Origin of the sequence: Nocardioides candidus (assembly GCF_041321175.1) — a bacterium.
GTDB lineage: Bacteria > Actinomycetota > Actinomycetes > Propionibacteriales > Nocardioidaceae > Nocardioides.
Window position 1 is genome coordinate 56,094 of sequence record NZ_JBGGWC010000005.1, and the last position, 56,172, is coordinate 112,265.

57 protein-coding genes (2 of these 57 running past the window's edge) are annotated in these 56,172 nt (G+C 72.6%); 16 read left to right on the forward strand and 41 right to left on the reverse strand.

Going from position 1 to position 56,172, the window contains the following annotated elements; translation table 11 throughout:
- From ACAX67_RS19655 to ybaK, 4 genes are all read left to right on the forward strand, one after another.
- Positions 1-726, forward strand: partial view of an MFS transporter gene (locus tag ACAX67_RS19655; protein WP_370705590.1) — the 3' portion only. It extends 696 nt beyond the left edge of the window; the window shows 726 of its 1,422 coding nt (coding positions 697-1,422); its start codon lies beyond the left edge, outside the window; its stop codon occupies positions 724-726.
- A gap of 132 nt (positions 727-858) precedes the next feature.
- A complete protein-coding gene (locus tag ACAX67_RS19660) occupies positions 859-984 on the forward strand; it encodes a hypothetical protein (protein WP_370705591.1) in 126 nt (41 codons plus the stop codon).
- A gap of 158 nt (positions 985-1,142) precedes the next feature.
- Positions 1,143-1,808 (forward strand): LON peptidase substrate-binding domain-containing protein, encoded by a 666-nt coding sequence (locus ACAX67_RS19665; protein WP_370705592.1) that lies wholly within the window; start codon positions 1,143-1,145, stop codon positions 1,806-1,808.
- 7 nt (positions 1,809-1,815) lie between these two features.
- Positions 1,816-2,304 carry a Cys-tRNA(Pro) deacylase gene (gene ybaK / locus ACAX67_RS19670; protein WP_370705593.1) on the forward strand — a complete coding sequence of 163 codons (489 nt, stop codon included), beginning with the start codon at positions 1,816-1,818 and terminating at the stop codon, positions 2,302-2,304.
- 84 nt (positions 2,305-2,388) lie between these two features.
- Here the strand turns inward: ybaK and ACAX67_RS19675 are convergent, their stop codons facing one another.
- The 25 genes from ACAX67_RS19675 to mraZ form a co-directional block, all read right to left on the reverse strand.
- Positions 2,389-3,024 (reverse strand): hypothetical protein, encoded by a 636-nt coding sequence (locus ACAX67_RS19675; protein WP_370705594.1) that lies wholly within the window; start codon positions 3,022-3,024, stop codon positions 2,389-2,391.
- A 26-nt stretch (positions 3,025-3,050) separates the two neighbouring features.
- A complete protein-coding gene (dnaE, locus tag ACAX67_RS19680; protein ID WP_370705595.1) occupies positions 3,051-6,617 on the reverse strand; it encodes a DNA polymerase III subunit alpha in 3,567 nt (1,188 codons plus the stop codon).
- A gap of 81 nt (positions 6,618-6,698) precedes the next feature.
- Positions 6,699-7,169: a GNAT family N-acetyltransferase gene (locus tag ACAX67_RS19685; protein ID WP_370705596.1), complete on the reverse strand. Its 471-nt coding sequence runs from the start codon at positions 7,167-7,169 to the stop codon at positions 6,699-6,701.
- A gap of 1 nt (position 7,170) precedes the next feature.
- Complete coding sequence (locus ACAX67_RS19690; RefSeq protein ID WP_370705597.1) at positions 7,171-8,106, reverse strand: RluA family pseudouridine synthase; 936 nt, start codon at positions 8,104-8,106, stop codon at positions 7,171-7,173.
- Positions 8,103-8,705: a signal peptidase II gene (lspA, locus tag ACAX67_RS19695; protein ID WP_370705598.1), complete on the reverse strand. Its 603-nt coding sequence runs from the start codon at positions 8,703-8,705 to the stop codon at positions 8,103-8,105. Before lspA ends, ACAX67_RS19690 begins: the two co-directional genes overlap by 4 nt.
- Entirely contained in the window at positions 8,678-9,625 is a 948-nt protein-coding gene (locus ACAX67_RS19700; protein WP_370705599.1) for a TraR/DksA family transcriptional regulator, read from the reverse strand. Before ACAX67_RS19700 ends, lspA begins: the two co-directional genes overlap by 28 nt.
- A gap of 188 nt (positions 9,626-9,813) precedes the next feature.
- On the reverse strand, positions 9,814-10,596 hold the full coding sequence (locus tag ACAX67_RS19705; protein ID WP_370705600.1) for a DivIVA domain-containing protein: 783 nt from the start codon (positions 10,594-10,596) through the stop codon (positions 9,814-9,816).
- Positions 10,597-10,688: 92 nt separating this feature from the next.
- The gene (locus ACAX67_RS19710) at positions 10,689-10,982 is read right to left on the reverse strand and encodes a YggT family protein (protein WP_370705601.1); all 294 of its coding nucleotides are present in this window, start codon (positions 10,980-10,982) and stop codon (positions 10,689-10,691) included.
- A gap of 53 nt (positions 10,983-11,035) precedes the next feature.
- Positions 11,036-11,539, reverse strand: a complete 504-nt coding sequence (locus ACAX67_RS19715; RefSeq protein ID WP_370705602.1) for a cell division protein SepF — start codon at positions 11,537-11,539, stop codon at positions 11,036-11,038.
- Positions 11,540-11,590: 51 nt separating this feature from the next.
- On the reverse strand, positions 11,591-12,292 hold the full coding sequence (locus tag ACAX67_RS19720; protein ID WP_370705603.1) for a YggS family pyridoxal phosphate-dependent enzyme: 702 nt from the start codon (positions 12,290-12,292) through the stop codon (positions 11,591-11,593).
- Positions 12,289-13,020 (reverse strand): peptidoglycan editing factor PgeF, encoded by a 732-nt coding sequence (gene pgeF, locus ACAX67_RS19725; RefSeq protein ID WP_370705604.1) that lies wholly within the window; start codon positions 13,018-13,020, stop codon positions 12,289-12,291. Before pgeF ends, ACAX67_RS19720 begins: the two co-directional genes overlap by 4 nt.
- A gap of 18 nt (positions 13,021-13,038) precedes the next feature.
- Positions 13,039-14,214 carry a cell division protein FtsZ gene (gene ftsZ, locus ACAX67_RS19730; RefSeq protein ID WP_370705605.1) on the reverse strand — a complete coding sequence of 392 codons (1,176 nt, stop codon included), beginning with the start codon at positions 14,212-14,214 and terminating at the stop codon, positions 13,039-13,041.
- A 183-nt stretch (positions 14,215-14,397) separates the two neighbouring features.
- Positions 14,398-15,141 carry a cell division protein FtsQ/DivIB gene (locus ACAX67_RS19735; RefSeq protein ID WP_370705606.1) on the reverse strand — a complete coding sequence of 248 codons (744 nt, stop codon included), beginning with the start codon at positions 15,139-15,141 and terminating at the stop codon, positions 14,398-14,400.
- Complete coding sequence (gene murC / locus ACAX67_RS19740; protein WP_370705607.1) at positions 15,134-16,504, reverse strand: UDP-N-acetylmuramate--L-alanine ligase; 1,371 nt, start codon at positions 16,502-16,504, stop codon at positions 15,134-15,136. The genes ACAX67_RS19735 and murC overlap by 8 nt, the downstream gene beginning before the upstream one ends.
- Complete coding sequence (gene murG / locus ACAX67_RS19745) at positions 16,501-17,610, reverse strand: undecaprenyldiphospho-muramoylpentapeptide beta-N-acetylglucosaminyltransferase (RefSeq protein WP_370705608.1); 1,110 nt, start codon at positions 17,608-17,610, stop codon at positions 16,501-16,503. The genes murC and murG overlap by 4 nt, the downstream gene beginning before the upstream one ends.
- 10 nt (positions 17,611-17,620) lie before the next feature.
- Positions 17,621-18,877, reverse strand: a complete 1,257-nt coding sequence (gene ftsW / locus ACAX67_RS19750) for a putative lipid II flippase FtsW (protein ID WP_370705609.1) — start codon at positions 18,875-18,877, stop codon at positions 17,621-17,623.
- A gap of 24 nt (positions 18,878-18,901) precedes the next feature.
- The gene (gene murD / locus ACAX67_RS19755; protein ID WP_370705610.1) at positions 18,902-20,365 is read right to left on the reverse strand and encodes a UDP-N-acetylmuramoyl-L-alanine--D-glutamate ligase; all 1,464 of its coding nucleotides are present in this window, start codon (positions 20,363-20,365) and stop codon (positions 18,902-18,904) included.
- A gap of 8 nt (positions 20,366-20,373) precedes the next feature.
- Entirely contained in the window at positions 20,374-21,459 is a 1,086-nt protein-coding gene (mraY, locus tag ACAX67_RS19760) for a phospho-N-acetylmuramoyl-pentapeptide-transferase (RefSeq protein ID WP_370705611.1), read from the reverse strand.
- 37 nt (positions 21,460-21,496) lie between these two features.
- Complete coding sequence (locus ACAX67_RS19765) at positions 21,497-22,855, reverse strand: UDP-N-acetylmuramoyl-tripeptide--D-alanyl-D-alanine ligase (RefSeq protein ID WP_370705612.1); 1,359 nt, start codon at positions 22,853-22,855, stop codon at positions 21,497-21,499.
- On the reverse strand, positions 22,852-24,384 hold the full coding sequence (locus ACAX67_RS19770) for a UDP-N-acetylmuramoyl-L-alanyl-D-glutamate--2,6-diaminopimelate ligase (protein ID WP_370705613.1): 1,533 nt from the start codon (positions 24,382-24,384) through the stop codon (positions 22,852-22,854). The genes ACAX67_RS19765 and ACAX67_RS19770 overlap by 4 nt, the downstream gene beginning before the upstream one ends.
- A 23-nt stretch (positions 24,385-24,407) precedes the next feature.
- Complete coding sequence (locus tag ACAX67_RS19775) at positions 24,408-26,189, reverse strand: peptidoglycan D,D-transpeptidase FtsI family protein (RefSeq protein WP_370705614.1); 1,782 nt, start codon at positions 26,187-26,189, stop codon at positions 24,408-24,410.
- 17 nt (positions 26,190-26,206) lie between these two features.
- Positions 26,207-26,797 (reverse strand): cell division protein FtsL, encoded by a 591-nt coding sequence (gene ftsL / locus ACAX67_RS19780; RefSeq protein ID WP_370705615.1) that lies wholly within the window; start codon positions 26,795-26,797, stop codon positions 26,207-26,209.
- 3 nt (positions 26,798-26,800) lie between these two features.
- Positions 26,801-27,763: a 16S rRNA (cytosine(1402)-N(4))-methyltransferase RsmH gene (gene rsmH, locus ACAX67_RS19785; RefSeq protein WP_370705616.1), complete on the reverse strand. Its 963-nt coding sequence runs from the start codon at positions 27,761-27,763 to the stop codon at positions 26,801-26,803.
- Positions 27,764-27,776: 13 nt separating this feature from the next.
- Positions 27,777-27,938: a hypothetical protein gene (locus tag ACAX67_RS19790; protein ID WP_370705617.1), complete on the reverse strand. Its 162-nt coding sequence runs from the start codon at positions 27,936-27,938 to the stop codon at positions 27,777-27,779.
- Positions 27,939-28,159: 221 nt separating this feature from the next.
- A complete protein-coding gene (gene mraZ / locus ACAX67_RS19795; protein ID WP_370705618.1) occupies positions 28,160-28,582 on the reverse strand; it encodes a division/cell wall cluster transcriptional repressor MraZ in 423 nt (140 codons plus the stop codon).
- A 356-nt stretch (positions 28,583-28,938) separates the two neighbouring features.
- Here mraZ and ACAX67_RS19800 point away from each other — a divergent pair, with 356 nt between their 5' ends.
- From ACAX67_RS19800 to ACAX67_RS19810, 3 genes are read left to right on the forward strand one after another with little or no spacing between them, the layout of a single operon-like run.
- Positions 28,939-29,883, forward strand: coding sequence for an ATP-binding protein (locus ACAX67_RS19800; protein WP_527891047.1), 945 nt, complete (start codon positions 28,939-28,941; stop codon positions 29,881-29,883).
- 24 nt (positions 29,884-29,907) lie between these two features.
- Entirely contained in the window at positions 29,908-31,158 is a 1,251-nt protein-coding gene (locus ACAX67_RS19805; RefSeq protein ID WP_370705620.1) for a DUF58 domain-containing protein, read from the forward strand.
- Positions 31,155-33,548 (forward strand): transglutaminase TgpA family protein, encoded by a 2,394-nt coding sequence (locus tag ACAX67_RS19810; protein WP_370705621.1) that lies wholly within the window; start codon positions 31,155-31,157, stop codon positions 33,546-33,548. Before ACAX67_RS19805 ends, ACAX67_RS19810 begins: the two co-directional genes overlap by 4 nt.
- 11 nt (positions 33,549-33,559) lie before the next feature.
- On the opposite strand, the gene ACAX67_RS19815 is transcribed toward ACAX67_RS19810, so the two are convergent.
- From ACAX67_RS19815 to ACAX67_RS19835, 5 genes are all read right to left on the reverse strand, one after another.
- Positions 33,560-34,003: an SCO2097 family morphological protein gene (locus ACAX67_RS19815; protein WP_370705622.1), complete on the reverse strand. Its 444-nt coding sequence runs from the start codon at positions 34,001-34,003 to the stop codon at positions 33,560-33,562.
- Between the two features lie 103 nt (positions 34,004-34,106).
- A complete protein-coding gene (gene dinB / locus ACAX67_RS19820) occupies positions 34,107-35,318 on the reverse strand; it encodes a DNA polymerase IV (protein ID WP_370705623.1) in 1,212 nt (403 codons plus the stop codon).
- A gap of 15 nt (positions 35,319-35,333) precedes the next feature.
- Positions 35,334-36,068, reverse strand: coding sequence for a methyltransferase domain-containing protein (locus tag ACAX67_RS19825; protein WP_370705624.1), 735 nt, complete (start codon positions 36,066-36,068; stop codon positions 35,334-35,336).
- 33 nt (positions 36,069-36,101) lie between these two features.
- Positions 36,102-36,524, reverse strand: coding sequence for an SAV_6107 family HEPN domain-containing protein (locus ACAX67_RS19830; RefSeq protein ID WP_370705625.1), 423 nt, complete (start codon positions 36,522-36,524; stop codon positions 36,102-36,104).
- A gap of 154 nt (positions 36,525-36,678) precedes the next feature.
- Positions 36,679-37,113 carry a hypothetical protein gene (locus ACAX67_RS19835; protein WP_370705626.1) on the reverse strand — a complete coding sequence of 145 codons (435 nt, stop codon included), beginning with the start codon at positions 37,111-37,113 and terminating at the stop codon, positions 36,679-36,681.
- A gap of 34 nt (positions 37,114-37,147) precedes the next feature.
- Between ACAX67_RS19835 and ACAX67_RS19840 the strand changes: the two genes are divergently transcribed.
- Entirely contained in the window at positions 37,148-37,621 is a 474-nt protein-coding gene (locus tag ACAX67_RS19840; RefSeq protein ID WP_370705627.1) for a YbaK/EbsC family protein, read from the forward strand.
- Between the two features lie 13 nt (positions 37,622-37,634).
- Positions 37,635-38,939, forward strand: coding sequence for a phytoene desaturase family protein (locus ACAX67_RS19845; RefSeq protein ID WP_370705628.1), 1,305 nt, complete (start codon positions 37,635-37,637; stop codon positions 38,937-38,939).
- A 13-nt stretch (positions 38,940-38,952) separates the two neighbouring features.
- Here the strand turns inward: ACAX67_RS19845 and metF are convergent, their stop codons facing one another.
- The gene (gene metF, locus ACAX67_RS19850) at positions 38,953-39,843 is read right to left on the reverse strand and encodes a methylenetetrahydrofolate reductase [NAD(P)H] (protein ID WP_370705629.1); all 891 of its coding nucleotides are present in this window, start codon (positions 39,841-39,843) and stop codon (positions 38,953-38,955) included.
- Positions 39,844-39,918: 75 nt separating this feature from the next.
- Between metF and ACAX67_RS19855 the strand changes: the two genes are divergently transcribed.
- Complete coding sequence (locus ACAX67_RS19855) at positions 39,919-41,010, forward strand: polyprenyl synthetase family protein (protein ID WP_370705630.1); 1,092 nt, start codon at positions 39,919-39,921, stop codon at positions 41,008-41,010.
- A 28-nt stretch (positions 41,011-41,038) separates the two neighbouring features.
- Here ACAX67_RS19855 and ACAX67_RS19860 read toward each other — a convergent pair whose 3' ends face one another.
- From ACAX67_RS19860 to ACAX67_RS19870, 3 genes are read right to left on the reverse strand one after another with little or no spacing between them, the layout of a single operon-like run.
- Entirely contained in the window at positions 41,039-41,452 is a 414-nt protein-coding gene (locus tag ACAX67_RS19860; protein ID WP_370705631.1) for a barstar family protein, read from the reverse strand.
- A gap of 4 nt (positions 41,453-41,456) precedes the next feature.
- Positions 41,457-41,969, reverse strand: a complete 513-nt coding sequence (locus tag ACAX67_RS19865; RefSeq protein WP_370705632.1) for a guanyl-specific ribonuclease — start codon at positions 41,967-41,969, stop codon at positions 41,457-41,459.
- A 6-nt stretch (positions 41,970-41,975) separates the two neighbouring features.
- Positions 41,976-42,356, reverse strand: a complete 381-nt coding sequence (locus ACAX67_RS19870) for an Rv2175c family DNA-binding protein (protein WP_370705633.1) — start codon at positions 42,354-42,356, stop codon at positions 41,976-41,978.
- A gap of 113 nt (positions 42,357-42,469) precedes the next feature.
- Between ACAX67_RS19870 and pknB the strand changes: the two genes are divergently transcribed.
- The 5 genes from pknB to ACAX67_RS19895 all read left to right on the forward strand — a co-directional run bounded on the left by pknB (position 42,470) and on the right by ACAX67_RS19895 (position 48,795).
- On the forward strand, positions 42,470-44,518 hold the full coding sequence (gene pknB / locus ACAX67_RS19875; protein ID WP_370705634.1) for a Stk1 family PASTA domain-containing Ser/Thr kinase: 2,049 nt from the start codon (positions 42,470-42,472) through the stop codon (positions 44,516-44,518).
- Positions 44,515-45,420, forward strand: coding sequence for a DMT family transporter (locus ACAX67_RS19880; RefSeq protein WP_370705635.1), 906 nt, complete (start codon positions 44,515-44,517; stop codon positions 45,418-45,420). Before pknB ends, ACAX67_RS19880 begins: the two co-directional genes overlap by 4 nt.
- 83 nt (positions 45,421-45,503) lie before the next feature.
- The gene (gene aroF, locus ACAX67_RS19885) at positions 45,504-46,559 is read left to right on the forward strand and encodes a 3-deoxy-7-phosphoheptulonate synthase (protein WP_370705636.1); all 1,056 of its coding nucleotides are present in this window, start codon (positions 45,504-45,506) and stop codon (positions 46,557-46,559) included.
- Between the two features lie 100 nt (positions 46,560-46,659).
- Positions 46,660-47,574 carry an NADase-type glycan-binding domain-containing protein gene (locus tag ACAX67_RS19890; protein WP_370705637.1) on the forward strand — a complete coding sequence of 305 codons (915 nt, stop codon included), beginning with the start codon at positions 46,660-46,662 and terminating at the stop codon, positions 47,572-47,574.
- Between the two features lie 63 nt (positions 47,575-47,637).
- On the forward strand, positions 47,638-48,795 hold the full coding sequence (locus ACAX67_RS19895; protein WP_370705638.1) for a T6SS phospholipase effector Tle1-like catalytic domain-containing protein: 1,158 nt from the start codon (positions 47,638-47,640) through the stop codon (positions 48,793-48,795).
- A gap of 9 nt (positions 48,796-48,804) precedes the next feature.
- On the opposite strand, the gene ACAX67_RS19900 is transcribed toward ACAX67_RS19895, so the two are convergent.
- On the reverse strand, positions 48,805-49,563 hold the full coding sequence (locus tag ACAX67_RS19900; RefSeq protein WP_370705639.1) for a dienelactone hydrolase family protein: 759 nt from the start codon (positions 49,561-49,563) through the stop codon (positions 48,805-48,807).
- Positions 49,564-49,721: 158 nt separating this feature from the next.
- Between ACAX67_RS19900 and ACAX67_RS19905 the strand changes: the two genes are divergently transcribed.
- Positions 49,722-50,039, forward strand: a complete 318-nt coding sequence (locus tag ACAX67_RS19905; RefSeq protein ID WP_370705640.1) for a hypothetical protein — start codon at positions 49,722-49,724, stop codon at positions 50,037-50,039.
- Between the two features lie 25 nt (positions 50,040-50,064).
- On the opposite strand, the gene ACAX67_RS19910 is transcribed toward ACAX67_RS19905, so the two are convergent.
- The 6 genes from ACAX67_RS19910 to ACAX67_RS19935 form a co-directional block, all read right to left on the reverse strand.
- The gene (locus tag ACAX67_RS19910; protein WP_370705641.1) at positions 50,065-51,066 is read right to left on the reverse strand and encodes a threonine aldolase family protein; all 1,002 of its coding nucleotides are present in this window, start codon (positions 51,064-51,066) and stop codon (positions 50,065-50,067) included.
- Positions 51,063-51,662, reverse strand: a complete 600-nt coding sequence (locus ACAX67_RS19915; protein ID WP_370705642.1) for a cupredoxin domain-containing protein — start codon at positions 51,660-51,662, stop codon at positions 51,063-51,065. Before ACAX67_RS19915 ends, ACAX67_RS19910 begins: the two co-directional genes overlap by 4 nt.
- A gap of 21 nt (positions 51,663-51,683) precedes the next feature.
- Positions 51,684-53,033, reverse strand: a complete 1,350-nt coding sequence (locus ACAX67_RS19920; protein ID WP_370705643.1) for a class II 3-deoxy-7-phosphoheptulonate synthase — start codon at positions 53,031-53,033, stop codon at positions 51,684-51,686.
- 34 nt (positions 53,034-53,067) lie between these two features.
- Complete coding sequence (locus ACAX67_RS19925) at positions 53,068-54,573, reverse strand: APC family permease (RefSeq protein WP_370705644.1); 1,506 nt, start codon at positions 54,571-54,573, stop codon at positions 53,068-53,070.
- Positions 54,574-54,637: 64 nt separating this feature from the next.
- Complete coding sequence (locus ACAX67_RS19930; protein WP_370705645.1) at positions 54,638-55,837, reverse strand: amidohydrolase family protein; 1,200 nt, start codon at positions 55,835-55,837, stop codon at positions 54,638-54,640.
- Between the two features lie 60 nt (positions 55,838-55,897).
- A protein-coding gene (locus tag ACAX67_RS19935; protein WP_370705646.1) for a 6-phosphofructokinase crosses the window boundary here: on the reverse strand, positions 55,898-56,172 show its 3' end. 754 nt of this gene lie beyond the right edge of the window; the window shows 275 of its 1,029 coding nt (coding positions 755-1,029); the start codon falls outside the window, past its right edge; it ends in the stop codon at positions 55,898-55,900.

Below are 56,172 nucleotides of genomic sequence, written 5' to 3' on the forward strand. Positions count from 1 at the left end.
CTCGCAGCGGGTGAGGGTCACCCGACCTCGACGACCGTCCTGGTCGGCCTCGGCCTTTCCGCGACCCTGCTCGCGCTCTTCGTGGCCGCCGAGCGAGGCGCGGCCGACCCACTCGTGCCGCTGGCGCTGTTCCGTTCCCGGGCACTGAGCACCGGCGTCGGACTGGCCGTCCTCGGCGGGGCCACTCGCGCGTCGTCGTTCGTCCTGGTCGCTCTGTACCTGCAGCAGGGCCTCGCGATGGAGCCGCAGCAGGCAGGCCTGGCGATGGTCCCGACCTCGCTGACCGGCTTCGCGTTCTCATTGGCGCTGCTGCCGCGGATGCTGCGCAAGCTCGGTCCCGAGCGGAGCCTGGTCGCAGGCCTCGTCATCCTCGCTGGTGGACAGCTGTGGCTGGCCCACGTGCCGGGCGACGGGTACGCCGCCGGGGTGCTGCCCGCTCTCTTCCTCATCGCCGTCGGCGTTGCTCTCAGCTTCACCCCCACCACCATGGTCATCGCCTCGGCAGCGCCGGCCGCTCACACCGGCCTCGCCTCCGGCTTGGCCGGCTCCGCCACCCAGGTCGGCTCAGCGCTCGGCACCGCTACCTTCACCGCCATCGGCGTTGCCGTCGCAGGCGCAGGAGCCGACGCCCTCGACACGTCCGGCTTCTCGGCCGCCTTCACCGCCGCAGCCGTCGTCGCCCTCGCCACTGCCACCCTCGGTTCGACCCTCGTCCGCCGACGCTGACAGCGCCTGGGCGAGGCAGCACGCCGGCATGGCGATGCGGCCGGGCGAACCCGGCGATTTCGCCGGCGCAACCCGATGCCTCCCGGCGAGAGCCTGGGAGCACCACAAGACACCGCGAGAAGGAGAGCTCCGATGGACTACATCACCTACACGATCGCACGCCACCGTCAGGACGAGCTGCGGGAAGCAGCAGCCCGTCGCGGCCGCCGCACCCGGCCGTCCGCGCGCAGGCCTGGCCGGCCGCGCTGGATCCGGTGACACGCCCGACCCAGCCGAGACAGAGGACGCATGTACGACCACTGCGCCCTCTCCCACAGGCTCCCGACGGCCGGCGCCCCGCTGCCTCCGGGCAGCGGGGCGCTGCTCGTCACGGCTCGTCGCCGTCGCGGCGTCACCTCGACGGCTAGGTTGGCGGTGTGAGCGACCGGCTGCCGATGTTCCCGCTGAACAGCGTGATGTTCCCGGGCGTGACCGTGCCGCTGCACGTCTTCGAGGACCGCTACCGAGCGCTCATGCACCACCTGATGCGCATCGAGGACCCCGCCGACCGGGTCTTCGGGTCCGTCGCGATCCGCGAGGGCTACGAGGTCGGCGACCACGGCGCGCAGTCGCTCTTCCGCGTCGGGGTGCGGCTCCAGCTGAGCGAGGTGGAGGCCAACCCCGACGGCACGTTCGACATCGTGGCCGTGGGCCGTGACCGCATCCGGCTCGAGCGCCTCGAGCGGGGCGACCTCTTCCCCTACGGCGAGGTCGAGACCCTTCCCGAGCCGGCGGTCGAGGTCGTCGACGACCTGGTCGTCCACGCGAAGGCCACCTTCACCGCCTACCGACTGGCGCTCAGCGAGATCTCCGCCGATCCCTACCGCGGCACCCTGCCCACGGACCCGACGTACCTCTCCTGGGTCCTGGCCGCCTGCGCTCCCCTGCCCATGGCGGAGCGCCAGCAGCTCCTCGAGGCCTCCGACGCCGAGGAGCGTCTGGTGCTCGTGACCGAGCTGCTCCGCTCCGAGCTGCGCGCGATGAACGTGATCACCTCCCTGCCGGCCACCGAGGTGGCCCGCACCCGCTGGTCGCCCAACTGAGCCCCGGATGGCGAGGAAGAAGCCGTCCGGCGGCACGCCGGCCACCACTGCGCTGACCGCGGCGGGCGTGACCTTCACGATCCACGAGTACGACCACGACCCCCGCTCGGAGTCGTACGGCGGCGAGGCCGCCGCGGCGATGGGCATCTCCCCTGCGCAGGTCTTCAAGACCCTGCTCGCCGACGTCGACGGCGCCCTCACCGTCGCCGTGGTGCCGGTGTCCGGTCAGCTCGACCTCAAGGCGCTCGCACGCGCCGTCGGCGGTCGGAGGGCCGCGATGGCCGACCCCCGGGCCGCCGAGCGGGCGACCGGCTACGTCCTCGGCGGGATCTCCCCGCTCGGCCAGAAGCGCGCCCACCCCACCGTCGTCGACGAGACCGCGCTCGACCACGCCACCGTCTTCGTCTCGGCCGGCCGCCGCGGGATGGAGGTCGAGCTCGCCCCCGCCGACCTCGTCCGCCTCACCGCCGCGACGACCGCACCCGTCGGTCGTTGAGACCGACCCCATCGCGGCTCCGTCGTCGGCGCGATCGCCGGCTACCCCTGCGGCCGCGCGGCCGCGCGGCTGCTCTCCGGTGAGCTAGTCCCCGGCGGAGCGATCGAGCCAGTTGCCGGAGTCACGCTGGCCGGCCTGGGCGCGACGGAAGTCGCCGACCCAGGAGCCGACGACGATCGTCAGCGAGAAGCCACCGAGCGCCCCGAGCGGCCAGCACAGCAGCGGCGTGATGCCGCTGACCTCGATGGCGTCGTCGTACTTCTTGCACGGCTGCTCCGTGCAGACGTTGGCCTTCGTCTCGTAGGTCGAGGTGTCCGGCGGGCTCAGCGTGGTGCCGATCCACCAGGACACCGCGGCCGCGAGCGCACTGCCCACGACCAGCGCGGCACAGGCGGCGAGCGCCTGGCGACGGCCCACGACGGCTCCGCCGATGCCGAGGAGCAGGCCGAAGCCGAGCGCGATCACGGCGTACTCCCCCGGACCGTCGAACTGGTGGGCCGACGCGTGGTCGGTCAGCGGGAACCAGGTCGGGCCGTGGGTGGTGTCGAAGACGGCTCCGTCCTGGGGCGGACCCCACCACCGGTACCAGAGCCAGCCGCCGAGCGCGCCGAGCGCCAGGCAGGCACCGAGCACCACCCCGGCGACGATCCCGACGGGCCGCCACTGGACGCGACGCTCGGCAGTCGGAGCGGGCGGGGCCACGGCCTCGGAGTCGGTCACCACTCCCTCATCCTGCCAGGCTGCACTCACCCCGCGAGGCACTGGGGACCGAGCAGCTGCTTGAGGTCCGCGAAGAGCGCAGGGCTCGGTGAGACGCGCAGGTTGTCGTCGAGCCGCATCACCCGGGTCGCGTCACGCATGAGCAGGCGCAGCCGCACCTCGGTGAGGCCGGGGTGGGTGGCCAGCACCTCGCGCAGGCCGGCGATGACAGGCGCGGTGCACCGGGTCGAGGGCAGGCTGATCACCACCGGACCGTCGGCGTTGGTGTCGAGGTCGGGGACGGTGACCTCCATGGCGTGCAGCTCGGGCTGCTCCTTGCTGCGCGAGAGGCGACCCTTCACGGTGATGATCGCGTCGGGCACGAGGTAGGGGCTCGCCAGCTGGTAGGCGCTGGGGAAGAGGAGCACGTCGATCGCTCCCTCGAGGTCCTCCAGCGAGATCATCGCCCACGGATCACCCTTCTTGGTGATCTTGCGCTGCACCGAGGTCACCAGGCCGCTCACCGTCACCGTCGACTGGTCCGGACGCACCGAGCCGTCGGTGTCGGTCAGGAGCGAGCCGATGGTGCAGTCGGCGGTGCCGGCCAGCACGTGCTCGAGCCCGAGCAACGGGTGGTCGGAGACGTAGAGGCCGAGCATGTCGCGCTCGTGGCCCAGCAGGGTGGTCTTGTCCCACTCGTCGAGGTCGGGCACGGTCACGCTGACGCCGAACCCGCCGAAGTCGCCGTCGTCGTCCATGCCGGCGAAGAGCGAGTCCTGGCCGATCGCCTCGTTGCGCTTGATGTCGACGTACTGGTCCACAGCGGTCTCGTGGATCGCCACGAGCGCACGCCGCTTGTGCTTGAGGTCGTCGAACGCACCGGCCTTGATCAGCGACTCGATGACCCGCTTGTTGCAGACCAGCGCGGGCACCTTGTCGAGGAAGTCGTTGAAGGACTCGTAGCGGCCCTTGCTCTCGCGGGCCGCCACGACCTGCTCGACGACGTTGGCCCCGACGTTGCGGATCGCGGTCATGCCGAAGCGGATGTCGGTGCCGACGGCCGTGAAGTCGTGGGAGGACTCGTTGACGTCGGGCGGCAGGACCTGGATCTTCATCCGGCGACACTCGTTGAGGTAGATCGCCATCTTGTCCTTGTCGTTCTTCACCGAGGTGAGGAGCGCGGCCATGTATTCGGTCGGGTAGTTGGCCTTGAGGTAGGCGGTCCAGTAGGTGATGACGCCGTAGGCGGCCGAGTGCGACTTGTTGAACGCGTAGTCGGCGAAGGGGACGAGGATCTCCCAGAGCGTCTTGACCGCGTCGGCCGGGTAGCCCCGTTCGAGCATGCCGGCCTCGAAGCCGGCGTACTGCTTGTCGAGCTCCTCCTTCTTCTTCTTGCCCATCGCGCGGCGCATGTTGTCGGCGGCGCCCAGCGAGAAGCCGGCGAGCACCTGCGCGATCGCCATGACCTGCTCCTGGTAGACGATCAGGCCGTAGGTCTCCCCCAGCACCGGCTCGAGGGCGTCGGCCAGGGCCGGGTGGATCGGCGTGATCGGCTCGCGGCCGTTCTTGCGGTGCGCGTACTTGTTGTGCGAGTCGGCACCCATCGGGCCCGGCCGGTAGAGCGCCGAGACGGCGGTGATGTCGGCGAACTGGTCGGGCAGCATCGACCGCAGCAGCGCGCGCATGCCGCCACCGTCGAGCTGGAACACCCCGAGCGTGTCGCCGCGCCCCATCAGCTCGTAGGTCGCCCGGTCGTCGAACGGCAGCTCCTCCAGGACCACCGTCTCGCCCCGGTTGGCGGCGATGTTGACCAGCGCGTCCTCGAGCGTGTGCAGGTTGGAGAGCCCGAGGAAGTCCATCTTGACCAGCCCGAGCGCCTCGCACATCGGGTAGTCGAACTGCGTGATGACGGCGCCGTCCTGCGGCCGCGCCATGATGGGTACGACGTCGATGATCGGCTCGCTGGACATGATCACGCCCGCGGCGTGCACGCCCCAGTTGCGGATCTGGCCCTCGAGGCCGAGCGCGGTCTCGTAGATCCGGCGCACGTCGGTGTCCTGCTCGTGCAGGGCCCGGAACTCGCCGCCGTCGCCGTAGCGCTTGTGCTCGGGGTTGAAGACCTCCTTCAGCGGGACGCCCTTGCCCATGACGTCGGGCGGCAGCGCCTTGGTGATCCGGTCGCTGACGGCGAAGCCGTAGTCGAGCACCCGCGCCGCGTCCTTGATGGCGGCCTTGGACTTCAGCCGGCCGAACGTGGCGATCTGGGCGACCCGGTCGGCGCCGTACTTCTCGGTGACGTACTGGATGACCTCGCCGCGGCGGTGGTCGTCGAAGTCGATGTCGAAGTCGGGCATCGAGGGTCGCTCGGGGTTGAGGAACCGCTCGAAGAACAGGCCGTGCTCCAGCGGGCACAGGTCGGTGATCCGCAGGGCGTAGGCGGCGATCGAGCCCGCGCCGGAGCCACGGCCCGGGCCCACCCGGATGCCGTTGTCCTTGGCCCAGTTGATGAAGTCCGCGACCACGAGGTAGTAGCCGCAGTAGCCCTTCTGGGAGATGATCGCCAGCTCCATGTCGACCCGGTCGCGGACCTCCTGGGTCAGCCGCTCCCCGGGGTAGCGCGACTCGATCCCGCGCCACACCTCCTGGGAGAACCACGACTCCTCGGTCTCCCCCGCGGGCACGTCGGCGCGCGCCATGTAGCCGCCGGTCGACTCGGTGAACTCCACCTCGCACCGCTCGGCGATGAGCAGCGTGTTGTCGCAGGCCTCCGGCATGCCGAACCGGTCGGCCCACAGCTCGCGCATCTCGGCCGCGGACTTGATGTAGTAGCCACCGCCGTCGAACTTGAGGCGGTTGGTGTCGGAGAGCCGCTTGCCCGAGGCGACGCAGATGAGCGCGTCGTGCGCCGCCGCGTCCTCGGGGTTGTTGTAGTGGGAGTCGTTGGTGGCGACGGGCGGGATGCCGAGCTCCTTGCCCAGCCGCAACAGGTCCTCGCGGACCCGCTTCTCGATGTCGATGCCGTGGTCCATCAGCTCCAGGAAGAAGCTGTCCTTGCCGAAGATGTCCTGGAACTCCGCGGCCGAGCGCCGGGCCTCGTCGTACTGCCCCAGGCGCAGCCGGGTCTGGATCTCCCCCGACGGGCAGCCCGTGGTCGCGATCAGTCCCTTGCTGTAGGTGTTGAGCAGCTCCCGGTCGGCGCGCGGCTTGTAGAAGAAGCCCTCGAGGCTCGACCGGGACGAGAGGCGGAAGAGGTTGTGCATGCCCTCCGTGGTCGAGGACCACATCGTCATGTGGGTGTAGGCCCCGCCGCCGGCGACGTCGTCGCCGCCCTCCTCGGCCAGGTCGCCCTTGCCCCAGCGGACCCGCCGTCGCTCGGACCGCTCGGTCTGCGGCGTGAGGTAGGCCTCGATGCCGATGATCGGCTTGACGCCGTGCTTCTTGGCCTTGGAGTAGAAGTCGTAGGCGCCGTGCAGGTTGCCGTGGTCGGTCATCGCGATCGACGACATGCCGAGGTCCGACACCCGGGTGAAGAGCCCGTCGAGCAGCGAGGCGCCGTCCAACATGGAGTACTCGGTGTGGACGTGCAGGTGGACGAAGTCCCCGGCGGATGCCATCGGCGCTGGATGCTCCTCGAGAGAGTTGGACGACAAGCGGGCGGGGAAGAGGAACAGCCTAACCCGCCCGACGGGCCCAGGTTAGGAGGACCCTCCGACACTTCGACCGGGCCACTCCATGCGGACGTCCGGGGCCCGTTCCTCGTTGCCGCTCCCGTCGGTGCGCTCGCGCTCGACGAGCCCGCGCCGGGCGTAGAAGGTGCGGGCCGGGAGGTTCATCTCGAAGACCCACAGCCCGAACCCGGCGGGGCGCAGCGACTTCACCAGGTCGAGGAGGGCACCGCCCACACCTGCACCGGCGTGGTCCGGCAGGACGTAGAGGTCGTCCAGCCAGGTCTGCGTGAAGCGGGCGTAGCCGACCACTCGGCCCCCGACCTCAGCGACCCACACGTCGTCCTCGCCCATGCGTCGCGCCAGCCAGGCCCGGACCTCCGCGTCGGAGTGGATGCCGGGCGGCATCGCGGCTGCGCGACGGCTCGCCAGGTGCACGTCGGCCACGGCGAGCGCGTCGTCCGGGGCCGCCGGTCGGAGGACCAGCTCGGTGGTCGTCACGTCAGTGGGTGTCGCGGATGGCGTCGAGCGCGTGCTGGAGGTCGTCGGGGTAGGACGACTCGTAGGAGACGTAGTCGCCCGTCTCCGGGTGCTCGAACCCCAGCCGTACGGCGTGCAGCCACTGCCGCGTCAACCCGAGCCGCTTGGCCAGGGTCGGGTCCGCACCGTAGGTCAGGTCGCCGCAGCACGGGTGCCGCAGGGCCGCCATGTGCACCCGGATCTGGTGGGTGCGCCCGGTCTCGAGGTGGACCTCGAGCAGGCTGGCGAAGCGGTGCGCCTCGAGCGTCTCGTAGTGGGTGACGCTCGCGCGACCGCCGTCCATCACGGCGAACTTGTAGTCGGCCCCCGGATGGCGCCCGATCGGGGCGTCGACCGTCCCCGACAGCGGATCGGGGTGGCCCTGCACGAGCGCGTGGTAGGTCTTGTCGACGGTCCGGTGACGGAAGGCGTTCTTCAGGACCGAGTAGGCGTGCTCCGACTTGGCGATCACCATCACCCCCGAGGTGCCGACGTCGAGACGCTGCACGATGCCCTCGCGCTCCTTGGCGCCGGAGGTGGAGATCCGGAAGCCCGCACCGGCGAGGTGCCCGACCACCGTCTGGCCGCGCCATCCCGGCGACGGGTGGACGGCCACGCCGACGGGCTTGTCGATCACCACGATCGAGGGGTCGTCGTGGATGATCTTGATGCCCTCGACGATCTCGGGCACGACCTCCAACGGGTCGGCCTCGGCCGGGATCTCGACGTCGAGCACCGCGCCGGGGAGCACCCGCTCGCTCTTGCTCACGTCGTTGCCGTCGAGGCGGACCCGCCCGTCCGCGATGAGCTCGGCCGCCCGCGACCTCGACAGCCCGAAGAGCTGCGCCATGGCCACGTCGATGCGCTGCCCGTCGAGGCCCTCCGGGACCCGCAGGCTCCGGTGGTCCACGCCGGTCACTCGTCGACCTCCGGGTCGGCGTCCAGGTCGTCCTGGGTGGGGCCGTCCTGCCGGGTGCCGTCCATCTTCGCGCCGCGGAAGACCTGGATCAGGACGAGCGCGACACCGATGTTGATCGAGATGTCGGCGACGTTGAAGATCGGCCAGTTGGGCAGTCGGAGGAAGTCGACGACGTGGCCGCGGAACGGCTCGGGGCCGCGCAGCATCCGGTCGGTGAGGTTGCCGGCGATGCCCGCCATCAGCGCGCCCAGGGCGACCGCCCACACGCGGTCGACGACCCGTCGGCTGATGGCCAGCACGACGAGCGTCGCCAGGATCGCCAAGCAGGTCAGCGCCACCGTGAACCCGGTGCCGACGGAGAACGCCGCGCCGGGGTTGCGTGTCAGATGCAGCTGGAGCAGGTCGCCGACGACGGGTACGTCGTCACGTCCCGTCAAGCGCTCGACCGCGACGTGCTTGGAGACCTGGTCGGCGGTGTAGAGCGCCGCGGCCACCAGGGCGAACGTGACCCACGCGCGTCGACTCGCGAGCGCCGGCCGGCGAGGGTCGGCGGGCCCGCTGTCGCTGCCGTCTACCGACGTTCCTCCCGCTGCTTGCATGTCATGCACAGTGTGGCACGGGGGAAAGCCATCAACCGCATCTTGCCGATCGCGTTGCCGCACGACTCGCAGACGCCGTAGGTGCGGTCCTCGATGCGAGCCAGAGCCCGGTCGATCTGTGCCAGCTTCTCCCGCTCGTGGTTGAGCACCGTGAGCTCATGGTCGCGCTCGAAGCTGGTCGCGCCGAGGTCGGCCTGGTCCTGCCCCGCACCGTCGCCGGCGTCACGAAGCAGCCCGGAGAGGTCGGCCTCCTGAGCAGCCACGATCCCGGCGCTGTGCTCCCGCTGCTCGTGCAGCTCTGCGAGCACCTCGGCGAGCTCGGCCTTCGACCAGGCCTCCTCGCCCTCGAGCACGACGAGCTTGGCCTGGGCGGCCTTCTTGACGGGCGCGGCCTTCTTGGCAGGCGCGGCCTTCTTGGCAGGCGCGGCCTTCTTGGCAGGCGCGGCCTTCTTGGCAGGCGCGGCCTTCTTGGCAGGTGCAGCCTTCTTGGCCGGTGCAGGCTTCTTCGCGGGTGCGGCCTTCTTGACGGGAGCGGCCTTCTTGACCGGTGCGGCCTTCTTCGCGGGTGCGGCCTTCTTCGCGGGTGCGGCCTTCTTGGCCGGTGCGGCCTTCTTCGCGGGTGCAGCCTTCTTGGCCGGTGCAGGCTTCTTCGCGGGTGCGGCCTTCTTCGCGGGTGCAGCCTTCTTGGCCGGTGCAGGCTTCTTCGCGGGTGCAGCCTTCTTCGCGGGTGCAGCCTTCTTGGCCGGTGCAGCCTTCTTCGCGGGTGCAGCCTTCTTCGCGGGTGCAGCCTTCTTCGCGGGAGCAGCCTTCTTCGCCGGAGCCGCTGGCTTCTCGGCTCCGTCGGCCTTGCGACGACCGATGATCTTGCCGGCGGCGGACACGGTCCGACCCGCCAGCGACTTCTTGGTGCTCCGCGCCATCTCCGGGCCTCCTCAGGACCGATTCACCCGGGGCGAGAGCCGCAGGCTGCACGGAGGTTAGCCGGTGCGACCGACGTCACCAAGCACCCACTCCGTCATGTGGGCGTCAGAAGACCCCGGAATTGCCGCCGGCCGGCCCCTCGCGAGGGACCGGCCGGCGTCAGGAACTGCTGTCGCGGAGCTGCGACCTAGCGCTCTTCCTCACCGAGGATCGACCGGAGCCGCTTCGGCGCGGGCGCCTCCTCGTTGGGGGCGATGGTGTCGCCCGGCGTCTGGAGCGACTCGAGCTGCTGGGTGAAGTAGCTCTTGAGGCGGGAGCGGTACTCACGCTCGAACGAGCGCAGGTTCTCCACCTCGACGCTGAGCTTGTCGCGCTCCTTCTCGAGGTCCGCGAAGAGCTGCGTGCGACGCTCCGCGGTCTCGGCGTCGAGCATCTCCGAGCGGGTGCGGGCGTCGGACTCGAGCCGGTCGGCCTTGCCCTTCGACTCGTTCTCGAGTCGCTCGGCCTTGGTGCGAGCCTCGCCGACGATGCGGTCGGCCTCGTTCTTGGCGTCCTCGACGAGCTCGTCGGCGTTGCGCGTCGCGATCTCCAGGAGGCGCGCAGCGGCGTTCGACGCCTCCGGCACGGTCTCCACGCGGATCGTCTCGACGCCGCCGCCGGCGGGCACCTGGGTCGCGACCGGCGCGGGAGCGGCGGGCTCGGGGACCACCGGCGCCGGGGTCGGCTCCGGCTCGGGCACGGACACGGGGGTGAGCTGGGTCGGCGCGGGCTCGTAGGACGGCGCGGACGACTGACCACCGGACTGCGCGGCCGCAAGCTTGGCGCGCAGCTCGTCGTTCTCGGCGTTCAGGCGAGCGAGCTCGGCCTCCACCTCGTCGAGGAACTGGTCGACCTCACCCATGTCGTAGCCCTCGCGAAGGCGGACGGGGGTAAAGCGCTTGTTGCTCACGTCCTCGGGCGTCAGCGGCATGACCTCACCTAACTGTTGTGACTACGGAATTACGTTCGACTTACTGCTCCGCGAACAATAGCGCCTGACCTGCAACTACTGAGAGTCGGCGTTCACGACCGCCAGATCTCGATGTTGATCGCCCGCAGGACGATCGCTGCGATCAGCACGAGCAGGAAGCTCAGGTCGAGCGAGAAACTGCCGATGCGGACCGGCTTGATCACGCGACGCAGCGCCCGCAGTGGCGGATCCGTCACCGTGTAGACGATCTCGAGCAGCACGAGCAGCACGCCCCGCGGCTGCCAGGCACGCGCGAACATCTGGACGTAGTCGAACGTCAGACGTATCAGGAGGAACCCGATGAACGTCCAGAGGACGCCCTCGATGATCTGACCGGCGATCGGCAACGACAGTTCCTAACGAGGGACTGGGGGGACAGCCGCGATCCTAGGGTGTCGCCTCAACTCTGGTTGAAGAAGCCCGCGTCCGCGATGCGCAGCTTGTCCGCAGCGGCCACCGTCACGTTGGGCGGGGAGAGCAGGAACACCTTGTTGGTGACCCGCTCGATGCTGCCCCGCGTGGCGAAGATCAGACCGGCGGCGAAGTCGACCAGGCGCTTGGCGTCGGCGTCGTCCATCTCCGAGAGGTTCATGATCACCGGGGTGCCGTCGCGGTACTGCTCACCGACCGCGCGCGCCTCGTTGTAGGTGCGCGGGTGCAGGGTCGTGATCCGCGAGAGCTCCGCGACCACCCCGACCGCCGGTGCGGGAGCCGGAGCCGCAGCGGGCCGGCGTCGCTCGTTGATGTCGGCGACGGAAGCGGCGCGGGCGCGCGGCGCCCGGTCCGGGCGAGCCTCGCGAGCGGGAGTCGCCTCGGGGGCGTCGTAGTCCGCGTCGTACTCGTCGTAGCCGGTGTCCTCGAGCAGGCCGAGGTACTCACCGATCCTGCGCATCGCACCGCTCATGGCTAGGCCTTTCGGATTGCGCCCCACACGGGGCTACTGGTGTTTCGGACATTACTGGACCGAGGGTCTCGATCCGAGGACCGCAGTGCCGACGCGTACGTGTGTCGCGCCCGCCTCGATCGCGGCCTCGAGGTCACCGCTCATCCCGGCCGACAACCAGTCGGCGGAGGGATGGGAGGCGACCAGCTCTGAGCGGATGGCGGACAGCCGCGCGAACGCCGTGGCGGGGTCCTCACCCAGGGGAGCAACGGCCATGAGGCCGCGCAGTCGGAGGTGGTCGGCGGCCGCGACGCGGTCGGCCAGGGCCGCCAGGTCTGCCGGGTCGGCGCCGGCGCGACCTTCGCGGTCGGGTGGGTCGAGGCTGACCTGCAGGAGTACGTCGACGACGCGCTCCCCCGCCCCGGCGTCGAGCCGGCCGACGAGCTTGGCGCGGTCGACCGAGTGCACGACGTCGGCGTACGCGGCCACCGCCGCTGCCTTGTTGCTCTGCAGGCCGCCGATGAAGTGCCACCGCAAGCCCTCGACCCCGTCGGCGGCACACTCGGCGGCCTTCGCCTCGGCCTCCTGGTGACGGTTCTCCCCGACGTCGGTGACGCCGAGGTCGGCGAGCAGTGCCACGTCGGAGGCGGGGAAGTACTTGGTGACCACCACCAGGGTGACCTCGCCCGGGTCACGACCGGCCGTGCCGCAGGAGCGCTCGATCCGCTCCCGCACTGCGGCCAGGCCCGCGGCCAGCTCGTCCCTGCGGCTCATCGCCGCCCCGCGGGGTCGAGGCGGATGATGCCCGCGAGCCGGCCGGCGTGCGCGCCGTCGCGCCGGAAGGAGTAGAGGTCGGCGGACTCGCGCGTGCAGCGGGCGGCCCACTCGACCGCGACCCCGACGCGCTCGAGCTGCGCCGACACGCCCGCTCCGAGGTCCAGCGCCGGCGTGCCCCAGCTCGTCGCCGCCCGGCTGGCCGGCTCCACGGCGGACACCTCGTCCCGCATGTCCTCCGGCACCTCGTAGCAGGCACCACAGATGTGCGGCCCGACCCAGGCGACCAGACGCTCGGCTCCGAGGTCGCGCATCCGCGCGACGGTCGCCGGGACGATGCCACGCACCAACCCGAGCCGGCCCGCGTGCGCCGCTCCGATCACTCCGGCGTCCGGGTCGGCCAGCAGCACCGGCACGCAGTCGGCCGCGCGCACCATCAGGGTGCGGCCCGCCCCGGTCGTCACGATGCCGTCGGCCTCGGGACGGCCGGTGGGCGCGTCGTCCTCGACCAGCGCCACCGCCGCGCCGTGGACCTGGCGCAGGTCGCACAGCTCGTCGCCGGGGGCGAAGTCGGCCAGCAGGAGCCGGTGGTTCTCGGTCCGCGCCCGCGCGACGTCGTCGCCCTCGAGGGCGAGGTCGAGCTCGTCGTAGGGCGCAGCACTGACCCCGCCGAGCCGGTCGGTGAACGCCAGCTCGACGGGGCCTGAGGTCGTGCGGAAGGAGTACAAGCGGTCGGGCTCCGAGGCCTACTTCAGGAAGTCGGGCACGTCGAGGTCGTCGTCGAAGTCCATCGGCGGCGCGGTCGGGCGCGCTCCGACGGGGACGGCCGGCTGCTCGTCGCGGGCCTGCTCCTCGCGGGCCGGCTCGGCGGCCGGCTCGGGCTCCCGGCGCGCGGCCACCGCGGCCCGCACGTCGTCCTGCGTCGCCTGCGGGCGGGTGTCGCGCCGCAGGCTGCTGGACCGCTGCTTCGGCGGGGTGCCGCCGTCGAAGCCGGCCGCGATGACGGTGATCCGCACCTCGTCGCCCAGTGCATCGTCGATGATCGCGCCGAAGATGATGTTGGCGTCGGCGTGCACGGCCTCGGCGACCATCCCCGCGGCCTGGCTGATCTCGAAGATGCCGAGGTCGGAGCCGCCGGCCACGGACAGCAGCACACCGTGGGCGCCGTCGATCGAGGCCTCGAGCAGCGGGCTGCTCACGGCCATCTCGGCCGCGGCGATCGCGCGGTCCTCGCCCCGGGCCGAGCCGATGCCCATCAGGGCCGAGCCCGCGTTGCTCATGACCGCCTTCACGTCGGCGAAGTCGACGTTGATGAGACCCGGGGTGGTGATCAGGTCGGTGATGCCCGAGACGCCCTGGAGGAGCACCTGGTCGGCCTGGCGGAACGCGTCCATGACCGACACGTTGCGGTCGGAGATCTGCAGCAGCCGGTCGTTCGGGATCACGATGAGGGTGTCGACCTCCTCGCGGAGCCGCTCGATGCCCTCGTCGGCCGACTTCTTGCGGCGGGCGCCCTCGAAGACGAACGGCCGCGTGACGACGCCGATGGTCAGCGCGCCGAGCGAACGGGCGATCCGGGCCACGACGGGGGCGCCGCCGGTGCCGGTGCCGCCACCCTCGCCCGCGGTGACGAAGACCATGTCGGCCCCCTTGAGGACCTCCTCGATCTCCTCCGCGTGGTCCTCTGCGGCCTTGCCGCCCACGTCGGGGTTGGCTCCGGCGCCGAGGCCCCGGGTGAGCTCGCGCCCGATGTCGAGCTTGACGTCGGCGTCGCTCATGAGCAGCGCCTGGGCGTCTGTGTTGATCGCGATGAACTCGACGCCCTTGAGTCCGACCTCGATCATCCGGTTGACGGCGTTGACCCCGCCGCCACCGATGCCTACGACCTTGATGATGGCCAGGTAGTTCTGTGCAGCAGCCACGCCGTCTTCCCCTTCTCGGCTGGATGTGTTCTCGGGACCGCGAGGCCGGAACCCTTACCCTCATCCTGAGGGTTATAGTTATGTCAACCTCGTGGTGCCCATGACATTAGGGACGGTGACCGCCTCCCCTGGGGAGACACGCCGTTCGCGCCGCGCATCCTGCGCGAAAAAAGAGGTGGCGCGTCAGCTGGTGGTGGGGAGGCTCGGCACGCTGACGTTGTAGGTGCCGGCGTCGGGCCGGGCGTCGAGCAGGTCGAGCAGCACGCGCGCCTTCTCCTCCGAGAGGTCGGCACTCCCCCACTCCACGATGCGGTCGTCGCCGAGGGCGAGCCTGATCTCGTCGGCGGTGTCCACCTCGATGTGGTCGACCAGCTTCGCCACCGCCGGGTCGAGCGAGGCGACGACGTCGGCCGCCTCCTGGAGCGCGAACCGGTCCGCGTCGGAGGCGACCTTGACGACCGGCAGCGACGACGGCGGCTGCTTCGGCATCCCGCCGTAGGTGAAGGTGTCGCCCGTGTCGGAGAGGAAGACGTACGCCGGCCCCTCGGGGACGATCGCGATCGGCTCGCGCTCGTGGACCTCGATGTGCACGTCGTGGGGCCACTCCCGCGACACGTCGACCGACTGCACGGCCGTGAGCGACTTCACCCGCGTCTTGATGGCGTCGAGGTCGACGCCGACGAGGGCGTCGCCGGTCGGCACGTCCGCCGCGGCGAGCACCTCCTCCTCGGTGAGCTGCGAGTTGCCGGCGACGCTGGCCCCTTCGAGCCGCAGCCACGACGAGAAGTAGAGCGCGTAGACGCCGAGGCCGACGGCCCCGAGCAGCAGGGCCGCCACGGCGACGTACCGCAGCACGACCCAGCGCCGGGCCCACTGCCGCCGTACGAAGCGCCGCCGGGTGCGTGCTTGGCTCGAGCGCTCAGCCACGGGCGCGCTCCTGCAGTGCCGCCAGCAGCTGGGGGGCCAGGGTGGTGACGTCCCCCGCTCCCAGCGTGAGCAGGAGGTCGCCGGGCCGCGCCCGGTCGAGCAGCCGGTGCAGCGCCCGCTCGCGGTCGGGGACGAACGCGACCTGCTCCGCAGGAAGGGGTACGGCGTCGGCGACCGTCGCCCCGGTGACCTCCGCGTCCGGGTCCTCGCGAGCGACGTAGACGTCGAGCACGACCACCTCGTCGGCAGCACCCAGGGCGGCACCCATGTCGGCGCCGAAGATCCGGGTGCGGGAGACCAGGTGCGGTTGGTAGCACACGACGAGGCGCCCGTCACCGGCGAGCGAGCGCGCGGCCTCGAGGTCGCCGCGGATCTCGCTCGGATGGTGGGCGTAGCTGTCGTAGACCCGTACGTCGTCGGCCTCGCCGACCAGCTCCATCCGGCGCTTGGCACCGCGGTGCCGCGCGAGACCGCGGACGAGCGCAGCCGGGTCGGCACCCAGCTCGAGCCCGGCGGCGAGGGCGTAGAGGGCGTCCTGGGCGTAGTGCCGGCCGGGCACGGCGAGCTCGACCGTGCCGAGGTCCTCGCCGCGGGCCTCGACCCGGAAGCGGGTCGTGCCGCCCTCGATCGCGAGGTCGTGGCCGCGGACGGTCGCACCGTCGAAGAAGCCCGCGGTGACCTCGGCGAGGTCGGGCCGGTCGGAGATCGTCACCCGTGCCCGCCGCGCGAACTCCGCGAACGCGGCCTCGTAGGCCTCCTCGGTGCCCCAGTGGTCGAGGTGGTCGGCGTCCACGTTGGTGATCACGGCGATGTCGGGCGTGTAGACGAGGAAGGCGCCGTCGGACTCGTCGGCCTCCACCACGGCGACCGGGCCGCCGCCCCAGTGGGCGTTGGTGCCGAGCGTCGCCACCTCGGCGCCGATCGCGAAGGTCAGGTCGAGACCGGCCTCCTGTAGGGCGACGGTCGCCATGGCCGTCGTGGTGGTCTTGCCGTGCGTGCCCGCGACGGCCACGACGGTGCGGTCGACGAGCACCGACTGGAGCCCCGCCGACCGCGGCCACAGGCGCAGGCCACGGGCCTGGGCGGCGACGATCTCGGGGTTGTCCTCCCTGACCGCCGTCGTCGCGACGACCGTGTCGACGCCCGCCAGGTGCGCGGCGTCGTGGCCGACGTGCACCTCGATGCCCTCGCTCCGCAGCGCGTCGACGACCGGCGACGCGTAGGCGTCGCTGCCGCTGACCCGCACCCCCGCCTGGTGCATCAGCCGGGCGATGCCGGACAGGCCGGCACCGCCGATGCCGATGAGGTGGACGTGGCCGAGGTCGCCGGCGGCCGGGATGACGTCCGGCACCGGGATCCTCATGCGCCGCGCCCTGGACCGGCGGTCTCGACGACGATGCGAGCGAGGCGCTCGTCGGCGTCGCGCGGCACCAGGTCGGTCGCCGCCGCGCTCATCGCGGCCAGCCGGCCCGCGTCGCGCGCCAGGGCCGGCACCTCGGCGGCCACGTAGTCGGCGGTGAACGCCGGCTCCTCGACGACCAGGGCGCCGCCCGCGTCGGCCACGGACCGCGCGTTGAGCAGCTGCTCGCCGTTGCCGTGGGCCAGGGGGACGAAGATCGCCGGCACGCCGGTGGCCGCCGCCTCCACCACGCTCGACGCACCGCCGCGGCAGATCATCAGGTCGGCGGCGGCGAGGGCGTAGTCCATCCGCTCCACGAACGTCAGGACCTCGTAGGGCACCGACGGGTTCGCGCCGGTGTCGGGCGCCACCCACTCCGGGTCCTCGGTGCCCCGCGCACCGATGACGTGCAGCACCTGGACGCCCGCCCCGCTCAGCGCCGCCGAAGCACGGGTGAGGGCGCGGTTGAGCTTCCAGGCACCGAGCGAGCCACCGGTGACCACGAGGGTCGGCAGGTCCGGGTCGAGCCCGAAGAACGTGCGGGCCTCGGCGCGCAGGGCCGCCCGGTCGAGCTGGGAGATCATCCGCCGGATCGGCAGGCCGACGTACTCCGCCTTCTTCAGGGGCGTGCCGGGGAAGCTGACCGCGACCCGGCGCGCGATCCGGGCGCCGGCCTTGTTGGCCAGACCCGGCAGCGCGTTCTGCTCGTGGATGACCAGCGGCAGCCCGCGCTTGCGCGCGGCGAGGTACGCCGGCATGGACACGTAGCCGCCGTAGCCCACGATGACGTCGGGGCGGACCCGGTCGATCACCTCGTGCGTGGCCTTGACCGCGCCGCGCAACCGCGAGGGCACCAGCGCCAGGTCCTTGCCCGGCCGGCGCGGCAGGGGCACCGGCGGGATGAGCTCGAGCGGGTAGCCGGCCGCGGGCACCACCTTGTTCTCGAGCCCGCGCGGGGTGCCGAGGCAGGTGATCTCGACGGACGGGTCCTGACGCTTCAGGGCATCGGCGGTCGCGAGCAGCGGCGAGGTGTGCCCCGCCGTACCGCCGCCGGCCAACAAGACTCGCATTGGGCTAACGCTAGCGACGCGCGGACAGCCCGGACGCACGGGCACGCCGCCGCTGGGCGAGAGCCCGCGCGGCAGCGGGCTCGCGTCGGGCGAAGCCGACGACGAGGCCGAGCGCGACCAGCGTCGGTAGCAGGCTCGAACCGCCGTAGGAGACCAGCGGCAGCGGGATGCCGATCACGGGCAGCAGGGCGAGCACCATGCCGACGTTGATCATCATCTGGCCGAGCAGCCAGATCACGATGCCGAAGCTGCAGTAGCGGACGAACGGGTCGGTGGTCTGTCGGGCGATGCGCACCGTCGCGTAGGCGATGGTCAGGAAGAGCCCGATCACGAGGAGCGTGCCGACCAGGCCGAGCTCCTCGCCGAGCACGGCGAAGATGAAGTCGGTGTGGGCCTCGGGCAGCGCGCCCCACTTCTGCTGGCTCGCGCCGATGCCCTGGCCGAACACGCCTCCGGTCGCCATCGCGTAGAGACCGTGCGCCGGCTGCCAGCCGGTGCCCTCGAAGTCCTTGAACGGGTCGACGAAGGTCGTGATGCGGGCCAGGCGCTCGGAGGAGGTCGCGGCCAGCCCGAGCGCCAGCACGCTGACGACGCTGAGGCAGATCGCGAACAGCCGCATCGGGGCGCCGACGACCCAGAGCATGCCGACGAGGATCGCGAAGAAGACGAGAGCCGTGCCTAGGTCGTGGCCCACGACGACCAGCCCCGTGGCGAGCAGCATGCCCGGCACCACCGGCACCATCATCTGGTGCAGGCTCGTGAGCCGGCGCTCCTTGTTGGCGTAGATGTGCGCGGCCCAGATGATGATCGAGAACTTCGCGATCTCCGAGGGCTGGATCTGCACCGGACCGAGCGGCAGCCAGTTCTTGTTGCCGTAGACCTCGACCCCGAACTTCGCGGTGGCCAGCAGCAGCACCAAGGACACGGAGAACGCCGGGTAGGACAGGCTGCGCACCCACTTCGGCGACAGCCGCGAGGCGACGAAGGCCAGCGGGATGCCGATGGCCACCCAGAGCAGCTGCCGCTTGACGATCGAGTAGGAGTCGCCCGACTCCTCGAAGGCCTCGACGCTCGAGGAGCTCAGCACCATCAGGAGGCCGATCGTCAGCAGCAGTGCCACCGACGCGAGGAGCAGGTAGTAGTTGGCCAGCGGCCGCGACAACGCGTCGCGCACCGCGGCGAGCCAGCTGAGCCGGGCCCGCGAGCGCAGCGTGGCGAGGCGGGAGGAGCCGGTGGAGTCGGGGACCGCGGTGGTGATCGCCGCCACCCCCTTCCGTCGTCGGGCTCTGCCTCAGTCCTGGTCGGTCGCCGCCCGGACCGCTGCTGCGAAGGCGTCGCCCCGTGCGGCGTAGTCGGTGAACTGGTCCATCGAGGCGCAGCCCGGTGCCAGCAGCACGGTGTCGCCGGCCCGGGCGACCTCGGCCGCCGCGCCCACGACCCGACCCATCAGGTCAGCCCCGTCTACCGGGCCAGTCTCTCCGGCGCTCACCTCGATCACCGGCACATCCGGCGCGTGTCGCGCGAGCGCCTCCGCGATCACGGCGCGGTCGCGCCCGATCAGGACGACGGCGCGCAGCCGGTCGGCGGCCTTCAGGACGAGCTCGTCGAAGCTCGCTCCCTTCGCCAACCCGCCCGCGACCCAGACGACGGGTTCGTAGGCGAGCAGCGAGGACTGGGCGGCGTGCGGGTTGGTGGCCTTGGAGTCGTCGACCCAGGTGATGCCGTCGCGCTCGGCGACCACCGCGATCCGGTGGCCGTCGGGCCGGAACCCCCGCAGCCCTTCGCGTACGGCGGCCTGGCTGATCCCGTGCGCCCGCGCGAGCGCCGCGGCCGCCAGCGCGTTGGCGACGAAGTGCGGGGCGGGCGAGGCCAGGTCGGAGATCGCGCAGAGCTCGGCGGCCGAGCTCTGCCGCTCGTCGATGAACGCGCGGTCGACGAGCAGGTCGTCGACCAGGCCCACCATGCCGACCGACGGCACGCCGAGCGTGAACCCGATCGCCCGGGCTCCCTCGACCACGTCGGCCCGGCGGACCAGCTCCTCGGTCGTCGGGTCGGCGACGTTGTAGACGCACGCGCGCTCGACGCCCTGGTAGATCCGCCCCTTGTCGGCCGCGTAGTCCTCCATGGCCGTCGCGCCGTCGTACCAGTCGAGGTGGTCCTCGGCGAAGTTCAGCACCGCCGCGCTCTCGGCGGCCATCGTGGAGACGTAGTGCAGCTGGAAGCTCGAGAGCTCCACCGCGATGACGTCGTAGGGCTCGGGGTCCATCACGGCTTCGGTCAGCGGCAGGCCGACGTTGCCCGCCGCGACGCTGCGCAGGCCGGCGGCGCGGAGGATCGAGTCGAGCATCTGCACGGTCGTGGTCTTGCCGTTGGTGCCGGTGACGCAGAGCCAGGGCGCCGGCGCATCGGGATCGCGGAGCCGCCAGGCCAGCTCCACCTCGCCCCACACGGGGATCCCCCGGTCCCGGGCCTGCACCAGCAGGGGCGCGTCGGGCCGGAAGCCGGGCGAGGTCACCACGAGGTCGACGTCGTCGGGCAGCTGGTGGGTGGCGCCGGCGTGCAACCGCACGGTCGCGCCGAGGATCTCCAGCAGCTCCGCCTGCTCGAGCTGCGCGGCGCTCGCGCTCTCGGCGAGCACCGTGACCGAGGCCCCGAGGTGGGTCAGGTTGTCGGCGGCCGCGTAGCCGCTCGCACCGAACCCCGCCACCACCGCCCGAACGCCCTCCCAGCCGTCCTTGCGGCCGAGGGTCTCCACGGCGGTCCTCACAGCCGCGCCACCCACTCGGCGTAGAACACGCCGAGCCCGGTCGCGACGCAGAGCCCGGTGATGATCCAGAACCGGATGACGATCGTGACCTGCTCCCAGCCGAGCAGCTCGAAGTGGTGGTGGAGCGGGGTCATCCGGAAGACACGTCTGCCGACGCCGGTGAAGCGTTTGGTGGTCTTGAACCAGGTGACCTGGATCATCACCGACGCGGTGATCACCACGAACAGCCCGCCGAGGATGATGAGCAGCAGCTCCGTGCGGGTGAGGATCGCCAGCCCGGCGAGGCCTCCTCCGAGTGCGAGGGAACCGGTGTCGCCCATGAAGATCAGCGCCGGCGAGGCGTTCCACCACAGGAAGCCGAAGCACGCGCCGGTGACCGCGGCCGCGATCACCGCGAGGTCCAGCGGGTCGCGCACGTTGTAGCAGCTGGAGCTCGGCTCCTCCTGGCAGAACTGGTTGTTCTGCCAGATGTTGACCAGCATGTAGGCGCCGAAGACCATCACGCTCGCGCCGGCGGCGAGACCGTCCAGCCCGTCGGTGATGTTGACGGCGTTGCTGAACCCGGTGGCGAGGAGCCAGATCAACAAGATGGCCACCGGCCACCAGAGGTCGAGCCAGTCGATCTCGCGGAGGAACGAGATCTTGGACGACGCAGGGGTGCGGCCGTTCTCGTCCTGGAGCCAGGGGGACAGCGCCAGCGCGCCGAAGCCCAGCGCGATCACGGTCTGGCCGACCATCTTCGCCTTGCTGCGCAGGCCCAGGTTGCGCTGCTTGTAGATCTTGAGGAAGTCGTCGAGGAAGCCGACCAGGCCCATCCCGACGAAGAGGAAGAGGAGCAGCAGCGCGGAGGCGCTCGGCGTGGTGGTCGTGACGAGCTTGGCCAGGAAGTAGCCGAAGACCACCGAGGCGATGATCACGACGCCGCCCATCGTGGGGGTGCCGCGCTTCGTGTGGTGGCTGGTCGGGCCGTCCTCGCGGATCTCCTGCCCGTAGCCCCACCGGGTGAAGTAGTGGATCGCGACCCGGGTGCCGAGCAGGGAGATCAGCAGCGCGATGCCGCCCCCGAGCAGGATCGCTAGCACGCGGCTGTCCTCTCACGCAGTGTCCGTGTCCGTGGGGTCATCCCGCCACCAGCCCTTCGGCGACCAGCTCCAGCGCAGCGCCCCGGGACGCCTTGACGAGGACGACGTCCTCGGCAACGGCATTCTGCCGCAACCATGCGAGAGCCTCGTCGCGCCCCTCGGTCCGGACGACCTGGGGGCCCCCCGGAGCCTCCGCAGCATCGCCGATCCTGGCGGCCTCCGGGCCGACGACGACCACCACGTCGACACCGAGTCGCACCGCGTCGGCGCCGACCGCACGGTGACCTGCGTCGTGCTCCGGGCCGAGCTCCCGCATCTCCCCGAGCACGGCGACGGTACGGCGAGCGCCGGACCGGCCGATCGCGACCAAGGCCTCCAGCGCGGCGCGCATCGAGTCGGGGTTGGCGTTGTAGGCGTCGTTGACGACGACGAGCCCGTCGGCACGCTCCGCGATCTCCATCCTCCAGCGCGACGCCGCGGTGGCGGTCGACAGGGCGTCGGCGACGTCGGCCAGCGCGAAGCCGGCGGCCAGCGCCATGGCGGCCGCGGCCGTCGCGTTCTGCGCCTGGTGGGCGCCGGTCTGCTGCAGCCGCACCGGGGCCGCGTCGTCGTCGTGGAGCAGGGTGAAGGCGGGCCGCCCGAGTGCGTCGAGCTCCAGCTCGCCCCAGCTCACCGCCCCGGCGGCGCCGAAGGTGAGCACCTGGCCCGTCGTGCGGGACGCCATCGCGGCGACGAGGGCGTCGTCGGCGTTGAGGACGGCGACCCCGTCGGCCGGCAGCGCCTCGACGATCTCGCCCTTGGCCCGGGCGATCTGCTCGCGTCCGCCGAACTCGCCGACGTGGGCGGTCCCGACGTTGAGCGCGGCCGCGATGCGCGGCGGCGCGATGCCGCAGAGGTACGCGATGTGCCCGATGCCTCGGGCGCCCATCTCCACCACGAGGAAGTCGGTCTCCGGCCCGGCGCGCAGCACGGTCAGCGGCACGCCGACCTCGTTGTTGCCGTTGCCCTCGGTGGCGACGACCGCGTCCGCGCCGGCGAGCTGGCGCAGCACACTGGCGAGGTAGTCCTTGGTGCCGGTCTTGCCCTGGGAGCCGGTCAGCGCCAGCACCACGGCGGGGATCCGGTCGACGACGTGGCGGGCCAGCACCCCCAGTGCCACCACCGGGTCGTCGACGACGACCGTCGGCGCCTCGGTCGGCCGGCTGCCCAGCACGGCGTGGGCGCCCGCGGCGTAGGCGTGGCCGTCGACCCGCTCCCCCACGATCGCCACGAAGAGGCCGTCGGGGACCGGGGACCGGCTGTCGACGTACGCCGGACCGGTGACCACCACCGCCGGGTCGCCGTGCACCTCACCGCCGACGACGTCGGCGACCTCGGCCAGGCTCATCGGGATCATCGGCCACCTCCTGCCAGCAGGTCGCGCACCACGTCGCGGTCGTCGAAGGGGTGCACCACACCGGCGACCTCCTGGCCGGTCTCGTGGCCCTTGCCCGCGACGAGCACGACGTCGCCGGGGCCCGCGGCGTCGATCGCGGCGGCGATCGCATCGCGCCGGTCACCGACCTCGCGCACCTCGGCGCGGGCGGTCGCATCGATCCCGGCGAGGACCTCGGCACGGATGGCGGCCGGGTCCTCGGAGCGGGGGTTGTCGTCGGTCACGATGACCAGGTCGGCCTCGGCGGCGGCGATCTCCCCCATGACGGGGCGCTTGCCGCGGTCGCGGTCACCGCCTGCGCCGATGACGGCGATCAGCCGCCCGGCCGTCACCGGACGCAGCGTGCCGAGCACTGCGGTGAGGGCATCAGGCTTGTGGGCGTAGTCGACGTAGACGGCGAAGCCGGTCTCGGCATCGCGGGCACCGGCCACCCGCTCGAGCCGCCCCGGCACGCCTCCGGCGGCGGCGATGCCCGCCACGACCGCCTCCGCGGGCAGCCCGGCCTCGACCGCCGCCGCGATCGCCGCCAGCGCGTTGGCCACGTTGAAGTCGCCCGGCAGCGGCACGGACGCCCGCACGACGAGACCACCCGGTCCTCGCACCGTGAAGGCCGAGCCCTCCGGCCCGGGGTCGACGTCGACGGCCGTCCAGTCGGCATCGGTCGTGATCGACATGCTCCGCAGCGGGATGGTCGCCGACCCGAGGAGCCGCCGCCCGTGCTCGTCGTCGGCGTTGACCAGCCCGAGCCGCGCACGCTCGGGCGTGAAGAGCGTCGCCTTGGCCGCGAAGTAGTCCTCGACGTCGGTGTGGAAGTCGAGGTGGTCGCGCCCGAGGTTGGTGAACACGGCGACGTCGAAGACCACGCCGTCGACCCGGCCGAGCACGAGCGCGTGGCTGGAGACCTCCATCGCACAGGACTCCACGCCGCGCTCGCGCATGAGGGCGAAGAGTCCGTGCAGGTCGGGCGCCTCGGGCGTGGTCAGCGACGTCCGCAGGTCCACGCCGGCGATCCGGGTGCCGACCGTGCCGACCACCGCCGAGGAGACGCCCGCCGCTCCGAGCCCGCCGTCGAGGAGCCGGGTGACCGTCGTCTTGCCCTGGGTACCGGTGACGCCGATCATCCGCATCGCCTCGGCCGGCCGACCGTAGATGCCTGCGGAGACCGCGCCCAGCACGGCGCGCGGCTGCGCCACCACGATGCCCGCCACCTCCGGAGGTACGGCGGCGGCACCCGCGTCGTCCGTCAGGACCGCCGTCGCGCCCGACGCCGCAGCCTGGCCGACGAAGTCGATCCCGTGGGCGCGCGCACCGGGCAAGGCTGCGTAGACGTCACCCGGCTGCACGCGGCGCGAGTCGAGCGTGATGCCGGTGATCGGGCCGGGATCGGTCGCGCCGACCAGCCGCACGTCGGCCTGCTCGCGCACCAGTCCGACGACCTCGTCGAGGGAGAGGGGGGCGGGGTGCTGCGGACGGGTGCTCCTGGCGTCCATCAGTCGCCCGTCGTCATGGGCGGTCACCACTCGACGGGGAGCTGCGACGGCTTGGTGCCGGTCGGCGGGACGCCGTAGCGCCGCAGCGCGTAGCTCATCAGCTTGGCGAACGCCGGCCCGGCGACCGCGCCGCCGCCGCCGGTCTTCGAGTCGTGGATCACGACGTAGATGGTGAACCGCGCGTCGTCGGTCGGTCCGTAGCCGATGAACGAGGCCGTGTGACTGCCGTCGTAGCAGCCGCAGCTGTCGACGACGCGCTGGGCCGTGCCCGTCTTGCCGGCGATCCGGTAGCCCGGCACCGCGGCCAACGGTGCGACACCGTCGACGGGGTCGAGCACCCGCTCCATCATCAGGCCGGTCTGGCGCGCCGCCTCGGTGCTGACGACCCGTCGCTCGGTCGCGTCGTCGGTGCCGACCTCGGTGCCGTCGTCGAGGGTGGCGTGGCCCTCGACGAGGCTCGGGTCGATGTGCACCCCGTCGTTGGCGATGGTGTTGACCGCGGCGGTCATCTGCAGGGCGTTCACCGAGAGCGACTGGCCGAACGCGATGCGATCGTCCACCTGGTCGGTCCACGCGGCTCCGGCCGGCAGGATGCCGCGGCTCTCGGCCAGCATGCCCACCCCGGTGGTGCGGCCCAGGCCGAAGCTCGTCAGGTAGCGGCGCAGCTCGCCCTTCGGGAAGTTGTCGGCCGCGAGCACGGTGCCGATGTTGGACGACTTCGCGAGGATCCCGGCGAGGGTGAGGTGCTCGAACCCGTGGACCCAGTGGTCGTGGATCGGGCGGTCCTGCCGGTTGAGCACGGGCGGGACGACGTACTGCTGGCGCGGGCGGGCGAGGCCCGCGTCGATGAGCGCGCTGAGGGTCAGCACCTTCTCGGTCGAGCCCGGCTCGTAGACGTCGGTGAGAGCACTGGACTTGTAGCGGGACTTCGGCCAGTCCTGCGGGTCGCTGGCGTCGTAGGTGGGGTAGTCGGCCAGGGACAGGACGTCGCCGGTGCGGCTGTCCATGATGACGGCGATGCCGGACTCGGCATGAGCGCCCTCGACGGTCTGCTGGAGGACCTGCTGGGTGTAGAACTGCATGGTCGAGTCGATCGTGAGCCGCAGGTCCTCGCCGTCGACGGCCGGTGTGATCGTGTTGTGGCCGAGCGGGATCTGGTTGCCGGCGCCGACCTCGTAGCGCTCCTCGCCGTCGGTGCCCGACAGGTACTTGTCGAAGGCATCCTCCAGGCCCGCGAGCGCGTGGGCCGAGCCGTCCTTGCGCGGGGTGCCGAGGAAGCCGATCAGGTTGGCCGCCGTGCGGCCCTGCGGGTAACGACGGACCGGGTCGCGGCGCAGGAAGAGCCCGACGAAGCCCTTGCGCTCGGCCTTGTCGACGACGTCGGTGGCCAGCCGGGCCGGCACCTGCCGGGCGATGTACTCGAAGCGGGTGTCGGCGCGGAGCCGCTCAAGCACCTGGAAGTAGTCGACCCCGAGCTCCTTGGCGAGGAACTTCGCCAGCTCGGGAGCCTTGTCGGCGGTGAGCTTCGGGTCGGCGACGACCATCTTGCCGTCGATCGACTCCGCGAGCGGCACGCCGTTGCGGTCGAGGATCGAGCCCCGGGTGGCAGGCAGGACCACGTCGACGGACCCCTCGGCGGCCGCCATGGCGGCGTACTGCCCCGGGTCGACGCCCTGCAGCTGCACCAGGCGCGCCGCGAAGACCGACAGCACCATGGCGATCACCACGAAGCCGACCTTCAGGCGCAGCTCCGGCGAGGCACGCCGCGCCTGCGGCCCCGGTCGGGTACGGCTCGGTCCGGTCACCCTCAAAACCTAGGTCGTCAGCGCTGCCGATCGCGGTCCGGCGCGCCGTGCTGCCGGTCCTGGTGGCGGTCGCGGTGACCCGCGTCGGACCGTCCGCCCGTGTCACCCCCGCGCTTCTGCGGCTTCTCGTGCACGATGACCGGCGGCGGGTTCAGTGCGGCCGGCTTGTGCGGGCCCGGTGTGTTGGTGTTGATCGTGTTGCCCGGAACCGCCGGGACCGGCGTCCCGAGCACCTTGCCCGTCCCGAGCGTCAGCACGCCGGGCGCGCCGGGCAGCACCATCCCCAGCTTCTGCGCGCGGTCGGCGATGTTCTCGAAGGTGCGGCGCTGCTGGAGGTCGAGGTTGAGCGCCTCCTCGCGGGCGGTCAGGTCCGCGGCCTGGTGCTCGAGCGCGGTCTCGCGGAACGACGCCTGCTGCATGGACGTGTTGAACATCAGCAGCCCCAGCACGCCGGCGAGCAGGATCACGCTCACGAAGATGACGAACGGCACGCGCGGCGCCCGGGGCCGGGTGCGGGGGCGCGGCACCACGGTGAGCCGGGCACGCTGGACGGCGACCTCGGCGAGACGCGGAAGTCGGGAACGGAGCTGGGGTGCGGTGCTGCTCATGGTCTACGCCGCTCCTTCGCGGGGTCGGACTCGTTCGATGGCTCGCAGCCGCACCGAGGCGGCGCGCGGGTTGAGGGCGATCTCTGCCGCGTCGGCCTGCTCGGCCCCTCGCGTCACCAGGCGGAGGGCGGGCTCGTGCCCCTCGGGCACGAACGGCAGGTCGGGAGGTACGTCGGAGGCGCTGGCCGCGGTGAACGCGCGTTTCACCATGCGGTCCTCGAGCGAGTGGTAGGACTCGACGACCACGCGACCGCCGACGCCGATCGCGTCGATCGCGGCCGGGATCGCCCGCTCCAGCACGCGCAGCTCGTCGTTGACCTCCATGCGCAGCGCCTGGAAGGTCCGCTTGGCGGGATGGCCGCCGGTGCGCCGCGCGGGTGCCGGGATCACCTCGTAGAGCAGGGCGACCAGGCGGCCCGAGGTGGTGAACGGCTCCTTCGCGCGCTCCCGCACGATCGCGTCGGCGATGCGCCGGGCGAGCCGCTCCTCGCCGTACTGCTTGAGGATGCGTGCGAGGTCGGCCGCCTCGTAGGTGTTGAGGACGTCGGCCGCGGTCGGCCCGCTCCCGGAGTCCATCCGCATGTCGAGCGGGGCGTCGACCGCATAGGCGAACCCGCGCTCAGGGAGGTCCAGCTGCATCGAGGAGACGCCCAGGTCGAAGAGGACCGCGTCGACCTCCGACAGGCCGAGGTCGGCCAGGACGTCGGGGATCTCGTCGTAGACGGCGTGCACCCCGGTGAACCGGTCGCCGTACGGCGCCAGCCGCTCCCTGCTCAGCTCCAACGCCTGCTCGTCGCGGTCGATGCCGACGACGCGGGCCAGCTCGCAGCTGGCGAGCACGGCCTCGCTGTGGCCGCCGAGGCCGAGCGTCGCGTCGACGAGGACGGCGTCGGCGTGGTCGAGCGCAGGAGCGAGGAGCGCCACGACCCGGTCCAGCAGGACGGGGACGTGTCGAGGGTTCGTCATCGCCGTGGGGCCCTCAGCGTCCGAGTCCGTGGACCGCGACCAGGAGGAGCACGACCCCGAGGGACACGCCCGCGGAGAACGCCATCCGCGTCACCGCGTCACGGGCCAGCTCCCGCACCCGCGGCGGTGTGCCGTCGGTGGCGGCGCCGGCTGCCCTCGCGCCCATCACGCTCATCGGTTTCGACCCCTCGTGACCCTGCTCTGACCCAGAGAAATGCGAGCGATCCGTAGGACCAGGTCCCCCGCCCGCCCCCATTGCCGTCTGGTGCCGGGGAAGGTGCCCCAGAAGGCAGCGGGAGCGGGCCAGAGACCTCGTCCTGCGGATCGCTATCGATTTGTGCTCGTCCTGCGTGTGCTGCTCTGCCCTGCTGGCGCGGCTGCGCCCACGGGGGTCGGTCAGTCGTCGTCCTCGTCGAGGTCGACGAAGTCCCCCATCGCGTCCTCCTGGAACTCCCGCCATGCGGTGGGGTTCCAGATCTCGAGCCGGTCGCGCACCCCGATGACGACGACGTCGCGCTCCAGGCCGGCGTAGTCGCGCAGGTGCGCCGGGATGCCGATCCGGCCCTGCTTGTCGGGCTTGCCCTCGTCGCCGCCCGCGAACAGGACGCGTGCGTATCGGCGGGCCGCCCGGTTGGTCATCGGCCGCGCGGCTGCCCGCTCGGCCTCGTCGGCGAAGACGTCGGAGGGCCACACGACGAGGCAGCTCTCCTGACCCTGCGTCACCACGATCCCCTCCGCCAGCCGATCCCTGAACTTCGCCGGGAGGAAGAGGCGCCCCTTCTCGTCGAGCTTGGGGGTGTAGGTGCCCATGAAGAGCATCGGGCACCTCCTGCTTCCTCCACTTTCCCCCACCCTACTCCACTTTCCCCCACCGTCAACCATCTTTCGGCGTGTTCTCCGTGCGATCGACCGCGTTTGCGCAGGCCAGAGGCGTGGAGTGCGGTGGAGCGTCGTGGAGGACGTCACGGGCAGGCCGGGACGACGGCCGCGGCGGGCAGGTCGATGCGAACGCGTGACCGCGCCGTGACCCCACGGGAGCCGCGGGCGGGTTAGGTTGCTCGTCCGCCGTACCTTGGCCTCGACGCGCGCCTACGCTGGAGGGCGCGCGTGACAGACGGGAGAACAACCACGTGGACTCGCCGACCACCCATCAGCAGCACCCGACGGGCGCCGACGTGGCGACGGTCGCCCGCGTGGCGAGCCGGATCCGCGCCAACGTCGAGCACGTCATCGAGGGCAAGAGCGAGGTCGTCTCGGCGGCGCTCGTGGTGCTGCTCGCCGAGGGGCACCTCCTTCTCGAGGACGTGCCGGGCGTCGGCAAGACCATGCTGAGCAAGGGCCTGGCGCGCAGCATCGACTCGACCGTGCGGCGCATCCAGTTCACCCCCGACCTGCTGCCCTCCGACGTCACCGGCGTCTCGGTCTACAACCAGCAGACGCGGGAGTTCGAGTTCCGTCCGGGCGGCGTCTTCGCCAACATCGTCATCGGCGACGAGATCAACCGCGCCTCCCCCAAGACGCAGTCCGCCCTCCTGGAGTGCATGGAGGAGCGGCAGGTCACCGTCGACAACGTGACCTACCACCTCGAGGCGCCGTTCATGGTCATCGCGACCCAGAACCCGGTCGAGATGGAGGGCACCTACGCATTGCCCGAGGCGCAGCGCGACCGGTTCATGGCGCGGGTGTCGATCGGCTATCCCGTGCCGGCGGCAGAGATCGCCATGCTCAACTCCCACACCGAGCTCAACCCGCTCGACGACCTCGAGCCCGTCACCGACGGCGCCGAGCTGCGCAAGCTCTGCGCGATCGTCGGCCAGGTCCACGTGTCGGAGGCCGTGCAGCGCTACGCGGTCTCGCTGGCGTCGGCGACCCGCGACAACCTCGAGCTGCTCCTCGGCGCCTCGCCGCGGGCCACGCTCCACCTGGTCCGCGCGGCCAAGGCGTACGCCGCGCTCCACCAGCGCGACTACGTCCTGCCCGACGACGTGCGGGCGCTCGTCCAGCCGGTGCTCGCGCACCGCCTGCTGCCCAGCGCGGAGGCCGCGGTCAGCGGCCGCGGCACGAGCGCCATCCTCGAGGGCATCGTCGCGCAGGTGCCGGTGCCCGAGATCCGTTCCTGACCCGCCACGACCAGGGAGACGGCCATGCGTGACGGGCTCACCGGACTGACCCTGCGGGGCCGGGCGTTCCTCGCGGCCGGGGCGACGGCGATCGTCTGCGCGGTCCTCCTCGGTCAGCCCAACCTGACCCGCATCGGCGTGCTGGTCATCGCCCTCCCCCTCGTCTCGGCGTTCGTCATCGGCCGCCGGCGCTACACGCTCGCGATCACCCGGTCCGTCCACCCGCGCCTGGTCGGTGCCGGTCAGCCGGCCCGCATCGAGCTCGACCTCGTCAACGCCGGCCGGTCCAGCGCCGGCGCGCTGCTGGTCGAGGACCAGGTGCCCTACGCGCTCGGAACCCGGCCCCGCTTCGTGCTGCAGGGCGTCGCCCGGCAGTGGCACCGCCGGGTGAGCTACCAGGTCCGTTCCGACGTCCGCGGCCGCTTCGAGATCGGCCCCCTGACCACGCGGATCACCGATCCCTTCGGTCTGGTGGAGATCCGGCGCGCGATCCCCGGGGTCGCGCCGCTCGTCGTCACCCCGCGCACCGTCGCCCTACCACCCATCCCGATCGTCGGGGGCTGGAGCGGGTCGGGCGAGCACCGCCCGCAGGTCTTCGCGGCCGGGTCGGCGGAGGACGTCAGCGTCCGCGAGTACCGCCGCGGCGACGAGCTCCGCCGGGTCCACTGGCGCAGCTCGGCCCGGATGGGCGACCTGATGGTGCGGCGCGAGGAGCAGCCGTGGGAGGCCCGGGCGACCGTGCTGCTGGACAACCGGCTCCGATCGCACCGCGGCCAGGGGCTGGGTTCGAGCTTCGAGTACGCCGTCGTGGCCGCCGCCTCGTTGGTCCTGCACCTGGACCAGCACGGCTATGCCGTCCGCCTCGTCCTCGCCGACGGCACCGGCGCCGACGAGACGTCGACCGCCGTGCTCGAGCGCCTCGCACTCGTGACCACCACCCAGCACGCGAAGCTCGACGTCGGCTGGACGGGCGACCAGACCCGCGGCGGCCTCGTCGTGGCGGTGCTGGGCGCGCTCGAGCAGGTCGACGCCACCGCGCTGAAGAAGATCCGGCACGACGCCGGCAACGCACTCGCGATGGTGCTCGACGTGGACCAGTGGCTGGGCCGCAGCGCCCCTGTCGCCGCCGACGACGGCGCGCCGACGGCCGGCGCGCTCGGCTTCCGGGCGGTCGCCCTCGGCCCGCGTGACCGGCTCGACACCGCCTGGCGCGACCTCGGCCGGGCCGGTCGCGCGGCGGCCGCCGGCCTGATCCCCACCGGGGCCGATCGATGAGGGCGCGGCCCTCCTTCGGCCACGCGCTCCTGGTGGCGTTGATCGCCGCCGGCACCACGTGGGCGGCGCTCCTCGCCTGGCGCGGGTTCCTCACCGACTCCTTCTCCTACCTCGCCCCGCTCGCGGTCACCGCCGTGATGATCGCTGCGGCCGGTGCGGTGCTGCGGTGGCTCGGCAGCCCCGCGCTCGCCGTCGTGGCCGTGCAGCTGCTGATCGGGGTCGCGATGGTGAGCAGCGAGCTCGGCGGCAGCCCGCTGCCGGCCGGCGCCGCGGCGCAGGAGATCGGCAGCGCGCTCACCAACGCCCTGGACTCCGCGCGCACCTACGCGGCGCCGATCCAGGCCGACGTGCCGTCGGTCGCTCCCCTGCTCTTCCTCGGCGGGGTCGTCTTCCTGCTCCTCGTCGACTTCCTCGCGTGCACGCTGCGCCGCGTGCCGATCGCCGGTCTCGCACTCCTGGCGATCTACTCCGTCCCCGCCGGGCTGGTGAAGGCCGGCCCCAGCTGGGTCGCCTTCCTGCTCGCCGCCATCGGGTTCTTGGCCCTGCTCCACCTCGACAGCCGCGACCACCTCCTGAAGTGGGGCCGCTCGCTGGGGTCGGAGTCGAGCAGCCCGTGGGCCGAGAGCAACCCCGTCGCGGACGCGGTGCGGGTGGGTGCCGGCCGCATCGGCGCCATCGCCACCGCCTGCGCGTTGCTGATCCCACCGTTCGTCCCGGTCCTCAACATCGACCTGCTCGCGATCGGGCCCGGCGACGGCGACGACAACATCCAGATCCGCAACCCGCGCACCGACCTGCGCCGCGACCTCGAGCAGCCCGACGAGGTCGCCCTGGTCAGGTTCCACACCGACGACCCGCACCCCGGCTACCTGCGGATCGCCTCGCTCGACCGCTTCACGGGCAACGAGTGGAGCACCGGCGACCGGGGCGTGGCCGACGAGGACACCGCGACCGGGGCCCTGCCGACGCCGACCGGCCTCGACAGCGACGTGCCGCGGACGTCGTACACCTACCAGTTCCAGGCCACCGAGGAGTTCGACTCCACCTGGTTGCCGACCCCCTTCCCCGCGTCGTCGGTCACCGCCGACGGCGACTGGCGCTTCGACCCCGACACCTTCGACTTCCTCGCCGTGCCCGACGACCTCACGACCAAGGGCCTCGACTGGAGTGCCACCGGCCTCGACCTCGACTTCGGCACCGACGGCCGGTTCTTCAAGGACCCCGGCCTGGACGAGGTCGACGACGAGTTCCTCGAGGTCCCCGGCGGCCTGCCCTCCATCGTCCGCAGCCAGGCCGTCGCGGTCACCTCGGGCGCGCGCGACGACTACGAGGCGGCGCTGCTGCTGCAGGACTGGTTCCGCGAGAGGGGCGGCTTCCGCTACAGCCTGAAGAAGGCTCCGTCGGGCATCGGCGGCGACGCGTTCGAGAGCTTCCTCGACGCTGACGCCCCCGAGGGCCGGGTGGGCTACTGCGAGCAGTTCGCGTCGGCCATGGCGGTGATGGCCCGGATGGTCGGCATCCCCGCGCGGGTCGCCGTCGGGTTCCTGTCCCCCGACGACCTGGGCAACGGAAACTTCGAGTACACCTCCGACAGCCTGCACGCCTGGCCCGAGCTCTACTTCCACGGCACCGGCTGGGTGGGCTTCGAGCCCACGCCTTCGCGGATCTCCGGCACACCTCCGGACTACACGACCGTGCCCGTCGACATCGACAACCAGTCCGAGTCCACCAGCGCCACGTCGGCGAGCGGGCCGGACCGCACGCTCACGGAGGAGGCGACCGCCACCGAGACCAGGACGGCGCCGGAGGAGCAGACCCCGGCCGACCAGAGCTCCACCGACGACGCGGGCACGGACTGGCTCGCCGTCATCCTGCAGCTGGGCGCCGGGCTCCTGGTGCTCGTCCTCCTCGGTGCCCTGGGCTTCGGCCCGCGGTTGCTGCGACGACGCGCGCGCGAACGGCGGCTCGCCGGGACTCCCGAGGACGTCTGGGACGAGCTGCGGGCGACCGCGGTCGACCTGGACCTCCCCTGGCCCGCGGGCCGCTCGCCGCAGGAGGTCGGGCGGGTGCTCGTCGAGCACCTCGGCGACCGCACCGACCCGAACCGGCCGGAGCGACCGCGCACTGGGCCCGATGCCGATCCGGAGGCCGCGATGGCGCTCGAGCGGGTCGTCGCCGCCCTCGAGCTCGTCCGCTACGCCCGGCCGGGCTCGACGGTGCCGTCGCCCGGGCTCGCGGACGACGCGCGCACGTGCGTGGCCTCGCTGGAGGCCGGTGCGGCTCGAGGCGCTGTTGTCAGGGCACGCTGGTTGCCGCGGTCGATCGGTCGTTCAGGGGGACGCCGGAGCATCGGCGACACCGCGCGCGAGGAGGAGCGCGTCGGCGTCTGAGGACCCGTCGGTCAGTAGCCGCCGCGGTCGCGACGACGGCGCCAGCGCGCCTCGACCTTCTCCATGAAGCTGCTCGAGGAGCGCTGCCGGTGCGGGCGACGGCTGCGTGCCCGGCCCCCGTCGATCACGCCGAAGCCCGACGGGTGCGCCGAGACGCCCGGGTTGCTGCCGGGCTGCGAGCTCAGGTTCTGACCACGGATCGCGCTGAGGCCGATCGTCGCCGAGCCCAGCATGATCACGAACCCCACGATCCCGATCTGCCACAGACCGCTGATCGCCCCGCCCATCAGGACGGCGATGCCGACGACGAAGACGAGGCCCGCGAGGACGGCGCGCCGGCGGGCGGCCCGCCGCGCGGTGGTGCCCCGGAGGGTGGAGGCGAACTTGGGGTCCTCCTCGACGAGGGCGCGCTCCATCTGCTCGAGCAGTCGCAGCTCCTCTTCGGAGAGTGGCACCGGATCCTCCACACGTGCGTCGACAGGGGATGTCGAAGGGTCTTGATCTTCAGTGTAGGCAGGCGCTGCGCCGTCCGGTAGGCCGACCTGATATTTCGTCGCGTCATCCCAGCAGGCTGCCGCGCCGCACGGCCGAGGAGCCGAACCGGTCGGTCGCCCGGTCGACCGCACGGTCGGCGTCGGGCCACCCGGGGTCCTGCTCGCCGATGACGAGCTGGCGGCTGCCGAGCTCGCGGCGCGGGCGGAGGCCCTCGACCCGCACGCCGACCAGGCGGACGGCCAGCCGCAGCGGGAAGACCTCGTCGAGAAGCAGGAGGGCTGCTTGGTAGACGTCGTGCGTGACGTCGGTGGGCTCGGGCAGCGTGCGGGAGCGGGAGATCGTGCGGAAGTCGCTCCAGCGCACGGTGATCGCGACCGTGCGGCCGACCTTGTCGGCGGAGCGCAGACGCGCCGACACCCGCGCGGAGAGGCGCAGGACCTCACGGGCGAGCACCGCACGGTCACGGGTGTCGGCGTGGAGGGTGTGCTGGGCCCCCATGCTGCCCTCGGGCGTGCCCTCGCCGAACCCGAACGTCCCGGCCCCGCCGGGCGTGAGCTCGCTCCGGTCGGCCCCCCACGCGAGGGCGTGCAGGTGGCCACCGAGGTGGCCGCCGAGCATCCGGCGCAGCTCGCTCACCGGGAGCCTCGCCACGTCGCCCACGGTCAGCAGCCCGAGCCGGTGCAGCCGCTGCCGCGTCGCCTCGCCGACGCCGTAGAGCTCGCCGACGTCGAGCGGGTGCACGATCGCGGCGAAGTCCGCCGGCGCGATCACCAGCACGCCGTCGGGCTTCGCCCGCCGGCTCGCGAGCTTGGCCACCGAGATGGCGGCGGCGATGCCGACCGAGCAGGTGATGCCGTGCTCGGCGCGGACCCGCGACCGGATCCGCTCGGCGATCACGGTGGGTGGGCCGAACAGCCGGGTCGCGCCGCGGACGTCGAGGAACGCCTCGTCGAGCGACATCACCTCGACCACCGGCGTGAACTGGCGGAAGGTCTCCATGATCGCCCTGGAGACCGGGCGCAGCACGTCGAAGTCGGGCGGCACCTCGACCAGCCGCGGGCAGAGCCGTCGCGCCTCCCCGCCCGACATGCCGGATCGGATGCCGTAGCCGCGCGCCGGGTAGTTGGCCGACAGCACCACCCCGCGGTGTCCTCCGCCCACCACGACCGGGACGTCGTGCAGCTCCGGGAGATCGCGGATCGCCACCGACGCGTAGAACGCGTCCATGTCGACGTGGAGCAGGTGCGGCGCGGGCCTCGAGGACGCCGGGGTCACCGGCGCGGCCTCGGCCTAGTGGGCCAGGAGGTGGACCTGGGTCGCGAGCGGGAGGTACTCCGGCCGCTCGGCGACGGCGCGCTCGAGGTCAGCGAGAGCCGAGGCCGCGCCGGCCTCCTGGTCGAGGAGCGAGCCCGGCACCAGGTCGGTGAAGACCCGCACGGCGTGCACGGCGGCCACCGTGAAGCCGGCCTGCTCCACGAGCGCACTGATCTCGGGAGCCGTGAAGCGGCGGTTCGTGCGACCGGGCCGGCTGCCGCGCTCGGGCACCTCGTCGCCGTCGAGCAGGGTGAGCGCCTCGCGCAGGTGGCCCGCCATCGCTCGCGCGACGACCGCCGCGTGGCGCTGACCGACGAGGATGCTGACCGTGCCGCCGGGCCGCAGCACCTTGCGGATCGTCGCCAGCGCCTCGCCGGCGTCGACCACCTCGAGGAGCCCGTGGCACAGCACGAGGTCGGCACTCTCCGCACCCACCACGTCGAGCAGGCCCGAGACGTCGCCCTGGTGCCCCGCGACCTCGACGCCGACCTCCAGGGCGCGTCGGGACAGCGCGGCGAGAGCGTCGGGGCTCGGGTCGACGACGACCACCCGGTGGCCCGCCTGGGCCACCCGTACGGCGAAGCCGCCCGTCCCGCCACCGATGTCGACGACGTCACAGGGCTCGCCGGAGAGGACGGGGCCCAGCGCATCCCACACGACAGCGGTGCGCACGGACCCCGGACGCTCCCCGGGCCGCTCTCGGGAGACCATGACGTCCACACTAGTGGTCCCACCGCAGGGAGCTCAGCCCGCCGCGCGCCCGGCCAGCTGCTCGCCCAGCGGGACGTGCGGGGTGAGCCCCAGCGCCTGCTCGACGACGGCGAGGAAGCGGTCGGCGTCGCGGACCAGGTCGTCGGCGTCGCGCTCGCTGACCGCTCGTGTGGAGCCGGACTCGGCGGCCGCGCGCTTGGCCGCACCCGCGGCGAAGAACGTGGCCCACTCCCCCAGCTCGGGCGCCACCTCGGCGAGCAGGACCCAGGCGTTCTTCTGCGCCCGGCGCCGCGGCGCGGCGGGCCGCGCCCGCGCCGCGAGCAGTGCGGCCGCCGCACGCAGCGCGGCCACGTGGGCGCAGGCATAGCGCTCGGCGACGTCGCGCGAGGCGACCGCCTCGCTCAGGCTTTCCGCCGCACGGAGGAGGTAGGAATGCGTGGTCGCGGGAAGGTGCATCGCTGGCTCCTCGGTCGGTGGTCGATGACCGGCGGGGCGGGGTCGGGGCCGTCTCCGTCGGGTCGTGTTCGAACATGTGTTCGAACAATTCCAAGGTACACCCCACCCCCGACACGAGGTCAAGGCCTCGTGCGGAGGGCGCGGGAGCCGGCGGTCAGGCCTCGTCGAGCACGCGGCAGTGCCGCCGGCTGTCGGGGTGCAGGAGAAAGACGAGGGTGACCGCGCTGACGACGGCCGCGGTGATGATGAGGCCGCGGAAGAGCGCCGGCGGCGTGGTGCGCACGGTGGCCACGGCCGCGACGACGATGCCGATCGAGATCAGGCTCAGCGCGTGGCGGGCCCAGTTGTGGCCCGCCCGCATCAACGGGATCAGCGTCAGCGTGGTGATCGCGATGACGCCGTACAGGACGAGGATGACGGGCACGAAGTCCAGCGGCTGCACCGTGCTGTCGCCCGAGCGGCCGGGAGACCAGGCGTCCTGCAGGTCGTCGCGGAACGCGACCACCAGGACCGACACCACGAGACCGGCGGCCACCTCGAACCACAGCAACCACGTTGCGAAGTCGACCGACGCGGGTCGCTTGCCCATCCATCCTCCTCGACCGTGCCCTAGGGTCACACCCATGTCGGCCGACCATCCCTCGATCAGCCGGTTCCGCGCCGAGCACGCGCGACGCGGCGGCACTGGCGAGATCGTCATTCTGCCCGATGCCGTCCACACCGCCGCACTGGCCGCCGCGGCACTCGGCTGCGAGGTGGGCGCGATCGCCAACAGCCTGCTGTTCGACGCGAGCGGCTCGCCGGTACTGATCCTCACCTCGGGCGCTCACCGCGTCGACACCCGACGGACCGCCGAGGCGGTCGGCGCCGAGCGGCTCGACCGCGCGACGCCGGAGTTCGTGCGGGAGCACACCGGCCAGGTCATCGGCGGCGTGTCCCCCATCGGCCACCCCGCGCCCGTGCCGACGTACCTGGACTCCTGGCTGCAGCGCTACGACGTCGTGTGGGCCGCCGCCGGTCATCCGGCGGCGGTGTTCTCGACGACGTACGACGAGCTGCTGCGCCTCACCGGCGCCGACCCGATCGACGTCGAGTGACGGAGGGGACGCCGTGAGGATCGTCGTCATCGGAGGCGGCCTGGGCGGCCTGGCCTCCGCCGCCCGGCTCGCCAAGGCCGGCCACGAGGTCGTGCTCGTGGAGACCTCGCCGACCCTCGGCGGTGCCCTCGGCACCGTGACGGAGGGGGGCTACAGCTGGGACGGGTCGGCGACCTCGACGCTGGTGCCGGCTGCGCTGCGCGACCTCTTCCGGAAGTCGGGGCGCCCGTTGGAGACCGAGCTCGGCGGCGACCTGGAGCCGCTCGAGGTGATCACCGAGCACCGCTTCGAGGACCGCACCTCGGTGCGGGTGCCCGGCGGGTCCCGGGCCGCCCAGATCGAGGCGTTCGACGAGCTGGGCGACGGGCTGGGCGAGGCGTGGGTGCGCCACGTCGACACCTACGCCCCCGTCTGGGACGTGCTGCGGCGCCACTACGTGGAGGTGCCCTGGGACCCCCGCGACCTGCCGAAGGACCTGCACTCGCTCCTCTCCACCCGCGAGACCCTGCACAAGCGGCTGCGCCGGGACTTCCGCGACGACCGGCTCGGGCTCGTCGCGGGTCACCGCGTCGTGGCCGAGGGTCACGACCTGCGCAACGTGCCGGCCTGGGCGGGCGTGACCACCTACCTCGAGCAGTGCTTCGGCGCCTGGCGGGTGCCCGGCGGCATGGGCCGCCTCGTCGAGCTGCTGACCCGACGGCTCGAGACGCGCGGCGTCACGGTCCTGACCGACACCAGCGCGCGCGACCTGGTGGTCCGCGACGGCAAGGTGGTGGGCGTCGCGGTCGACACCGGCGAGATCGAGGTCGACGCGGTCGTGGTCGCCATCGACCCGCGGCGGCTCCCCGCCCTCGCCCCGCTCGTCGAGCGCACCATGCCGGCGATCCCGCCCGTGGTCGCGCACATCGGCCTCGTCGGCGAGGTGCCCGACCTGCCCGCCGAGCTGGTGCTGCACGCCGACCCGCTGATCGTCGTCCGCACCGGCGGGACCGCACCCGAGGGCGGCACCGCGTGGACCCTCCACGGCCGCGGCAAGCTGGCCGAGGACATCCTCGACGCGCTGGCCCGCCACAAGATCGACGTCCGCGAGCAGGTGGCCGTCCGCGTGGACCGCTCGCCGCGCGACCTCGTGGAGCTCTGGCACGGCTCGCCCTGTGGCGTGCTCTGGCAGGGGCGCGGGACGGTGCGCCACCGACTCGGACCGACCACCCCCGTCAAGGGCGTGTACGCCGCCGGCGCCCACGCCGCGCCCGGGGCGGGCGTGCCGTTCGTCGCCCAGTCGGCGGCCCTGGTCGCCCAGGTGATCGGCCCGGCCTGAGCGCTCGCGCCGGTCAGACCGTGATGCGCAGGGCCTCGAAGATCTCGAGCGTGGCCTTGGACCGGTTGAGCGTGTAGAAGTGCAGGCCGGGGGCGCCCCCGGCGAGCAGCTCCTCGCACAGCTCCGCCGCGATCGTGATGCCCTCCGCACGGACCTTCTCGGGCTCCGGACCGGCCGCGGTGATCCGCTCGACGATCTCCTCGGGCACGGAGGTGCCGATGAGCTCGCCCTGCCGCCGGATCGCGTTGAGGTTCAGGATCGGCATGATGCCCGGCAGGATCGGGATGTCGACCCCGCGCTCGCGCACCCGGTCGACGAGGCCGAAGTAGTCCTCGGCCCGGAAGAACATCTGGGTGACGGCGAACTCCGCGCCCGCGTGCGCCTTGGCGACCAGCCGGTCGGCGTCGACGTCGAGCGAGCCCGCACCCGGGTGCCCCTCGGGGAAGGCCGCGACGCCCACCCGGAACTCCCCGCGCGAGCGCGCCAGCTCGACCAGGTCGACGGCGTAGTTCAGACCGCCCTCGGTGGGCGTCCAGTCGGCCCGAGGCCCCTCCTGCGGGTCGCCGCGCAGCGCCATCACGTGGTAGACGCCCTCGGCGATGTAGGAGTCGAGGATGGCCTCGAGCTCCTCGCGCGTGTGACCGACGCAGGTGAGGTGCGCCATCGGGACCATCGAGGTCTCCCGGGCGATCCGGCCGGTGATCCCGACCGTCTTGTCGCGGGTGCTGCCGCCGGCGCCGTACGTCACCGACACGAAGGTCGGACGGTAGGGCTCGAGCGCCCGGATGGCGTCCCAGAGGTGCTGCTCACCCGCCTCGTCCTTGGGGGGAAAGAACTCGAAGGAGAAGGAGCGCTCGCCCTGGCGGATGATGTCGCCCAGGGAGCGGCCGCGACCTGTAGTCATGGGCGGAGTTTAGGCGGCGCCGCTCCGGCGGGGGCGACGACGGCCGAACTCGGACGCCTCTCTAGAGTCGGGCAGGTGAGCGGGCAGGCGTGGGACCAGGCTGACCAGGAGCGGTTCCGTGCCGGGCTGCAGGCGACGATCGACGCCTTCCTCGACGAGCAGGCGGAGCGACTCGCCCCCCTGGGCGACGACGCCGCGCGCCTCGTCGCCGAGGGACGCGCCGCGGTGTCGGGGGGCAAGCGCTTCCGGGCTGCGTTCAGCTACTGGGGCTTCCGCGCTGCCGCGCGGGAGGAGTACGACGACCGGTCGGTGCTGCGCGCCGCGGCGGCCCTCGAGCTGCTGCACGCCAGTGCCCTGGTGCACGACGACCTGATGGACGCCTCGGACACCCGGCGCGGACGGCCGGCCACCCACCGGGGCTTCGCGGCCCTCCACCAGGAGCAGGCCTGGCCCGGCGATCCGGACCAGTTCGGCGCCGCGGCGGCGATCCTCGTCGGCGACCTCCTCCTGTCGTGGAGCGACGAGCTGCTGCGCCGCTGCGGGATGCCGTGGGACCGGGTCGGCCCGGCGCTCGAGGTGCTCGACCTGTGCCGCTCGGAGGTCATCGCCGGCCAGTTCCTCGACGTCTCCGTCCAGGCCCGCGGCCGGGCCGACGTCGCGGCGGCGATGACGGTGCTGCGCTACAAGTCGGCCAAGTACTCCATCGAGCGCCCGCTCCACGTCGGTGCCGCCCTCGCCGGTGCGAGCCCCGAGGTCCTCGCCGCCCTCTCCTCCTTCGGGCTGCCGCTCGGCGAGGCCTTCCAGCTCCGCGACGACCTGCTCGGGGTGTTCGGCGACCCCGCCACCACGGGGAAGCCCGCCGGCGACGACCTCGTCGAGGGCAAGCGCACGGTGCTCGTCGCGCTGGCCCTGGACGGCGCGCCCGACGACGAGGCGGCGCGGCTCGACGCGGCCCTCGGCACCGCGCTCACCGAGCCGGAGGTCGCCGAGCTGCGAGGCATCATCGACCGCTCCGGCGCCCACGCGCAGGTCGAGGCGATGATCGAGGACCTGGCGCGCGGCGCGGTCACCGCCCTGGAGCAGGCCCGATCCGCGGTCGGCCTCGACGAGCGCGCGTGCGCGGTGCTCGAGGGCCTCGCGGCGGCCGCCACCCGTCGCGTCCTGTAGCAGTCAGGCCGGCCGCACGCGCCGGAGGTCAGTCCAGCGACGCGATCCCGGTCCCGGGGCCGGGACCGCGCAGCAGCACCTCGAGGGTCGCCTCGCCGTCGTCGCGCCGGCCGAGCACGTCGCACACCTTGTCGAAGGCGCGCCGGTCCGCCCGCGCCAGGCTGCCCCAGCCGTCCCACAGCAGCACTGTCGGCCGGTCGCGGTCGCGCAGGCAGTCGCGCAACGCGTCGAGGTTGCCGCCGTAGTGGTCGGGGAAGGCCAGGGCGTCACCGATCGCGGCGAGGACCTCCGACTTGCTCTCCAGCGCAACCCCGTCCACGTAGCCGAACGTCCAGCCCGCGTGCTCGACCGCGTGCTGGACGTCGGGGACGTGGAGGGCGTTGTGCCAGTGGTGCACGCCGGCGTCGTGCCGGCCCGCCAGGACGGCGGCCAACCCGCTCACGTGGTCATCTCCAGATCACCTCGAACGACTCGTAGTGGTCCTCTGTCCAGTAGAGCTCGCCCTGGTCCCCGCCGATGATCCGACGGGCACCGCGGTCGTCCGACCCCGGCGTCTCCACCGTGTACTCCCGGTAATAGCCGTCCGACCGGTCCGGGAGCAACCCCTCGTAGTTGCCGAACCTGCCACCGTCCTGCTCGTAGGGGAAGGGACCGCCGGCGTCGATGAGGTCCACGACCTCGGCGGCCTCCGGCGGGAGGTCGGCCAGGGCGACGTACGGCAGCCCGCTGGCCCCGTCGCGCTCGGGCATGCCGGACGGGGCCGACGACGTCGGCCCAGGTGCCGACGAGGTGCCGGCCGAGGTGCCCGCCGAGGTGCTCGGCGAGGTGCCCGCGGCGGGGTCGTCGGTGTCGCCGTGCGTGCTCTGGACCCACCACGCCGCGAGGGCGAGCAGCACCACGAGCGCGGCACCGCCCAGCCCGCCTCCGCGCCGGGCCGAGGACGAGCGCGTCGACGCCACGGGTGCCTAGAAGCCGAGCGCCTGCGCGCGGCGCTTGACCTCGGAGCCGCGGTTCTCCCGCAGGGCGTCGATCGGGCGCCCGGGCAGGTCCGCGTCGAGGAACAGCCACGCGATGCACTCGCGGTCGTCGAAGCCCTGGTCGTGGAGCAGGGTGAGCAGGCCGGGGATGCCCTTGACGGGGAGGCCCTCGTCGTCGAGGAGGAGCGCGGGGATCGACGGGCGCGCGCCCTCGGCGGGCACGGCCGCGGCCAGCTCGTGGTCGCGCACCATGGTGCGCACCTTCGCGGGGGTCACGCCGATCACGGCGGCGGCGCCGTCCCAGTCGAGCCACTCGTCGACGAGGGCGGCCAGGTCGTGGTCGGCCAGCCGGGGTGCGGGATCGCTCATGGGCACATCCTTCCACCCGGCGTGGTTGCGGGGACCGGTGGCAACCCCCACGTATCCTGTCGACGCCGGTCACTTCCCCGACCGGAGCAGCGAGCATGCACAGGAGGGTCGCTGTGCACGAGGACACGCACGACCGCGGCAGGCGGCCGCGCGACGTGGGCACCCCTGACAACGACCCCCAGGTCGGGCGGCTCCTCGACGGCCGCTACCGGATCGGGCCGCGGATCGCGCGCGGCGGCATGGCCTCGGTCTACGAGGCCCACGACATCCGGCTCGATCGCGCCGTCGCGATCAAGATCATGCACGCCGGCCTGGGCGACTCGACCTCGGGCGACGAGGAGTTCGCGGCCCGCTTCGTGCGCGAGGCGCGCGCGGCGGCGCGGCTGTCGCACCCCAACGTGGTCGCCGTCTATGACCAGGGCGAGGACGCGGGGACCGTCTACCTCGCCATGGAGCTGGTGCCGGGCCACACCCTGCGCGACACGATCGCCAAGGAGGCGCCGATGTCGCCCGAGCGGGCGCTGGCGATCCTCGACCCGGTGATGTCGGCCCTGGCCTCGGCGCACCGAGCCGGCCTGGTCCACCGCGACGTCAAGCCCGAGAACGTCCTCATCGCCGACGACGGCCGCATCAAGGTCGCCGACTTCGGCCTCGCCCGCGCGGTGAGTGCGGAGACCCAGCACACCGCGACCGGGGGCGTGCTCATCGGCACCGTCTCCTACCTCGCCCCCGAGCTCGTGGTCGACGGCAAGGCCGACGCCCGCGCCGACGTCTATGCGGTCGGCGTGATCCTTTACGAGCTGCTGACCGGTCACAAGCCGCACACGGGCGAGTCCCCGATCCAGGTCGCCTACAAGCACGTGCACGAGGACGTCCCGGCGCCCTCGGAGGAGGTCCGCGGCATCCCGGCGTACGTCGACGCGCTCGTCGCCCGCGCCACGACCCGCGACCGCACGCTCCGCCCCGCGGACGCGGCGGTCCTGCTGCACCACGCGCACCGGGTCACCCACGCCCTCCACGAGGGCGTGCGCGAGGACCCCGAGCTCTTCGCCGACCTGCTGCCCACGCCGTCGCGCACCACCGGCTCCGACACGATGCCCGAGCCGATCACCGAGCTCTGGGACGACGCCCAGCAGCGGGTGGCGGACCTGCACCGGCCCGAGGGCACGCAGAAGCTCGACGCCGCGCCTCCCCCGCGCCGCACTGCCCCGTCCCCGCCCCGTCCCGCGACGCCGGTCCGGCAGGAGGAGCGGCCGCCTCGCCGTCGGCGCGGCATCGTGCTGCTCGTGCTCGTGGCGGTGCTCGTCGCCGCGATCAGCGGTGGCGCCTACTGGTTCGGCTGGGCGCGCTACACCACGGCGCCGAGCGTCGAGGGGTTGTCGAAGGCACAGGCGGAGAAGAAGATCGACGACGCCGGGCTCGACGTCGGCTACGCCGACGCCGTCTACTCGACCACGGTCGAGGAGGGCGACGTCGTCTCCAGCGACCCCGGTCCCGGCGAGCGGATCCTGCCCGGCGACACAGTGACGGTCACGCTCTCGCTCGGAGAGGAGCGCCACGACCTGCCCAACCTGCGCGGGAAGACGGTCGCGGAGGCGGAGGACGCCCTGGCCGCGGTCAAGCTCGTCGCCGGCGACAACGTCCGCGAGGTGTGGTCCGAGCACGTGCCGAAGGGACAGGTCATCGGCACCGACCCGGCGTTCGGCACGAAGAAGGCCAAGAACCTGCCGGTGCACACCGTCATCCGGCTCACCGTCAGCCAGGGTCGCCGGCCGCGTCCGGTCGGCGACTGGGTCGGCCGCAGCGTCGAGCAGGCCACGAAGGTGCTGGAGAAGCGCGGCCTGGTCGTCACGGTCACCGACCACCAGTTCAGCGACAGGGTCGACGAGGGCGACGTCATCAGTCAGGACCCGACCGGCGGCACCTTGTTCAAGGGCGACGAGGTCGAGCTCGTCGTGTCCGACGGACCCGAGCTGATCGAGGTGCCGCGGGTGTTCTACGAGCCGACCGACCAGGCGGTCCAGGAGCTCGAGGACCTCGGCTTCGACGTGCAGGTCAAGCACGCGGCCATCTACTTCACCGGCGACCGCGCCTACTCCACCGATCCCCCGGCCGGCACGATGGCCCCGAAGGGAAGCACGATCACGGTCTACGTCGTATGACGGCCGACGGACGCCGCACCTCGCTGCTCGCCGCCGGCGCGCTGCTCGCGATGACCGCGTGCTGGGGATCGACCTTCTTCCTGATCAAGGACCTGCTCGACCGGGTCCCCACCGTCGACTTCCTCGCCGTCCGCTTCCTCATCGCCGGTGCCGCGATGGTGCTGGTGGCGCCGCGCGCCATCGGCCGGCTGCAGCCGGACAAGCGCCGCCACGCCGTGCTCCTCGGCTGCCTCTACGGCGTCGCGCAGATCCTCCAGACCGCCGGCCTGGCACACACCCCGGCGAGCGTGAGCGGCTTCATCACCGGCCTGTACGTCGTCGCCACCCCCGTCATCGCGGCGCTGCTGCTCCGCACCCGGATCACAGGCGTCACCTGGGCCGCCGTCGCGCTGGCGACCACCGGGCTCGGCGTGCTCACCCTCGACGGCCTCTCGATCGGCTACGGCGAGGCGATCACCCTCGTCGCCGCGATCCTCTACGCCTTCCACATCGTCGGGCTGGGCGCGTGGTCGACGCCCGCCGACGCGCTCGGCATGTCGATCCTCCAGGTGCTGGTCATCGCCGGGATCTGCCTGGTGGCGGCGCTGGTCTCCGGTGACGCCGGCGTCGAGCTGCCCGACCGCGGTGGCGACTGGGTCTCGCTCGTCTACATGGCGCTGGTGGCGGGCGCGGCCGCGATGCTGGCGCAGACGTGGGCCCAAGCGCACCTGCCGCCGACGCGGAGCGCGATCATCATGAGCATGGAGCCCGTCTTCGCCGCGTTCTTCGCCGTGCTGCTGGGCGGGGAGTCGGTGACCGGGCGGATGGCGCTCGGCGGCCTCATGGTGCTCACCGCGATGATCGCGGTCGAGGTGGCACCGCGCCGGAAGGTGGAGGGCGAGGTCGCCCACCTGACCGTCTGAGCCAGGATCGCGTGGCCCTGGCCGCACGTCCGGATCGTGGGTCCGTCCCGGCGCCGCCCGGCCGCGGACCTACCGTGAGGGACATGGTCGTGGTCATGGCGCCGGACGCCAGCGCGGAGGACGTGGCGCACGTCGTCGAGCGCGTCGAGGCGGTCGGCGGCACGGCCTTCGTGTCGCAGGGGGTGCTCCGCACGATCATCGGCCTGGTCGGCGACGTCGACAGCTTCCACGGGCTCAACCTCAGGGCGATGCGCGGGGTCGCCGCCGTGCACCGCATCTCCGACCCCTACAAGCTGGTCAGCCGTCAGCACCACCCCGACCGGTCGACGGTCTGGGTGGGCCAGGGGGCCGCTCAGGTGCCGATCGGACCGGCGACGTTCACGTTCATCGCCGGGCCGTGCGCCGTGGAGACGCCCGAGCAGACCCTCGAGGCGGCCACCATGGCCAAGGCCGCCGGCGCCACGCTGCTGAGGGGCGGCGCCTACAAGCCCCGCACGTCGCCGTACGCCTTCCAGGGCCTGGGCCGCAAGGGGCTCGACATCCTCGCCGCCGTCGGCCAGGCGACGGGGCTGCCGATCGTCACCGAGGTCCTCGACGCGCGCGACGTCGCCGAGGTCGCCGAGCAGGCCGACATGCTCCAGGTCGGCACCCGCAACATGGCCAACTTCGGGCTCCTTCAGGCGGTGGGCGAGGCGGGTCGGCCGGTGCTGCTCAAGCGCGGGATGACGGCGACCATCGAGGAGTGGCTGATGGCGGCGGAGTACGTCGCCCAGCGCGGCAACCTCGACATCGTGCTGTGCGAGCGGGGCATCCGGACGTTCGAGCCCTCGACGCGCAACACCCTCGACATCTCCGCGGTGCCCATCGCGCAGTCGGCCAGCCACCTGCCGGTGATCGTGGATCCCTCGCACGCCGCGGGCCGCAAGGACCTCGTGGTCCCGCTGTCGCGGGCGGCCATCGGTGCCGGTGCGGACGGCGTCATCGTGGACGTGCACTCCGACCCCGAGGTCGCGCTCTGCGACGGCCCGCAGGCGCTCCACGGGACCGAGCTCCGCGCCCTCGCGCAGGCGGTCCGCCAGCTGCCACCGCTCCTCGGGCGAGGTCCCGCCGAAGCGGTGCCGGCGACGCCCTCGGGTTAAGGTCAGGTCGACTCATCCCCGGGGGTTCGCCATGAGGTACTGCACGAACTGCGGTCACCAGCTCGGTATCGGGCGGTACTGCACGAACTGTGGTGCCCGCGTGCCGGTCCCGGCGGCCGAGGCGCCGCGCAGCCAGGAGGACTTCCCGACGTCGGTGCGGCCGGGCGAGGTGCCGCCGCTGCACCCGTACGGCGACGACCCCCTCAACACCGAGCCGCCTCCGCCCCCGCCTCCCCTCGGTCCGCCGCCGAGCGTGGCGCGCTACCCGCTCTTCGCCGAGACGGTGGCCGCGCCCGCCGTGCCCCCGCCCGTCGCCGCGCCCGTCGCCGCACCCTGGCCCGCGACGCCCGCACCGCGCCGCCGCTCGGCGACCCCGTGGGTGATCGCGTTCCTGGCCCTCGCAGCGATCGCCGCGGTCGGCGGGATCCTGCTCGTCGTCGGAGGATCGGGCGAGAAGGACGCCGACGACCCGGCCCCTCGCACGCACGGCACCGGACGCACCCAGGAGGCGCCGTCGCAGGACGGCGCCGAAGGGATCGACGGCGCGGCTGCGGCGGTCGTCCCCGCCGACGTCGACGTGCCGGGCACCGCTCCGGCGAGCGTCGACACCGACGGCACCCGGGTCACCTTCGACGCGGGCAACATGCTCGACGACGACCCGCGCACCTGCTGGCGGACCCCTGGCGACGCGACCGGCGCCACCCTCACCTTCACCTTCGACGAGCCGGTGACCCTCAGCGAGGTCGGGCTGGTCAACGGCTACGCGAAGACCGACCCGCCCCACGACTGGTACCACGGCAACCGCCGCATCACCGACGTCGTCTGGACCTTCGACGACGGCACCGAGGTCGAGCAGCACCTCGGCGCCGACGACACCTCCGTGCAGTCCACCGACGTCGACGACGTGCAGACCTCCTCCGTCGAGCTGCGCATCGTCGGGCTGACCGCTCCCGGCAGGGGTGCCGACTCCCGCGACTACACCGCGATCAGCGAGGCCGCCTTCAGCGGACGGTGACCTCCTTGGGCCGCCCCGGCCGGTCGCGGACAGCGCCGTCCGCGGAGGTCTAGCCTCGGCTGCATGAAGCGCTTGGTCGTGTGCTGCGACGGGACGTGGAACAAGCCGGACAACGAGACCATCACCAACATCGAGAAGATCGCCCGCACGGTGCAGACCGACCCGGGCGCGTCCGGGCCCGCCGACCAGCTCGTCTACTACGTCAGCGGGGTCGGCGCCGGGAGCTATCGGGCCGACAAGATCCTCGGCGGCGCCTTCGGGTTCGGGCTCTACCACAACGTCGTCGCCTGCTACCGCTTCCTCGCGCAGAACTACGAGCCCGGCGACCAGATCTTCATCTTCGGCTTCAGCCGTGGGGCCTACACGGCGCGCTCGCTCGCTGGGATGATCGGCCGCGTCGGGCTGCTCACGCGCCTGGCCCTGGTCGAGGAGCGGCTGCCGACCGCTGTCCACCTCTACCAGCGCCGGCCGCCCGCGGCCGGCGCCTTCGGCGAGAGCGTGGAGGAGTTCAAGCACGACCACTGCCACGCCGCCACCGTGGACTTCCTCGGCGTCTTCGACACCGTCGGCGCCCTGGGCGTGCCGGGGTTCATGCGGTTCACGCCGCGCTTCCACGACGTCCGGCTCGGCGCCGACGTGAAGTGCGCACGGCACGCACTGGCGATCGACGAGACCCGCCGGAAGTTCGCGCCCACGTTCTGGGAGGCGCCCGAGCCGGGCCCCGACGGCCGGGCCGAGGACCCGCGGGTCAAGCAGGTGTGGTTCGAGGGCGCGCACTCCGACGTGGGCGGCGGCTACCGCGAGACCGGGCTCTCCGACACCGCCCTGCTCTGGATGGCCCGCGAGGCCCACGCCGCCGGGCTCGTCTTCGACGTGGCCCTCCTCGGCATCTACGCCAACAGCGGTCGCGACCCGATCCGGCACGACCCGCTCAACCCCCTCTACCGGGTCGACAACGTCCTCCTCGCAGCCAAGGCGGGCCTCGGCATCGGCAGGGACGCGCACGCGTTCGTCGGCGGCCGTCGGCGCCTGACCAACGACCGCGCCGTGTCGGTCCGCGTCGCCAGCAGCGCCGTCAACCACTTCCAGGACGACAGCGGCTACGAGCCGGTCAACCTGCTCGCCCTCGCCGACGCGACCCACGGCTTCGCCGGCATCGTCGAACCGGTCGTCGCACTACCCGAGGCCGGTGTCGACCTGACGCCGCTCGGAGCGTGCTGACCGGCCGCGTCAGCCCCGCGGACCCCAGCCCGGTCGGAGGTGGCGCGCGAAGAAGCGCGCCGCGTCCTCCCCCGCGTGGGCCGGAACCCCGGTGTGGCCGCCGACGTTCGCCTGGAGCGTCTTCTCCTGCGACCCGATCGCGTCGAAGAGGTCCAGGGCGCGCTGACGGTCGTTGCCCTCGTCGTCCCACTGCAGCAGCACGTGCACCGGGACCCTCAACCGTCGGGCTTCCTCGATGATCGTGCGCGGCACGTAGCTGCCGGCGAAGAGACCGGCGGCCACCACCCGCGGCTCCACCACCGCCATCCGCACGCCGACCGCGATCACGCCGCCGGAGACCGCCACCGGGCCGCCGACCTCGGGGAGGGCGAGGGCGGCGTCCACCAGGGCCTGCCACTCCGGCACGGCGCGGTCGACGAGGGGCAGGATCAGACGGTCGATGACGTCGTCTCCTGGGAGGGCGCCGGCCGCGAGCGCCTCCCGCAGGTCGGCTCGCGCCTGATCGACGACGGGGAGGCCCGACCTCGTCCCCTTGCCGGGGAGCTCGATGGCGGCCGACGCGAAGCCGAGCCGCGCCGAGCTGCGCGCGCGGCCCTCCAGCCGGCCGCGCATCGCCGCCAACCCGCCGGGGTGGCCGAGGAGGACCAGGGGCGCGGGCGCGGATGCACTCGCGGCCGCGGGCGTCCACAGGACGCCCTCGACGTCCCCGAGGACGAAGTCGCGTTCGAGGACGCCGTCGTCGAGGCTGCGTGCCGACGTGATCTGCATCGAAGGTCCTCCCGGAGTCGCCGGGACGGCCTCCCGGACGACCCTCCGACCCTAGTTCCTGCGGTGGGGGCCGTTCTCGCCGCCGGGCGGAGCGCGGGGGTCGTGCAGGGAGTCGCCCGCACCGCGGTGGCCTGCGGCTCCCTGGGTACGTTGCGAAGGTGACGTCCCCCTCCGCCTCGCCCGCACCGCTGTCGGCACGACTCACCTCTGCCGACTGGTGGTTCCGGTCCCCCGACGGCCGTCTCGCTGTCGCGCAGGTGCCCAACCCGGCCCTCTGGGTGTGGCTCGCCGCTGTGGTGGTGGGTCTGTCCGACCTCTCCGACGAGCACGACCTGGTCGTCACCGGAATCCGCCGCGGAGCGTTGCTCGCGTGGGCGCTCGACGAGCTGGTGCGCGGCTCCAGCCCGTTCCGCCGGGTGGTCGGCGCCGTGGTGCTCGTCGGTCAGCTCGGCCTGGTCGCCGTCGACTGGTCCTGACCCGGCCGCGACGGGTCCCGGGGGATCAGACCGGAGCGATCCCCGCCAGCGCAGCAGCCGCCGTGCGCGCGTCGTCCGCGCTGATGTCGAGGTGCGTGACCAACCGCACGGTCCGCGCTCCGACCGCACCCACCAGCACCCCCGCCTCCCGCGCCGCGGCGACGAAGGCCACGGCGTCGGGCACGTCGAACGCGACGATGTTGGTGTCGACCGTCGCGGGGTCCGCGCCGCACGCCTCCGCGAGGAGCCGCGCGTGCGTGTGGTCGTCCGCCAGCCGCTCCACGTGGTGGTCGAGGGCGTGCAGGCCCGCAGCAGCAAGTACGCCGACCTGGCGCATCCCGCCGCCGAGCCGCTTGCGCCGCACCCGGGCCTCGGCGACCAGCGCGGCGGGACCGACGACGAGCGAGCCGACCGGCGCACCGAGCCCCTTCGACAGGCACACCGCGGCGACATCGGCCACGGCGCCGTACTCCTGGAGCGGGACACCGGTGGCGACGTGGGCGTTCCAGAGCCGGGCGCCGTCGAGGTGGACGGCGACGGCGCGCTCGTCGGCGAAGGCCCGCAGGGCCTTGAGGTCGTCGATCGGCAGCACCGCTCCCCCGGCGAAGTTGTGGGTGTTCTCGACGGAGACGGCGGCCGTGCGCACGAAGAACGGCCCGAGGTCGGGTGCGTGGAGGTCGGCGATCGCTGCCAGGTCGACCTGACCGCGCGGCGACGACCAGGTCCGCATCGTCAGGCCCGAGACCGCGCCGTGCGCACCGAGCTCGGCTCGGGCGATGTGGGCGCGGGCCTCGCACAGCACCTCCTGGCCGGGCGCCACGACGAGCCCGACCGCCAGCACGTTGGCCATCGACCCCGTCGGGGTGAAGAGCGCCGCCTCGTGGCCCAGCAGCCCGGCGACCCGCTCCTCGAGCTCGCGGACGGTCGGGTCCTCGCCGTAGACGTCGTCGCCGACCTCGGCGCGCGCCATGGCAGCGCGCATCGCCTCCGTCGGCCGGGTGACCGTGTCGGAACGGAGATCGATCACGAGATCTGCCGGGTGATCGTCGGCGACCAGCCGGACTCCTTGTGCTGGGCGGTGTTCGTCGTGCGCGCCCGGAGCTCGTAGGTGCCGTTCTGCGCGGGGTTGTAGAGCGCCGTCGCACCAGTCGTGTCGGTGCGCAGGTCGTGCCACGTCGTCGTGCCTTGGCGGCGGTACTGCACGTCGAACGCCCGGCCGCTCCCGGACGACGCAGGCGCGCTCGCCCAGCGGAGGGTCCAGCCCGTGCTGGGCGACCCCTCGGCCTTGAGCGGCACGACGACGCTGCCCTTCATCCCCGAGGCGACGTGGAAGGTGCAGTGGTAGGGGAACCTGCCGGCCGACCTCATGGTCTCCGAGAAGGAGCCGCCGGACCGGGTGCCGCTGTTCCAGAACCCCTGGTTGGACGTCGAGGTGTGCGTGCCGGTGAACGCCCAGGTCACCTGGGTGCCCTGGTCGACCTTGACGTTCGCGGGCGTGAAGCTGGTGCCGCTCCCGGCGATCGTCGGCCCGCCGCCGCCGATCGCCGACGGCGCGGCGACGACTGCAGCGAGGACCATCGCGCCGGCGAGGCCGACCGAACGGAGGAGCGTGGGGGGGCGCATCTCCCCAGGGTAGGACCGACCTCAGGCCCGGCGCAGCATCTCCGCGACCTGGAACGCCAGCTCGAGCGACTGGACCCGGTTGAGGCGCGGGTCGACCACCGACTCGTAGCGGTGCGCCAGGCCCTGCTCGTCGAGCTCCTCGCCGCCACCGATGATCTCGGTGACGTCGTCGCCGGTGTTCTCGACGAGGATGCCGGCCGGCACCGTGCCGAGCGCGCGGTGCACGTCGAAGAAGCCCTGCACCTCGTCGAGCACGTCCTCGAACCGCCGGGTCTTGTAGCCGTTGGACGCCTCGAACGTGTTGCCGTGCATGGCGTCGCACACCCACGCCACCGAGACGCCCTCGGCGGTCACCTTCTCGACCAGCGGCGGCAGCCCGTCGCGGATCTTCCCCGCACCGAAGCGGGTGATGAAGGTGAGCCGGCCCGGCTCGTTGGTCGGGTTGAGCTTGGCAGCGAGTGCCAGCGCGTCGTCGGCGGTCGCGGCCGGACCGAGCTTGCAGCCGATGGGGTTGCGGATGTGGCTGAAGTACTCCACGTGGGCGCCGTCGAGCTGACGGGTGCGCTCACCGATCCACACCATGTGGCCGGAGACGTTGTAGGGCAGCTCGGTGCGCGAGTCGATGCGGGTCATCGCGTGCTCGTACTCGAGCAGCAGCGCCTCGTGGGAGGAGTAGAAGTCGACCCGGTGGAACTCGTCGGGATCGGCGCCGATGGCCTGCATGAAGGTGAGCGCGCGGTCGATCTCCGCCGCCATCGCCTCGTAGTGCTGGCCGACGGCGCTGTTGCGCACGAACTCGGAGTTCCACGTGTGCACCTGACGCAGGTCGGCGTAGCCGCCGGTCGTGAAGGCGCGCACGAGGTTGAGCGTCGACGCCGACGAGTGGTAGACGTCGAGCAGCCGCTGCGGGTCGTGGCGCCGGGACTCCGGGGTGAACTCGAAGCCGTTGACCGCGTCACCGCGGTAGGCCGGCAGCGTCACCGGCTCGTCGGCCACGACCCGGGTCTCGAGGTCGCTCGAGCGGGGCTTCGCGTACTGCCCGGCGAGCCGCCCGACCTTCACCACGGGCACGGACGCCGCGTAGGTCAGGACCACGGCCATCTGCAGCAGCACCCGGAGCTTGTTGCGCACGTTGTCGGCCGTCGCGTCGACGAAGGTCTCCGCGCAGTCGCCGCCCTGCAGGAGGAACGCCTCGCCGCGGCTCGCGGCAGCGATCTTCTCCTTCAGCTCGTCGCACTCCCCCGCAAACACCAGCGGAGGCAGCGTGCGCAGACGCGCGACGGTCGCGGCGAGCGCCGCGGGGTCGTCGTACGTCGGCTGCTGCAGCGCTCCGATGGCGTGCAACTGCTCGAGGGTGGGGAGTTCGCTCACCCCCCAAGGGTACGGCGGCCGAACCCCCCGGCCGCTATCGCGGGTCGTCCGTGGGATCGATGTCCATCAGCTCGATGTCGTCGAAGTCGCCCTCGCCCGGTCGGACGAGGAAGCGCGTGATCCCCCAGAGCACGACGCCCACGCCGAGGAGGACGGCGGCGATGACGTACTGCACCTGGTCGACCTCGAGCCGGGCCCACGGACCGAGCAGGTAGGTGCAGCAGAGCGCGCCGAGGACCGGCGCCACGATCGGCGCGCGGAAGGAGGTGCCGTCGCCGGGATCGCGCCGGAGCACGAGGCACGCGACGTTGACCACGGTGAAGACCGCCAGCAACAACAGTGCCGTGGTGCCCGACAGGGCGGTCACGACGTCGACCTCGGTGCCGTCCTCGGCACTGCCGATGGTGGTCTCGCTCAGCCGGACGACCGCGACGATGAGACCGAGCGCCAGGACCGTGGTGAAGACGATCGCCGCCCAGGGGGTGCGCCGGCCCGGGAGGACCTTCCCCAGCGCCGGCGGCAGCACCCGCTGGCGGGCCATGCCGTAGACGAGCCGGCTCGCCATCAGCATGTTGATCAGCGCGGTGTTGGCGACGGCGAAGACCGTCATGAACGGGAAGAAGTCGTCGATCGGCAGGTCCGGCGCCCCCGTCTTCACCACGTCGATGAGGATCCCGGCGTCGGCGTTGGTCGGCGAGGCGATGTCGCCCGGAGGGATCACGACGACGACGGAGATCGCGACCAGCACGTAGATCGCGGCCGCGATGCCGAGCCCGGTGAACATCATCCGCGGGAAGATCCGCTCGGGCTCCTGGGTCTCCTCGACCATGTTGACCGAGTCCTCGAAGCCGACCATCGCGAAGAACGCGACGGTGGTCGCGATGGTGACGGCGATGAAGAGGTTCTTGTCGTCGGGGCTCTCGAAGACGGTGATGCGGTGGAAGTCGCCGTCGCCCTTCGCCATCACGGTGAAGCCGATCGCGATGACGATCGCCAGCGCCGCCATCTCGATGACGGTGAGCACGATGTTGAACTTCACGCTCTCGCCCACGCCCCGCAGGTTGATGAGCGCGAGCAGCACCATGAAGGCCAGCGCGACGGTCATCGCCCAGCCGCTGGACGTCGGCACCCCGTCCCAGATCTCGTCGAGACCGAGCAGCAGGTTGTTGGCGAGCAGGCTGCTCGACGTCGACGCGCTGGTGACCCCGGAGCACACGACGGTGAAGGCCACCAGGAACGTGACGAAGTGGATGCCGAAGGCCTTGTGGGTGTAGAGCGCGGCACCGGCGGCCTGGGGGTACTTCGTCACCAGCTCGAGGTAGGAGCAGGCCGTCAGCGTGGCGACGCCGAAGGCGAGGAGGAACGGCAGCCAGGCGATCCCGCCGACCTGGCCGGCGAGCTTGCCGGTGACGGCGTAGACACCGGCGCCGAGGATGTCGCCGACGATGAACAGCAGGAGCAGGCGCGGGCCCATCACCCGTTTGAGCTGCTCGGGCTGGCCGCTTGCGGGCGCGTGCCCCTCCGAGGTCGACGTCGTCATCCGAGATCCTCCGATGGTCTGGTCCGGGCGACCACCCTGCCGCACGAACGGCCCCCGGGGGAAGTCAGACGCGCGTCCCGCGCACGACGACCGCCTCGGTCCGGCCCAGCGCCTTGACGTCGTCCGCGACGTCTCCCTGCACGACGAGGAGGTCGGCGTCGTGGTCCGCGACCAGCCGACCGGTCACCTCACCGACGCCGCACGCGTCCGCGGCGCCCGACGTCCCCGCGGCCAGCGCCTCGTCGACCGGCCAGCCGCCGGTCACCAGGTCGGTCACGGCGATCCAGGCGTTCCCGTGGGCCTTCAGCGGCATCGCTCCCGCGTCGACGCCGGGCACGACGCGGACGCCCAGCTCCCGCATCCTGCCGACCTGCGCGAAGCGGGCCGTGAAGAACGTCAGGGGGTCGAGGTTCATCCGCGCCATGATCTCGGCGACCTGCGGCGGCGGAGGCGGCAGCGTGCCGACGAGCGAGAGGTCGCTCCCCATCGTCGGATCGACGTGGACACCTGCGGCCGCCACCCTCTCGAGGAGGTCGTCGGAGAGCACACTGCCGTCCTCGCAGATGCCGGTGAAGTGCTCGATCCCGTCGACGCCACCGGCCAGGGCGGCCTCGATCCCGCGCACCGAGTGGGCGTGGGCCAGCACCCGCAGGCCGACGTCGTGCGCGGCGTCGACCAGGACCTGCAGGTCCGAGGGCTCGTACTGCGCGCCCAGCATGTCGGTGCCCGGGGTCAGGAACCCGCCGCTCGCCATCACCTTGATGACGTCGACTCCCCGGTCGCGGTGCTCCTGGACCGCTGCGCGGATCTCGTCCGGGCCCGAGGCCACGGCGCCGAGGAAGTGGCAGTGCCCGGCAGGGGTCGTGATGGGCGGGCCGGCCGCGACGATGCGCGGCTCCCCTGGCGTGCGCCGGTCGCGGAAGCCCAGGGTCCGGTAGCCGATGTCGCCGAGGTCGCGCACCGTGGTGACGCCCTTGGCCGCCTGCGCGACCAGCGACCGACGGATCTCTGCGTCGACCTCCTCCGGGGTGAGGCCGCCGACCCGCTCCAAGGAGCCGATGCCCGCGTCGGAGACCAGGTGCACGTGGGCGTCGACGAGGCCGGGGAGCAGCGTGCCGTCGTACGACGTCACCTCGCAGCCGTCGGGGACGGCGAAGTCGTAGGCCTCGACCCCGGCGATCCTCTCGCCGTCGACGAGCACGGTGGCACCGCCGGGCAGGAACCGGGTGCCGTCGAACGCGTGGGGAGCTCGGAGCGCGAACACGCTTCGAGTCTCGACCTGCGGAGAGTGCGTGTCATCGTCCGATCGACGGCAAAACGTCGATCAGCCGAAGAAGACCTGCGCCTCTGCGTACTCCTCCGGGCTCACCAGCTTCAGCTCACCCGTGCCCTCCGCCAGCGGCACGCGGACGATGTCCTTGCCCCGCAGTGCGACCATCACGCCGAAGTCGCCGTCGGCGACCGCACCGATCGCCTGCAGGCCGAACCGGGTGGCGAGCCAGCGGTCGAAGGCGGTCGGCGTGCCGCCCCGCTGCACGTGACCGAGCACGACGGCCCGCGCCTCCGCACCCGTGCGGTCCTCGATCTCCTTGGCGACCC

Bases quoted from the DNA above. Each gene is read 5' to 3' on its own strand.
- ACAX67_RS19835 (WP_370705626.1), bottom strand. From the start codon at position 37,113: ATGGGCAAGCGACCCGCGTCGGTCGACTTCGCAACGTGGTTGCTGTGG.
- ACAX67_RS19870 (WP_370705633.1), bottom strand. From the start codon at position 42,356: ATGAGCGATCCCGCACCCCGGCTGGCCGACCACGACCTGGCCGCCCTC.
- ACAX67_RS19715 (WP_370705602.1), bottom strand. From the start codon at position 11,539: ATGAGCGGTGCGATGCGCAGGATCGGTGAGTACCTCGGCCTGCTCGAG.
- ACAX67_RS19790 (WP_370705617.1), bottom strand. From the start codon at position 27,938: ATGAGCGTGATGGGCGCGAGGGCAGCCGGCGCCGCCACCGACGGCACA.
- aroF (WP_370705636.1), top strand. From the start codon at position 45,504: ATGGTCGTGGTCATGGCGCCGGACGCCAGCGCGGAGGACGTGGCGCAC.
- ACAX67_RS19660 (WP_370705591.1), top strand. From the start codon at position 859: ATGGACTACATCACCTACACGATCGCACGCCACCGTCAGGACGAGCTG.
- ACAX67_RS19925 (WP_370705644.1), bottom strand. From the start codon at position 54,573: ATGACGACGTCGACCTCGGAGGGGCACGCGCCCGCAAGCGGCCAGCCC.
- ftsL (WP_370705615.1), bottom strand. From the start codon at position 26,797: ATGAGCAGCACCGCACCCCAGCTCCGTTCCCGACTTCCGCGTCTCGCC.
- mraZ (WP_370705618.1), bottom strand. From the start codon at position 28,582: ATGCTCTTCATGGGCACCTACACCCCCAAGCTCGACGAGAAGGGGCGC.
- ACAX67_RS19720 (WP_370705603.1), bottom strand. From the start codon at position 12,292: ATGAGCCGCAGGGACGAGCTGGCCGCGGGCCTGGCCGCAGTGCGGGAG.
- ACAX67_RS19705 (WP_370705600.1), bottom strand. From the start codon at position 10,596: ATGCCGCTGACGCCCGAGGACGTGAGCAACAAGCGCTTTACCCCCGTC.
- ACAX67_RS19900 (WP_370705639.1), bottom strand. From the start codon at position 49,563: ATGCAGATCACGTCGGCACGCAGCCTCGACGACGGCGTCCTCGAACGC.
- ACAX67_RS19840 (WP_370705627.1), top strand. From the start codon at position 37,148: ATGTCGGCCGACCATCCCTCGATCAGCCGGTTCCGCGCCGAGCACGCG.
- dnaE (WP_370705595.1), bottom strand. From the start codon at position 6,617: ATGGCATCCGCCGGGGACTTCGTCCACCTGCACGTCCACACCGAGTAC.
- ACAX67_RS19805 (WP_370705620.1), top strand. From the start codon at position 29,908: ATGCGTGACGGGCTCACCGGACTGACCCTGCGGGGCCGGGCGTTCCTC.
- metF (WP_370705629.1), bottom strand. From the start codon at position 39,843: ATGACTACAGGTCGCGGCCGCTCCCTGGGCGACATCATCCGCCAGGGC.
- ACAX67_RS19830 (WP_370705625.1), bottom strand. From the start codon at position 36,524: ATGCACCTTCCCGCGACCACGCATTCCTACCTCCTCCGTGCGGCGGAA.
- ACAX67_RS19880 (WP_370705635.1), top strand. From the start codon at position 44,515: ATGACGGCCGACGGACGCCGCACCTCGCTGCTCGCCGCCGGCGCGCTG.
- ACAX67_RS19765 (WP_370705612.1), bottom strand. From the start codon at position 22,855: ATGATCCCGATGAGCCTGGCCGAGGTCGCCGACGTCGTCGGCGGTGAG.
- ACAX67_RS19810 (WP_370705621.1), top strand. From the start codon at position 31,155: ATGAGGGCGCGGCCCTCCTTCGGCCACGCGCTCCTGGTGGCGTTGATC.
- murG (WP_370705608.1), bottom strand. From the start codon at position 17,610: ATGCGAGTCTTGTTGGCCGGCGGCGGTACGGCGGGGCACACCTCGCCG.
- ACAX67_RS19700 (WP_370705599.1), bottom strand. From the start codon at position 9,625: ATGGCGCGGAGCACCAAGAAGTCGCTGGCGGGTCGGACCGTGTCCGCC.
- ACAX67_RS19895 (WP_370705638.1), top strand. From the start codon at position 47,638: ATGAAGCGCTTGGTCGTGTGCTGCGACGGGACGTGGAACAAGCCGGAC.
- murC (WP_370705607.1), bottom strand. From the start codon at position 16,504: ATGAGGATCCCGGTGCCGGACGTCATCCCGGCCGCCGGCGACCTCGGC.
- rsmH (WP_370705616.1), bottom strand. From the start codon at position 27,763: ATGACGAACCCTCGACACGTCCCCGTCCTGCTGGACCGGGTCGTGGCG.
- lspA (WP_370705598.1), bottom strand. From the start codon at position 8,705: ATGCAAGCAGCGGGAGGAACGTCGGTAGACGGCAGCGACAGCGGGCCC.
- ACAX67_RS19770 (WP_370705613.1), bottom strand. From the start codon at position 24,384: ATGGACGCCAGGAGCACCCGTCCGCAGCACCCCGCCCCCCTCTCCCTC.
- ACAX67_RS19825 (WP_370705624.1), bottom strand. From the start codon at position 36,068: ATGGTCTCCCGAGAGCGGCCCGGGGAGCGTCCGGGGTCCGTGCGCACC.
- ybaK (WP_370705593.1), top strand. From the start codon at position 1,816: ATGGCGAGGAAGAAGCCGTCCGGCGGCACGCCGGCCACCACTGCGCTG.
- ACAX67_RS19915 (WP_370705642.1), bottom strand. From the start codon at position 51,662: ATGCGCCCCCCCACGCTCCTCCGTTCGGTCGGCCTCGCCGGCGCGATG.